Origin of the sequence: Pseudoxanthomonas sp., assembly GCF_002863005.1 — a bacterium.
GTDB lineage: Bacteria > Pseudomonadota > Gammaproteobacteria > Xanthomonadales > Xanthomonadaceae > Pseudoxanthomonas_A.
Genome location: NZ_PKDG01000047.1, coordinates 1 through 42121 on the forward strand (window position 1 = coordinate 1; position 42121 = coordinate 42121).

At 66.6% G+C, this 42121-nt stretch carries 37 protein-coding genes and 1 tRNA gene; 14 read left to right on the forward strand and 24 right to left on the reverse strand.

Features of this window, described 5'->3' with window-relative positions:
• Window positions 1–28: 28 nt before the first annotated feature.
• Both CYU89_RS15900 and CYU89_RS15905 read left to right on the forward strand, forming a co-directional pair.
• Window positions 29–1333, forward strand: coding sequence for a hemolysin family protein (locus tag CYU89_RS15900; protein ID WP_296282529.1), 1305 nt, complete (start codon window positions 29–31; stop codon window positions 1331–1333).
• Between the two features lies 1 nt (window position 1334).
• Entirely contained in the window at window positions 1335–1961 is a 627-nt protein-coding gene (locus tag CYU89_RS15905; RefSeq protein ID WP_296282530.1) for an exopolysaccharide biosynthesis protein, read from the forward strand.
• Between the two features lie 166 nt (window positions 1962–2127).
• On the opposite strand, the gene CYU89_RS15910 is transcribed toward CYU89_RS15905, so the two are convergent.
• From CYU89_RS15910 to CYU89_RS15920, 3 genes are all read right to left on the reverse strand, one after another.
• Window positions 2128–4248 (reverse strand): bifunctional diguanylate cyclase/phosphodiesterase, encoded by a 2121-nt coding sequence (locus tag CYU89_RS15910; RefSeq protein WP_296282531.1) that lies wholly within the window; start codon window positions 4246–4248, stop codon window positions 2128–2130.
• On the reverse strand, window positions 4245–5138 hold the full coding sequence (locus CYU89_RS15915; RefSeq protein ID WP_296282559.1) for a phosphate/phosphite/phosphonate ABC transporter substrate-binding protein: 894 nt from the start codon (window positions 5136–5138) through the stop codon (window positions 4245–4247). The genes CYU89_RS15910 and CYU89_RS15915 overlap by 4 nt, the downstream gene beginning before the upstream one ends.
• Before the next feature lie 86 nt (window positions 5139–5224).
• On the reverse strand, window positions 5225–6031 hold the full coding sequence (locus tag CYU89_RS15920; RefSeq protein ID WP_296282532.1) for an RNA methyltransferase: 807 nt from the start codon (window positions 6029–6031) through the stop codon (window positions 5225–5227).
• Between the two features lie 95 nt (window positions 6032–6126).
• Here CYU89_RS15920 and CYU89_RS15925 point away from each other — a divergent pair, with 95 nt between their 5' ends.
• Window positions 6127–6948, forward strand: a complete 822-nt coding sequence (locus CYU89_RS15925; RefSeq protein WP_296282533.1) for an inositol monophosphatase family protein — start codon at window positions 6127–6129, stop codon at window positions 6946–6948.
• A 219-nt stretch (window positions 6949–7167) separates the two neighbouring features.
• On the opposite strand, the gene secF is transcribed toward CYU89_RS15925, so the two are convergent.
• The 6 genes from secF to CYU89_RS15955 all read right to left on the reverse strand — a co-directional run bounded on the left by secF (window position 7168) and on the right by CYU89_RS15955 (window position 13427).
• Window positions 7168–8151, reverse strand: a complete 984-nt coding sequence (gene secF / locus CYU89_RS15930) for a protein translocase subunit SecF (protein ID WP_296282534.1) — start codon at window positions 8149–8151, stop codon at window positions 7168–7170.
• A 16-nt stretch (window positions 8152–8167) separates the two neighbouring features.
• A complete protein-coding gene (gene secD / locus CYU89_RS15935; protein WP_296282535.1) occupies window positions 8168–10051 on the reverse strand; it encodes a protein translocase subunit SecD in 1884 nt (627 codons plus the stop codon).
• Between the two features lie 98 nt (window positions 10052–10149).
• A complete protein-coding gene (yajC, locus tag CYU89_RS15940) occupies window positions 10150–10488 on the reverse strand; it encodes a preprotein translocase subunit YajC (protein ID WP_296282536.1) in 339 nt (112 codons plus the stop codon).
• Between the two features lie 280 nt (window positions 10489–10768).
• Entirely contained in the window at window positions 10769–11905 is a 1137-nt protein-coding gene (gene tgt / locus CYU89_RS15945) for a tRNA guanosine(34) transglycosylase Tgt (RefSeq protein ID WP_296282537.1), read from the reverse strand.
• Window positions 11902–12936: a tRNA preQ1(34) S-adenosylmethionine ribosyltransferase-isomerase QueA gene (queA, locus tag CYU89_RS15950; protein ID WP_296282538.1), complete on the reverse strand. Its 1035-nt coding sequence runs from the start codon at window positions 12934–12936 to the stop codon at window positions 11902–11904. The genes tgt and queA overlap by 4 nt, the downstream gene beginning before the upstream one ends.
• A gap of 59 nt (window positions 12937–12995) precedes the next feature.
• A complete protein-coding gene (locus CYU89_RS15955) occupies window positions 12996–13427 on the reverse strand; it encodes an Lrp/AsnC family transcriptional regulator (RefSeq protein WP_192269829.1) in 432 nt (143 codons plus the stop codon).
• A gap of 118 nt (window positions 13428–13545) precedes the next feature.
• Between CYU89_RS15955 and CYU89_RS15960 the strand changes: the two genes are divergently transcribed.
• Window positions 13546–15042 (forward strand): aminotransferase class III-fold pyridoxal phosphate-dependent enzyme, encoded by a 1497-nt coding sequence (locus tag CYU89_RS15960; protein WP_296282539.1) that lies wholly within the window; start codon window positions 13546–13548, stop codon window positions 15040–15042.
• Window positions 15043–15154: 112 nt separating this feature from the next.
• On the opposite strand, the gene CYU89_RS15965 is transcribed toward CYU89_RS15960, so the two are convergent.
• The 3 genes from CYU89_RS15965 to CYU89_RS15975 form a co-directional block, all read right to left on the reverse strand.
• A complete protein-coding gene (locus CYU89_RS15965; RefSeq protein ID WP_296282560.1) occupies window positions 15155–15736 on the reverse strand; it encodes an inorganic diphosphatase in 582 nt (193 codons plus the stop codon).
• A gap of 65 nt (window positions 15737–15801) precedes the next feature.
• On the reverse strand, window positions 15802–17190 hold the full coding sequence (locus tag CYU89_RS15970) for a metallophosphoesterase family protein (protein ID WP_296282540.1): 1389 nt from the start codon (window positions 17188–17190) through the stop codon (window positions 15802–15804).
• The gene (locus CYU89_RS15975) at window positions 17187–18251 is read right to left on the reverse strand and encodes a phytase (protein WP_296282561.1); all 1065 of its coding nucleotides are present in this window, start codon (window positions 18249–18251) and stop codon (window positions 17187–17189) included. Before CYU89_RS15975 ends, CYU89_RS15970 begins: the two co-directional genes overlap by 4 nt.
• 267 nt (window positions 18252–18518) lie before the next feature.
• Between CYU89_RS15975 and CYU89_RS15980 the strand changes: the two genes are divergently transcribed.
• Together CYU89_RS15980 and upp are read left to right on the forward strand one after the other, a co-directional pair.
• On the forward strand, window positions 18519–20894 hold the full coding sequence (locus tag CYU89_RS15980; RefSeq protein WP_296282541.1) for a TonB-dependent receptor: 2376 nt from the start codon (window positions 18519–18521) through the stop codon (window positions 20892–20894).
• Between the two features lie 111 nt (window positions 20895–21005).
• Window positions 21006–21638, forward strand: a complete 633-nt coding sequence (gene upp, locus CYU89_RS15985) for a uracil phosphoribosyltransferase (RefSeq protein ID WP_296282562.1) — start codon at window positions 21006–21008, stop codon at window positions 21636–21638.
• An 83-nt stretch (window positions 21639–21721) separates the two neighbouring features.
• On the opposite strand, the gene CYU89_RS15990 is transcribed toward upp, so the two are convergent.
• The 6 genes from CYU89_RS15990 to rsmD form a co-directional block, all read right to left on the reverse strand.
• Complete coding sequence (locus CYU89_RS15990) at window positions 21722–22612, reverse strand: MBL fold metallo-hydrolase (RefSeq protein WP_296282542.1); 891 nt, start codon at window positions 22610–22612, stop codon at window positions 21722–21724.
• A gap of 19 nt (window positions 22613–22631) precedes the next feature.
• A complete protein-coding gene (gene ggt, locus CYU89_RS15995) occupies window positions 22632–24332 on the reverse strand; it encodes a gamma-glutamyltransferase (protein WP_296282563.1) in 1701 nt (566 codons plus the stop codon).
• Window positions 24333–24426: 94 nt separating this feature from the next.
• Window positions 24427–24675: a YfhL family 4Fe-4S dicluster ferredoxin gene (locus CYU89_RS16000; protein ID WP_055940809.1), complete on the reverse strand. Its 249-nt coding sequence runs from the start codon at window positions 24673–24675 to the stop codon at window positions 24427–24429.
• Between the two features lie 145 nt (window positions 24676–24820).
• Complete coding sequence (locus CYU89_RS16005; protein ID WP_296282543.1) at window positions 24821–25315, reverse strand: hypothetical protein; 495 nt, start codon at window positions 25313–25315, stop codon at window positions 24821–24823.
• Window positions 25316–25359: 44 nt separating this feature from the next.
• A complete protein-coding gene (gene coaD, locus CYU89_RS16010) occupies window positions 25360–25869 on the reverse strand; it encodes a pantetheine-phosphate adenylyltransferase (RefSeq protein ID WP_296282544.1) in 510 nt (169 codons plus the stop codon).
• On the reverse strand, window positions 25866–26510 hold the full coding sequence (rsmD, locus tag CYU89_RS16015) for a 16S rRNA (guanine(966)-N(2))-methyltransferase RsmD (protein WP_296282545.1): 645 nt from the start codon (window positions 26508–26510) through the stop codon (window positions 25866–25868). Before rsmD ends, coaD begins: the two co-directional genes overlap by 4 nt.
• Before the next feature lie 169 nt (window positions 26511–26679).
• Between rsmD and htpG the strand changes: the two genes are divergently transcribed.
• Window positions 26680–28578 carry a molecular chaperone HtpG gene (gene htpG, locus CYU89_RS16020; protein ID WP_296282546.1) on the forward strand — a complete coding sequence of 633 codons (1899 nt, stop codon included), beginning with the start codon at window positions 26680–26682 and terminating at the stop codon, window positions 28576–28578.
• Window positions 28579–28794: 216 nt separating this feature from the next.
• On the opposite strand, the gene CYU89_RS16025 is transcribed toward htpG, so the two are convergent.
• Window positions 28795–29094 carry a hypothetical protein gene (locus tag CYU89_RS16025; protein WP_296282547.1) on the reverse strand — a complete coding sequence of 100 codons (300 nt, stop codon included), beginning with the start codon at window positions 29092–29094 and terminating at the stop codon, window positions 28795–28797.
• Between the two features lie 119 nt (window positions 29095–29213).
• Here CYU89_RS16025 and ftsY point away from each other — a divergent pair, with 119 nt between their 5' ends.
• The 3 genes from ftsY (at window position 29214) to CYU89_RS16040 (ending at window position 31796) form a co-directional block, all read left to right on the forward strand.
• The gene (ftsY, locus tag CYU89_RS16030) at window positions 29214–30377 is read left to right on the forward strand and encodes a signal recognition particle-docking protein FtsY (protein ID WP_296282548.1); all 1164 of its coding nucleotides are present in this window, start codon (window positions 29214–29216) and stop codon (window positions 30375–30377) included.
• Window positions 30378–30473: 96 nt separating this feature from the next.
• Window positions 30474–31523: an A/G-specific adenine glycosylase gene (mutY, locus tag CYU89_RS16035; protein ID WP_296282549.1), complete on the forward strand. Its 1050-nt coding sequence runs from the start codon at window positions 30474–30476 to the stop codon at window positions 31521–31523.
• 3 nt (window positions 31524–31526) lie between these two features.
• A complete protein-coding gene (locus CYU89_RS16040; RefSeq protein ID WP_296282550.1) occupies window positions 31527–31796 on the forward strand; it encodes an oxidative damage protection protein in 270 nt (89 codons plus the stop codon).
• Window positions 31797–31809: 13 nt separating this feature from the next.
• On the opposite strand, the gene CYU89_RS16045 is transcribed toward CYU89_RS16040, so the two are convergent.
• Complete coding sequence (locus CYU89_RS16045; RefSeq protein ID WP_296282551.1) at window positions 31810–32259, reverse strand: DUF6491 family protein; 450 nt, start codon at window positions 32257–32259, stop codon at window positions 31810–31812.
• A gap of 178 nt (window positions 32260–32437) precedes the next feature.
• Between CYU89_RS16045 and CYU89_RS16050 the strand changes: the two genes are divergently transcribed.
• The 3 genes from CYU89_RS16050 to CYU89_RS16060 all read left to right on the forward strand — a co-directional run bounded on the left by CYU89_RS16050 (window position 32438) and on the right by CYU89_RS16060 (window position 34388).
• Window positions 32438–32513, forward strand: a tRNA-Phe gene (locus CYU89_RS16050).
• Window positions 32514–32632: 119 nt separating this feature from the next.
• Window positions 32633–33343 (forward strand): rRNA pseudouridine synthase, encoded by a 711-nt coding sequence (locus CYU89_RS16055; RefSeq protein ID WP_296282552.1) that lies wholly within the window; start codon window positions 32633–32635, stop codon window positions 33341–33343.
• 736 nt (window positions 33344–34079) lie between these two features.
• Window positions 34080–34388 carry a hypothetical protein gene (locus CYU89_RS16060; protein ID WP_296282553.1) on the forward strand — a complete coding sequence of 103 codons (309 nt, stop codon included), beginning with the start codon at window positions 34080–34082 and terminating at the stop codon, window positions 34386–34388.
• Between the two features lie 7 nt (window positions 34389–34395).
• Here the strand turns inward: CYU89_RS16060 and CYU89_RS16065 are convergent, their stop codons facing one another.
• The 4 genes from CYU89_RS16065 to CYU89_RS16080 form a co-directional block, all read right to left on the reverse strand.
• The gene (locus CYU89_RS16065; RefSeq protein WP_296282554.1) at window positions 34396–35439 is read right to left on the reverse strand and encodes an alpha/beta hydrolase; all 1044 of its coding nucleotides are present in this window, start codon (window positions 35437–35439) and stop codon (window positions 34396–34398) included.
• Between the two features lie 147 nt (window positions 35440–35586).
• Complete coding sequence (locus CYU89_RS16070; RefSeq protein WP_296282555.1) at window positions 35587–37041, reverse strand: MFS transporter; 1455 nt, start codon at window positions 37039–37041, stop codon at window positions 35587–35589.
• Window positions 37042–37165: 124 nt separating this feature from the next.
• Window positions 37166–39709: a glycoside hydrolase family 3 protein gene (locus CYU89_RS16075; RefSeq protein ID WP_296282556.1), complete on the reverse strand. Its 2544-nt coding sequence runs from the start codon at window positions 39707–39709 to the stop codon at window positions 37166–37168.
• Window positions 39710–39835: 126 nt separating this feature from the next.
• Window positions 39836–41548 carry a TonB-dependent receptor gene (locus tag CYU89_RS16080; RefSeq protein ID WP_296282557.1) on the reverse strand — a complete coding sequence of 571 codons (1713 nt, stop codon included), beginning with the start codon at window positions 41546–41548 and terminating at the stop codon, window positions 39836–39838.
• Here CYU89_RS16080 and CYU89_RS16085 point away from each other — a divergent pair.
• Window positions 41540–42121 (forward strand): hypothetical protein (locus CYU89_RS16085; RefSeq protein WP_296282558.1); only part of this gene is annotated, 582 nt, incomplete at its 3' end. The genes CYU89_RS16080 and CYU89_RS16085 overlap by 9 nt on opposite strands.

Sequence of the window (42121 nt, forward strand, 5' to 3'; positions counted from 1 at the left end):
GCCCTCCCCGCTCTGAACGGAGACTCCCGTGCTTGAGCTGCTGATCGTTTTTGCCCTGGTGCTGTTGAACGGCTTCTTCGCCATGTCCGAGATGTCGGTCATGACCTCGCGCAAGAGCCGGCTGAAGCAGATGGCCCAGACCAGCCATCGCGCGCAGCGCGCACTCGACCTGTCGGAGAAGCCGGAGAACTTCCTGTCGACCGTACAGATCGGCATCACGCTGATCGGCGTCCTGACGGGCACCTTCGGTGGCGATGCCATCGGCAGCGCGATCGGGGCATGGCTTGTTTCCACCGTTCCGGCCTCCGCGCCCTATGCGTCCAAGATCGGCGTGGGCGTGGCGGTCGCGCTGATCACCTATCTGACGCTGATCTTCGGCGAACTGGTGCCCAAGCGTCTGGCGATCACCCGTCCGGAGACCATCGCTGGTTTCGTCGCCGTCCCGATGGGATGGCTGGCCAAGCTCACGGCCCCTGCGGTTGCCCTGCTTGCCTTCAGTACGCGCCTGGTGCTCCGCGTATTCGGCCTGGCGGACGACAACAAGGAAGCGGTCACCGAAGAGGAAATCCGCATGCTCGTGTCCGAAGGACACGAGGCAGGCGTGATCGACGCCGACGAACGCAACATGATGAACCGCGTGCTGCGCCTGGGCGATCGCACGGCGGACAGCCTGATGACGCCGCGCAAGAAGATCACGTGGCTGGATGCGGCGGCACCGTACGAAGACAACATGCGGACGATGCATGATTCCGCGTTCTCCCGTTTCCCCGTGTATCGCGGCAACGATCAGGACGTTGTCGGCGTGCTGGAAGTGAAATCGCTGCTGGACCGCTTCGGCGTCGCCCAGCCCGACCTGTTCATCAAGCTGCGCGAGCCGCTGTTCGTGTCCGAATCGACCCACGCGATGAAGCTGCTGGAAATCTTCCGCGAGGAACAGCAGTCGCTGGCGCTGGTGGTCGACGAGTATGGCGAAATCCAGGGCCTGGTCACCCAGAGCGACCTGATGGGTGCCGTGGTCGGCCGCCTGCAGGCCACGGAGAACACCGAAGACGCGCCGCTCGTCGTGGTTCGCGAGGATGGATCGCTGCTGGTGGACGGCTCGCTGCCCAACGACGACCTGCGCGAGCTGATGGGTGGGGTGGCGCTGCCGGACGACGACGAATACAACACGGTCGCCGGCCTGATGATCGAGCGCTTCGGCCGCATCCCGCATGTCGGCGAACGGCTGGACTGGGCCGGCTGGCGGTTCGAGGTGGTCGACCTGGACGGCGCACGCATCGACAAGCTGCTGCTGCAGAAGCTGCCTGAAATCGATGAAGACCTGGCCATCTGACATGGCCGTCGACGAAACACCGCACCACACCAGCACTGCCGCGCTGCTCGACGGCTTCGCGACCGGCGATCCCGACGAGGTGCTGCGGATCGGCGACCTGCTCAAGGATTTCGGCCCGGCGGCGTTCGGCATGCTGCTCTTCATCGGCGTACTGCCGGCCTTCATCCCGGTGCCGGGCGTCGGCGGCGCCATCGGCGGCCCGATGGTGGTCCTGGTGGGCGTGCAGTTGCTGCTCGGCATGCGCAAGGTCTGGCTGCCGGCCTTCCTGGCCCATCGGGGGCCGCACCGCAGCACGATGATCCGCTTCCGCCAGCGCATGGCGCCATGGCTGCGCCGCCTGGAGAAGCTGGTGCGACCGCGCATGGCAGGCTTCCTCGACAACCGTATCGCGCTGAGCTTCACCGGCTTGCTGCTGGTGTTGCTGGGCGTCCTGCTGGCGCTGCCGATTCCCTTCACCAACTACGTGTTCGGCTTCCTGCTGCTGCTGTTCGCGCTGGCGCTGCTCGAGCGCGACGGCGCGCTGCTGCTGGTGGGCTGGATCGCAGGCGGCATCGCGGTGGTCGTGTTCGGCTTTCTGTCGGGGAACCTGGTGGAAGCGACCAGTGCGCTGATCGCAAAGTGGTTCTAGGCGGCACGCTTCTGTAGGAGCGACGTCAGTCGCGACCGCCGAATCGAGATACCTGCGACCGTCCGTCCGACAGCAATGCGGCAGCAATGAGAACCTTCGAAAGGCACCCGTGTTATTCAGGCGTACGGTCGCGACTGACGTCGCTCCTACAGAAAGCCACCGCCTGTTACGCGATCAGCTGCGCGAACTCCGCCGCAGTCACCGGATATCCCAGCCAGTAACCCTGTGCCAGGTCGCAGCCGCGCTCGCGCAGCAGGTTGAACTGGCCTTCCTTCTCCACACCCTCGGCGACGACGGTGATGCCCAGTGAGTGCGCCATCGCGATGATCGCGGTGGTCAGCGCCAGGTCGTCCGGGTCGCGCAGCATGTCGGCGATGAAGCTGCGGTCGATCTTCACGCCGTCCACCGGCACGCGGCGCAGGTGGCTCAGCCCGGAGAAGCCGGTGCCGAAGTCGTCCAGCCACACCTTCACGCCGGTGCGGTGCAGCGTGGCCAGCAGCGCGCTGGCGTGCGCCTCGTCGCTGATGACGGCGGTCTCGGTCAGCTCCAGGTGCAGGCGCGATGCCGCCAGGCCGGTGTCGCGCAGGCACTCTGCGACCACATCCGGCAGGTCGCCGCTTCGCAACTGGCGCGGCGACACGTTGACCGAAACGAACAACGGATCCAGCGCGTCGCGCTCGGTGCTCCAGCGCGCGGCCGCGGCACAGGCGGCGCGCAGCACGCGCGGACCGATGCTCTCGATCAGTCCGCTCTGTTCGGCCACGTCGATGAACACCGACGGTGCCACCATGCCCAGCTCCGGATGTTGCCAGCGCAACAACGCTTCGGCACCGACGATGCGGCTGTCGGCCATGCGGAATACCGGCTGGTACATCAGGCTGAGTTCGCCGCGCTCCCACGCGCCCCGCAGCTCCTGCTCCATGCGCACGCGGCGTTCGACGGCCTGGTCCATCGCGCGGCTGTAGAAGCGGTAGCAGTTCTTGCCCGCCACCTTGGCCTGGTACATCGCGATGTCACCGTTCTTCATCAGCGCGGTGGCGCCGGAGGCATCCTCCGGGAACAGCGTGATGCCGATCGAGGTGCCCAGAAATACCTGACGTTCCTGCACGACGATCGGGCGACCCAGCTCCGCGACCAGTTTCTCCGCCAGGCGGGTCGCGCTGCCGCGCACGTCGCCGTCCTGGATCAGGATCACGAACTCGTCGCCACCGAAGCGCGCGAGCAGCGCATCGTCGCCGCCCATCAGTTCGACCGCGTCGCGGATGCGGTGCGCGAACTGCTGCAGGACCTCATCGCCGGCCTCGTGGCCCAGCGTGTCGTTGACGCGTTTGAAGTCGTCGATGTCGGCGAACAGCAGCGCCAGCTGGCGGCCGGCGCCGCGCAACATCATCAAGCGATGGTCCAGGCTTTCACGGAACGCCAGCCGGTTGGTCAGACCGGTCAGCGAATCGGTGTAAGCCATGCGTCGCACGTCGCGGTCGTGCCGCGCGATGCTGTCGCTCATCGTGCCGAACGCACGGACGAGCTCGCCCACTTCATCCTGGCGTTCGCTGGCCATGCGCTCGCCGTTGTAGTTGCCCACTTCGATGTCGTGCGCCGCACGAGCCAGCTCGCGGATCGGCCTGACCAGCGTGCGCTGCGCATACACCATGATGGTCACGCACACCGCCACCAGCGCGGCGAGCAACAGCGCGATCCAGCCCAGGTGGCGCGCGCCGAGTTCGTTGAGACGCTCGCGCGCGGCAGTGATCGCCTTTTCTTCGTACGCACGCACGGAGGCCACCGAATAGCCCACGCGCACGCCGCCGATGCGCTCGCTGCCGATCATGATCGGTTCGGACACGTCCACGATCTGCGCCGACCACTGCGTGTGCATGCTGCGCGCATTCACCGCTTCGTAGGCCAGCGGATCGGTCATGGTCTGCCCGTACACCGCGATGTCGGCGGTACCGTCGTGGATGATCCGGCCCTGGTTGTCGTAGACCAGCACGTAGCTGACGTCAGGCTCCTTCTGGGCGGAACGGACGATGCTGCCGATGGTGTCCAGGTCGAAGTAGTACAGCGGATTGGCCAGCGCATCGCCCAACTGGTCGACGGTGGCCTCGCCGTGGCGGCGCAGGCTGTCTTCGACCATGCCGTGCATCGCTTCGCGGCCGAGGTCCGCGACTTCCTGCTGCATCACCTTCTGGCGGTGCAGCAGCGTACCGAGCAGCGCGATCACCACCACCAGCATCAAGGCCATCGCGGCGAGGAAGCGCGCCTGCAGGCCGAATTTCAATGGCTTCATTCGACCTGCTCCCGGACGCGGGTCACGCCACGGCGCAGGTCGTCGAGCGCCTGCTGCGATGCAGGATCGACCGGCAGGAAGCGGGTGGTGCGGAAGAAGACGTTCAGCGCGTCGCGCGCAGCTGGATCGCTGGCCGCCTCCAGCAGCACCTCGCGCAGGCGCGCCTCCACCCGGGGATCGAGGTCGCCGCGCACCATCTCGAGCGCGCGCGGGAAATCCTGCGTCTCGTGGATCACGCGGAAATCGCGGCGGAATGCCGGCGGCATGCGTCGCACATCGTCCCAGTCCAGGTTGCTGACCACGCCGGCATCGACCAGGCGCTTGTGCACCCAGGCCGCGATGTTGAGCTCGGAGCGGGCGAACACATAACCGACCGAGTCGGCCGAGGGCCGGTCCATCGGCGAGAGCAGGATCTCCATCCGCTGCCCTGCATCCAGCAAGGCGACCGATGGCGCGAAGTAGGCACTGGTCGATGCGGTGTTCTGGAACGCCACCGTCCGCCCCTTCAGGTCGGTCAGGCGCTCCAGTCCGCTGTCGCGCCGGACGAAGAACACGCCGTGGTAGCGGCTGACGCCCCCCCGCTCGGTGAGCAGCAACGGCCGCGCGCCGGCGCGTTCCTGCAGCCGCATGCCGGTACCCGCCGTCTCGGTGACCCAGTCGACCCGGCCGCGGCGCAGGTAGCTGGTCATCTGCTGCGCGTCGCGCGCCATCAGGATTCGGCCTTCGGTGATGCCGACATCGCGCATGCGCGGGACCACATAGTCCAGAAGCGGCTTCAGCTGTTCGTAGTGCGCCTTCGGATCGTCGCTGATGCGGCCGAGGACCAGGACGCGCTCATCGCCCGCGGCGTGGGCCGGGACGATGGTGGCGGGGAGCAGGGCTGCGCCGATCGCGGCCAGCGCCAGGCTGAACCAGGTTGTACGCAACGATAGGCGCCCGCCAGAACGATGGCGGCAGCCTATCGGAAAACGTGAGCTCAAGACAGTGATCCGGTCCCGCGATCGCCCGCCAGCCGGGCCATGCGCTGCGCGTCGGCCAGGATGCCGCGCAGCAGGCGCACCTCCTGCTCGTTCAGGTCGGCCTTGGCGAACAGGCGGCGCAGCTTGCGCATCGCCGAATCGGGTGTGCGCCCCTTGTGGAAATCGATCGCGTCCAGCGTGTCGCGCAACTGGCCGAAGAACCCCTCCATGTGGGCATGGCTGGCGGGCACCTCGTCCGGGTGACGCGGTTCCGCAGGCGTCGGCACCGCGCCTTCCAGCAAGGCGAGCCTGAGCTCGTAGGCCAGGACCTGCACGGCGGCCGCCAGGTTCAACGAGCTGTAGGCGGGATTGGCCGGGATGTGCACGGCGGCATGGCAGAGCTGCAGCTCCTCGTTGCTCAGGCCGGTACGCTCGCGACCGAAGACCAGCGCCACTTCGCCGCCTTCGGAGGCCCGGCCCACCGCGAGCGCGGCGGCCTGCCGCGGCGCGTGCTCCTCGAGCTGCACGCGGCGGCTGCGCGCGGTGCACCCCAGAACCAGATGACAATCCGCCACGGCCTCGGCCAACGTGGCCACGACGGGGGCATCGCCGAGCAGGTCATCGGCGCCGGCGGCGCGCCGGTAAGCCTCTTCGGCCGGATAGTCCTCGGGGGCCACCAGCACAAGCCGGGCGAGGCCCATCGTCTTCAGTGCGCGCGCGGCGGCGCCGATGTTGCCGGGGTGCTGGGTGCCGACCAGCACGACGCGCAGGCGGGCGGCCGTGGCCGGGGAGACGGAATCTGGAACGGAAACGGGCGTGTTCATGGGGGCAAATGGTAAACTGCGCGGGCCGGCCACTGCGCCGTGCTGCTCTTTTCCACTCGTTTGCCCCACCCCACGCCTGTCCGAGGTTCGTTCGCATGCAGAAGCCCGTCGTCACCGTCATGACCAAGGCCGCCCGCCTGGCAGGCAACGTGCTGTTGCGCAGCATCAACAAGCTGGATGCGCTGAACGTGGTGCAGAAGGAGCGGATGGACTACGCAAGCGAAGTCGATGCCGATGCCGAGAAGGTCATCATCAAGGAGCTGCGCCGGGCCTACCCGGATTACGGCTTCGTCGGCGAGGAAAGCGGCGCCCAGATCAACGGCCGCTACACTTTCGTGATCGACCCGCTCGATGGCACCAGCAACTACCTGCGCGGCTTCCCGCACTACTGCGTGTCCATCGCGCTGGTGGACAACGGCGAACCCACCGATGCGGTGATCTTCGATCCGCTGCGCAACGACCTGTTCACCGCCAGCCGCGGCGCCGGCGCCCAGCTCAACGAGCGCCGCATCCGCGTGGCCGACCGCAAGGACCTGGCCGGCACCGTCATCACCACCGGCTTCCCCCCGCGCGAGCGCGCCCGTGCCGGTGCGCAGCTGGAATGCGTGCGCGAGTTGCTGGTGCACGCCGAGGACATCCGCCGTACCGGCTCGGCCGCGCTCGACCTGGCCTACGTGGCCTGCGGTCGCGTCGATGCCTACTTCGAGGCCGGCGTGAAGGACTGGGACATCGCGGCCGGCGTGCTGCTGGTGCGCGAAGCCGGTGGCAAGGTCTGCGACTTCCGTGGCGCCGCGCTCGGCAAGATCGACGGCCGAACCGCCCTGCCCCGCCAGATCGTGGCCGGCAACCTCAAGGTGGCCGAAGCGCTGCAGAAGACGATCGTCTCGTCGGGTTACGCGGCTTCGTTCAACGGCTGACCGCCTGCTTGTACCTGTAGGAGCGACGTGAGTCGCGACCGGAAACCGGAACATGCGGGAAGGGTCGGCCAAGCGTTGGCCTGACCTGATCGACCGTCGCCGGACCATGTGATCCTTTCGATCTGGCCGTACGGTCGCGACTGACGTCGCTCCTGCAGAAGTCGCCCAAAGAAAAAGGCCACGCATTGCGTGGCCTTTTTCGTACCTGAACGACGCCGCTTACGGGCGACGCGCCAGCAGCGCTTCGTCCTTGGCCTTGGGCATCAGGTCCTGCTTGGTGACCTTCAGGAAGCCGAGGGTCAGCAACGGGCAGGCCACGAAGATCGAGGAGACCGTGCCGATCACGATGCCGATCATCTGCGAGATCGCCATGCCTTCCAGCGAGCCACCGCCATACAGGTACAGCGCCAGCACCGTCAGGAACGCGACGAACGAGGTGATGATCGTGCGGGACAGGGTCTGGTTGACCGAGCGGTTCAGCACTTCGACCGGCTCCACGCGCAGGCTGCGGAAGTTCTCGCGCACGCGGTCGAACACGACGATGGTGTCGTTGATCGAGAAGCCCATCACCGACAGCAGGCCGGCCAGGATGGTCAGGTCGAACTCGCGGCCGGTCAGCGCGAAGAAGCCGGCGCAGATCAGCACGTCGTGCAGGGTGGTGACGATGGCCGCCACGGCGAACTTCCATTCGAAGCGCGCGGCGATGTAGATCAGGAACCCCACCACCACGAACAGCAGCGTGTACAGGCCATTCAGCGCCAGCTCCTTGCCGACCTGGGGGCCGACGAATTCGCTGCGCATCACCGTCGCCTGGTTGTCCGGGCTGGAAGCCAGGCGGACGACGTCCTGCGCGGTTCGGTTGGTGGCATCCAGGCCGGCGGGGCCCTCTTCGGCCGCCGCTTCTTCCCGTGGCTGCAGGCGGACCAGCAGGTCGCTGCCCGTGCCGAAGGTCTGGACCTGGGCGCTGCCGTAGCCGGCCGTCTCCAGGCGCGAGCGCACGGCATCCACATCGGGCGCCTTCTGGAAGCGCAGTTCCACCACGGTGCCACCGGTGAAGTCGAGCGCGAAGTTGAATCCCTTGAAGGCGATGGCGCCGATCGCCACCACGGCCATGATCACGGCGATGGAAATCGAGATCCAGCGCAGCCGCATGAAGTCGATGCGGGTATCGTTGGGGACGAGATGTAGCGGGAAGAGTTTCATGGTTCGGTTGCTCTCGTCAGATGGCCAGCGACTTCAGCTTGCGGCGGCGGCCGTAGATCAGGGTGGCCAGGCCGCGCGAGACGGTCACGGCGGTGAACACCGAGGTCAGGATGCCGATCACCATCGTGATGGCGAAGCCCTTCAGCGGGCCGGTGCCGAACGCGTACAGCGCCACGCCCGCCAGCAGCGCGGTCATGTTGGAGTCGAAGATGGTGCCCGACGCCTTGTCGTAGCCGGTGGCGATGGCGGCCAGCGGCGGCACGCCCGCCCGCAATTCTTCGCGTATGCGCTCGTTGATCAGCACGTTCGCGTCAACGGACATGCCGATGGTCAGGGCCAGGCCGGCGAAGCCGGGCAGTGTCATGGTGGCGCCGAACAGCGACATCACCGCGACCACCATCACCAGGTTGAGCAACAGCGCCACGCAGGTGATCACGCCGAACATCCGGTAGTACACCAGGAAGAACGCGAGCGCGAAGATGAAGGAGTACACCACCGCCTTGGTGCCGCGGGCCACGTTCTCGGCGCCCAGGCTGGGGCCGACCACGCGTTCCTCGATGAAGTCCATCGGCGCGGCCAGGGAACCGGCACGCAACAGCTTGGCCAGGTTGTCGGCCTCGGTCTTTTCCAGGCCGGTCGTCTGGAAGTTCTTGCCGAACACGCCGGCGATGCGGGTCGGCGCCAGGGCTTCCTCGCGCACGCGCACGCTGCGCACTTCCTTGCCGTCGACCATCGTCACCGTCGGGACGCGCTCGATGTAGACGACCGACATCAGCTTGCCGACGTTGGCGCTGGTGTAGTCGAACATCCGCTGGCCGGCGATGTTGTTGAGGGTCACGTCGACCGCGGGCAGGCCGTTGTTGTCGACGCCCACGCGGGCATTGACCATCTCGTCGCCCGAAGCGAGCACGCGCTTGTTGAGCAGCACCGGACCGGCGTTGTCGCGCAGCTGGTAGACCTTGGCTTCCGGCGGGATGCGGCCGCTGGCCACGGCGTCGGCAGCATTGCCTTCCACCACGGCGCGGAATTCCAGCGTGGCGGTCGCGCCGATCAGGCGCTTGGCTTCGGCGGTGTCCTGCACGCCGGGCAGCTGCACGACGACGCGATCGTTGCCCTGGCGCTGGATGATGGGCTCGGCGACACCGATCTCGTTGACGCGATTGCGCAGGGTGGTGAGGTTCTGCTCGATCGCCTCGGAGGCGATCTGGTCCAGCTCCGCCTGCGGCAGTCCGATGGTGATCTGGTTGCCGCTCGCCTGATAGGTCAGGCCGGCGCCTGCCGCGAGCGTGCCGGCGTTGCCACCGCGCGCACTCAGGGTCTGCGCCAGCGCCTGCTGCGCCGCGGCCACGTCCTCGCCATCCGCGAGCGTCACGAGCAGCGTGTTGTCGGGGCGCCGCTCGACCGCCGTATAGCGGATGCGCTTGTCGCGCAGGGTGACGCGCACGTCTTCCAGATAGCCATCGATGCGCTTGTCCAGCGCAGCCTTCTGGTCGACCTGCATCACGAAGTGCACGCCGCCCTGCAGGTCAAGGCCCTGCACCATCGAACGCGCACCGAGCTTGCCCAGCCAGTCGGGCACCGTGGATGCCAGGTTCAGCGCCACCAGATAGTCTTCGCCCAGTGCCTGGCGCAGTGCGTCGTTGGCCTTGGTCTGCGCGTCCAGGCCGGGCAGGCGGACCAGCAGGGTGCCGTCGTCGACCTCGACCTGCTTGGGCTGCACGCCCGCCTGCTTCAGTGCGGTATCGACGCGGGCACGCAGCGCGTCATCGACGGCGAAGCCGCGATTGGCGGTGATCTGCACGGAGGGATCCTGGGGGTAAAGGTTGGGAAGCGCGTACAGCGCGCTCGCCAACACGACGATCAGGATCAGGACGTATTTCCAGCGAGGGAATTCAAGCATCGTGGCAACCCGCGCATGCCCTTCCCGGGCATGCGCTCAGCGGTGGTTCGGAACAGCGGGAATCGCGCGGGCCAGACCCGCCGGCGAGAGGAAACGGATCAGGCGGACTTCAGGGTGCCCTTCGGCAGCACATTGCCGACGGCGGCCTTCTGCACGCGGACGCGCACGTTGTCGGCCACTTCCAGGGTCACGAAGTTGTCGCCGATGTCGGTGACGGTGCCTGCGATGCCACCCGAAGTGATGACTTCGTCGCCCTTGGACAGCTTGTCCAGCATGGAGCGGTGCTCCTTGGCGCGCTTCATCTGCGGGCGGATCATCAGGAAGTACATGATGGCGATCAGCGCGATCGGCATCAGCAGGCCGAAGCCGCCCATGCCCTGCTGGGCCGGGGCGGCCTGGGCGATCACGGGGGCAACGAAGAACTCAAGCAGATTCATGGACTTGTCCATTGGGTATGAAAAGCAGCCGGGGATTATGCCACGCGCCGGGAAGGCCCGCCCGGCCTCCCCAGTCGGCCCGGACCGGAAAAGACCGCGTCGGCGCCGGATGGTTCCCGGCCGGCGGTCCGGAAATGCACCGCAGAGGACTTCGCCTCCGCCACGAAGCCTGCAGGAGCGCCCCACGGGCGCGATGCCCTTCCGGACGGCCGAAGGAGATCATCGCGGGCATGGCCCGCTCCTACAGAAGCCTCTGGCGGCGTGCGGCCCGGTATCCCGGCTAAGGCGCCGGGTCGATCCCGCGGGCCGCGTAGAAAGCGGCCCGGAAGTCGGCGAATCGTCCTTCGGCGATGGCCGCGCGCATCTGCGCCATCACCTGCTGGTAGTACCAGAGGTTGTGCAGGGTGCCGAGCATGGGAGCGAGCATTTCATTGCAACGGTCCAGGTGGCGCAGGTAGCTGCGGGTGAAGCCGTTGCGGCAGGCATAGCAGCCGCAGCCGGGCTCGATCGGCTGCAGGTCGTGCTCGTACTTGGAATTGCGGATGCGTACCGTGCCGAACGAGGTGAAATAGTGGCCGTTGCGCGCGTTGCGGGTCGGCATGACGCAGTCGAACATGTCCACGCCGCGCGCCACCGCTTCCACCAGGTCCTCCGGCCGGCCCACGCCCATCAGGTAGCGCGGCTGGTCCGTCGGCAATTGCGGGCACGTGTGGTCCAGCGTGGCGTTGCGCTCCTGTTCGGTCTCGCCCACCGCGAGTCCGCCGATCGCGTAACCATCGAATCCGATCGCCTTCAGTCCGTCCGCCGATCGCGAGCGCAGGTGATGGTGCACGCCGCCCTGCACGATGCCGAACAGCGCAGCGTCGTTGCCTTCATGTGCGCGCTTCGAACGCTCGGCCCAGCGCAGCGACAGTTCCATCGACCGTTCGATCACCCGCGGGTCGACCGGCTTGCCATCGACGTTCACCGGCGGGCACTCGTCGAAGATCATCACGATGTCCGAGCCCAGCACGCGCTGGATGTTCATGCTCTCTTCGGGGCCCAGGAACACCTTGCTGCCGTCCACCGGCGAGGCGAACGTCACGCCCTGCTCGGTGATCTTGCGCCGGTGCGCCAGCGAGAACACCTGGAACCCGCCCGAATCGGTGAGGATCGGCCTGTTCCAGCGAGCGAAGCCGTGCAGGCCGCCGTGCGCACCGATCACGTCCAGGCCGGGCCGCAGGTACAGGTGGAACGTGTTGCCGAGGATGATCTCGGCGCCCAGGTCCTCGACATGCTCCGGCAGGATGCCCTTCACCGAGCCGTACGTGCCCACAGGCATGAACGCGGGCGTTTCGATGGTGCCGCGCGGGAACGTCAGGCGTCCGCGGCGCGCGGCACCGTCGGTGGCCAGCAGGTCGAAGGACATGCGGCTCATGCGGCCGTCTCCGGGAACAGCAGCATCGCGTCTCCATAGGAAAAGAACCGGTACTGCTCGCGCACCGCATGGGCATAGGCGGCCATGATCCGGTCCTTGCCGGCGAACGCGCTGACCAGCATCAGCAGCGTGCTTTCCGGCAGGTGGAAATTGGTGACCATCGCATCGACGCTGCGGATGCGGTAGCCGGGGAAGATGAATATCTGGGTCTCGCCGGCGAAGGGGTGCAGTTCGCCGTCCCGCATGGCGGATTCCAGCGCACGCACGACCGTGGTGCCCACCGCGATCACGCGCCCACCGCGGGCACGCGTCGCACGCACCTGCTCGACCAACGCCGCACCCACGTTCAGCCATTCGCTGTGCATGTGGTGCTCGTGGATGTTGTCCACGCGCATCGGCTGGAAGGTGCCGGCACCGACATGCAGGGTCACGTGGCCGAACTCCACGCCTTGCTCACGCAACGTGGCCAGCAATGCGTCGTCGAAGTGCAGGCCGGCGGTCGGCGCAGCGACCGCGCCCAGTTCGCGCGCGAACACGGTCTGGTAGCGCTCGTCGTCGTCCTGGCCGGGCTCACGCTGGATATAGGGCGGCAACGGCAGGCGACCGGCCTTCTGCAGCCAGCTTTCGAGTGCGCCGGGCACATGGAAGCGCAACTGGTAGAACTCGCCGTCGCGGCCAACCACCTCCGCCTCGCCGCCGGCATCCAGCTGGATGCGGCTACCGGGCTTGGGCGACTTGCTGGCACCGACCTGGGCGCGCGCCGCGTTGTCCGGCAGCAGGCGCTCGATCAGGATCTCGACCCGTCCGCCGCTTTCCTTCTGCCCGAACAGTCGCGCCGGGATCACGCGCGTGTCGTTGAACACCAGCAGGTCACCGGGCCGCACCCACTCGGGCAGGTCGCGCACGTGGCGGTCCACGAACGGCACTTCGCCCGGCGGCACGACCAGCAGCCGGCTGGCGGAACGCTCCGGCAGCGGCGCCTGGGCTATCAGTGCCTCGGGCAACTCGAAATGGAAATCGGACTTCTTCACGTGCGGGGCCTTGCGGGGGCGTGCATTGTACGTGACCGGCCCGCGCGGCCCGCGCCCACTCAGCGCTCGAACTTGGTCGACAGCACGATGGACGAGGTGGTGCGCTCCACGCCATCCAGCGCGCCGATGCGGTCGGTCAGCACGTCCATGTCGCCCACGCTCGGCACCGCACCGATGGCGATCAGGTCGTGGCTGCCGCTGACCGAATGCAGCACGCGCAGTTCCGGCATCGCGCGCAGGGCGGCGACCACCGAGGTCATCTGCTTCGGATGCACGGCAATCATGATGTGCGCGCGCAGGTGGCTGCGGTCGTACTCGTCATGGACGCGGACGGTGTAACCGCTGATCACGCCCTCCCGTTCCAGCCGCTCGATGCGGCTCTGCACCGTGGTGCGCGACAGATTCAGCCGGCGGGCAATCTGCGCCGTGGAAGCACGCGCGTTCTCACGCAGCATTGAGAGCAGTTGCTGGTCGGCATCGGTGAGCTTCATTGATCAGGCGCGCTTCGTCGAATCGACGAAATATCCTCTAAATGCGCGCAGTTCACAACTGTCAAATGACGAATTATTCCCGATAATACGGGTTTGCCGCCTGCAGCCGGAGATTCCCATGGCCCTCACCGATGCCCTCGCCCCCCTGCGCGCCCACACGGGCCAGCGCCTGACCCTCGGCCTGGACGATGCCGCCATCGAACGCCTGGCCAAGGGCCATCCGGACCTGGCCGCCGTGATCGAGGCCGCCGCCGCCGAACACGCGCGCCTGAAGGACGAGTTCGCCGAGCTGTTCGACCTGGACGAAACCGAGCAGCTGCGCGCCGTGCAGGCCGGCTATGTCAACTTCTATGCCGATGACGCGATCAACCCCTACATCGCGCTGGCCGCGCGTGGTCCGTGGGTGGTCACCCTCAACGGTGCGGTGCTGTACGACGCGGGCGGCTACGGCATGCTCGGCTTCGGCCATACCCCGGCCGCGGTGATGGACGCGATGGCCCGTCCGCAGGTGATGGCCAACATCATGACCCCCAGCCTGTCGCAGCTGCGCTTCGATCGCGCCCTGCGCAACGAGATCGGCCATACCCGTGGCGGCTGCCCGTTCGCGAAGTTCCTGTGCCTCAACTCGGGTTCCGAATCCGTCGGCCTGGCCGCGCGCATCGCCGACATCAACAGCAAGCTGATGACCGACCCGGACGGCCGCCACGCCGGCCGCACCATCAAGCGCATCGTGGTGAAGGGCAGCTTCCATGGCCGCACCGAACGCCCGGCGCTGTACTCGGATTCCTCGCGCAAGTCCTACCAGCAGCACCTGGCCAGCTACCGCGGCGAAGATTCCGTCATCGCCATCCCGCCGTACGACGTGGATGCGCTGAAGCAGGCGTTCGCCGACGCCGAGGCCAAGGGCTGGTTCGTCGAAGCCGTGTTCCTGGAGCCGGTGATGGGCGAAGGCGACCCGGGCCGTTCCGTGCCGCCGGCGTTCTACGCGGCCGCCCGCGAACTGACCCGCAGCCACGGCAGCCTGTTCCTGGTGGATTCGATCCAGGCCGGCCTGCGCGCGCATGGCGTGCTGTCCATCGTCGACTACCCGGGCTTCGAGGGCCTGGATGCGCCGGACATGGAAACCTACTCCAAGGCGCTCAACGCCGCGCAGTACCCGCTGTCGGTGCTCGCCGTGAACGAGCGCGCCGCCGGCCTGTACCGCAAGGGCGTGTACGGCAACACGATGACGACCAACCCGCGCGCGCTCGACGTGGCCTGCGCCACGCTGTCCCAGCTGACCCCGCAGGTGCGCGAGAACATCCGCAAGCGTGGCGTCGAAGCGGTGCAGAAGCTGCAGCAGCTGCAGGCGGAGCTCGGCGGCCTGATCACCAACGTGCAGGGCACCGGCCTGCTGTTCTCGTGCGAGCTGTCGCCGGCGTTCAAGTGCTACGGCACCGGTTCGACCGAGGAATGGTTGCGCCAGCAGGGCCTGAATGTCATCCACGGCGGCGCGAACTCGCTGCGCTTCACCCCGCACTTCGCCATCGATGGCGAAGAGCTGGACCTGCTGGTCGGCATGGTAGGCAAGGCGCTGCGCGAAGGCCCGCGCATCAGCCAGGCCGCGGCGGCCTGATCGGCACGGCGGACGCGACGAAAAAGGCGAGCCTCGGCTCGCCTTTTTCTTTCGTAGGGTGGGTCTTGGCCCACCGTTGATCGCGCATGTGGATGGTGGGCCAAGGCCCACCCTACGGTTGTGCGGTGAAGCGATCCAGCGAGGCCTGGATCAGCGCCTTCGCTTCCTTCGCATCGCCATAGCCGTTGAGCTGGACCGGGTTGCGGCCCTTCGGCAGGTCCTTGTAGACACGGAAGAAGGCCTCGATGCGCTGTCGCTCGATTTCGGACAGGTCGGCGAGGTCGCGGATGCCGGCATAGGTCGGGTCGATCTTGTCCGTGGGCACGCCGATGATCTTCTCGTCGTGCTTGCCATCATCGAGCATGCGCAGCACGCCGATCGGCCGGAACTTCACCAGCACGCCCGGATGCAGGGGCTCGCGCGTCAGCACCAGCGCATCCAGCGGGTCGCCGTCGCCGGCCAGCGTGCGCGGCATCGAACCGTAGTTGGCCGGATACGCCACCGGCATCGACTGGAAACGGTCCACGAAGACCAGGCCTTCGTCGTTGATCTCGTATTTGGTGAAACTGCCCGCGGGAATCTCCACGGCCAGCAGCACCTCGCCCGGCGCGGCCTTCGGCTGCTGGGCGAGGAACGGATGACGGATGTGCGCTTCGCGGGCGAAGGCAGCACCCGCCGATACGGCGAGCACCATCGCGAGCAGCAGCGACGTCGTGCGCTTCGACATGCGGAAAGTCCTTGGATGGTCGGAGGGAGGGGTCATTCCCAGCACCGGTCGGCGCGACCCTTCAGGGTCTCGGCGCGGGTGCAGGTTCGTTCCTCGATGCGACCTTCCGCATGTTCGTTAAGCTGTTTGCCCGCGGCGCCGCCATCGACAAGGTCGAATGCGTCGTAGAGACGACCGGTCGCCGTGCGCGCCTCATAGCGTAGGCGCGGGCCATCGAAGCGGAGCACCTGGAACAACTGCGTGTCTTCGGCGACAGGACGCATGGTCTTGCGCGCTTCATCCGAAAGCCGGTACTGCTTGGCGCCGGTGACCGAGACGACGAACACCGGTGTCGGTGCTTCGTTCTTCAATCGACCATAGACGTGGTCGTGTCCCTGCAGCACCAGGTCCACCTTGCGCTTGCGGATCACCGGCAGCAGGTGCTGGCGCAACAGTACGTTGTCGCGCCCCTCGCGCGGCGAGAAGAACGGCTGATGGGTCAGCACGATGCTCCAGCGCTTGGGGTTGCTCGCCAAGACCCCATCCAGCCATGCCGCCTGCGCCCTCGCGGTGCCGAGGTCGAGTGCGGAGGTGCCATCAATCACAACCACGCGCACATCCTGGTAATCGAACCAGTACGTGGTCCGCTTCGCCTGCGCCACGCCGTTGTCCGGCAGCGCGAACGTCACCGGCCAGTGCGCACCCAGCACACGATGTTCCTGCGGGGTGTCCTCGAATTCCTCGAAATACTCGTGATTGCCCGGCGCCGGCGCGACGACCAGCGAGGTCGGCAGCACTTCGTTGGCCTCAAACCACTCGCCCCACTCGTTGTCGTCCTCGCCGTCGCCGCCACTGACCAGGTCGCCGGCGTACAGCGCGAGACGTGCATCCGGCGCCGCGCGCATCGCTTCGCGGACGACGCGGGTGGTGAGGCTGACGTTCTTGTTCTGGGTATCGCCGAAGTACAGCAGCGTCAGCGGCGTGCTTGCAGCTGCCGCCGTGCGCGTGTGGTGCCAGGCGCTCCAGGTGCGGTCGCCCTGCACGCGCCACGCGTACAGCGTGTCCGGCTGGAGGCCCGTGACATCCGCGCGATGGTGATGGGCTTCGCCATTCTCGGTTTTCAGCGGCGTGCTGGTCGCCGCGATGCTGCGCGGCTCACCCATGTCGGGCGAATCGCCCGCGACGACGATCTCCAGCGAGGGCGTGTCCACGCGCGCATCGGTGCGCCACGCCACCGAGAAACCCGTAGCGGCGTCCTGCGCGGGCGAGGCCACGATGCGATCCGGGAAGCCGCTCGGTGCATACCGCACGACGCCTTGCGGCACACGTATATTCGGCTCGGGCTGGCGCGCCGTCGCATCCTGCGCGAGCGATGCCGCGCAGGTCCCCAGCAACAGCGCGGCCAGCACCCACTTCATCCCCGCATCCCCTGCGTTCTTCATTCGACGCGGCACTCCGGCAGCGACAGCGCCTTGGCGATGTCACGCCAGTCGAACGCCGCCACCGCCTGGTCGTCGTCGACGGCATAGAACGCACCCTGCGGGAAGCGCGCATCGGCGCTCTGGTCCAGCCACACGCCGTCGGTGTTCGCGGTCTTGTTGCCGGCGAACGCGCCCTTGTACGCCAGCGTGATGCGCTCGAACACGTGGAACACGCTGCGGTCCTTGAACTGGTCGGTGGCGATCCAATAGCCAGTGCCACCCGCGCACTGCGCCAGCGCCATGCCTTCGGCCTGTGCCTTGAACAGATCCGCGCCGATGTCGCGGCCGCGGTAGGTGCCGTCGAGGCCGTACTCGCGCAGGCGCGTGCCAACGGCGACATCCTCTTCCGCGAGCAACAGGCGGTCGTTCTCCGCATCGCCGAACACGGACTCCGCGATGCGAATCGCGCCGGCCTCGCCGGTGTCGCCGAACGTGCCGGCGAGCGTGGCCTTCCAGCCGCTCTCGGCGCGCTGCAGGTGGTAACGCTTGAAGCGCTGGCCCAGTTCGGCCAGCGGCGGTGGTGCGTCCTCGTTCTGCGGCGACATGTAGTTGTCGCTGACGATCACCTCGTACGCATCCTTCTGCGGTCGCACCCACAGGCCATACGGTTGCTTCAGGTCTTCCGCACCGAACACGAGCAGCGGCGTGAAGCCGGGCAGCTGGAAGACCTGCACACGACGGTTGTCGCGCTCGACCACCAATACCAGGTCGTCGATCACGGCGATGCCGTTCGGCCGCTGCATCTGCCCCAAAGCGCTACCCGGACCGGAAACGGTGCGCAGCTGCTTGCCCGTGCTGCCGTCGTAGACGACCAGGCGGTGCGTGTCCTTGGCGGTGGCGATCAGCCAGCGCGTCCCATCGGGCGCCCGCCAACTGGCGGGCGAATCGACGTTCTCCGCCGGCGTCGCGGGGGTGATGAAGGCTTCCGGCACCACGACGTGGGCGGTCTTCGCCTCGCTCAGCAGCGGATCCTTCTCGACATTCTCGTCGGGCTCTTTCTCGCGCGCAGGCGCCTGTGGCACCGGGTCGGCCGCAACCGGCGCATTGGGCTTGCCGCCGCAGGCGGCCAGCAGGAGAGGGAGGGCAAGCAGGACGAGACGTGGTTTCACCGGTTTCCCCATGACATGTAGGCGTCAACAAACTGCCATGTTCTACGCAGGCGTGATGACATTTTCGTGTCAGTGCACTGCATGCGGATACCTGTCACCACACAGGAACCTGCGTGTCATGTTTCCGCCATGTGACGTGTTTACAAAGTGCCGTTTACTTTCGTCACGGGGACGACACACATGAAACGCAATGCCTTGGCCGCCTCACTCGCACAGGCGCTGTTCTGCGCTGCCCTGCTTCCGGCCAGTCTCGCTGCCTCCGCCCAGAACCAGGCGCCGGACGCGGGCACCGCAGGCGATCCCAAGCAACTGGACACGGTGGTGGTGCAGGCCGAGATCGCCTACCGCGACCGCACCGACGACATCGCCCCCACGCTGGTCTATGACCTGGAGTACTTCCAGCGCTTCGAACCTAACACCGTGGGCGACATGCTCAAGCGCGTGCCGGGCGTGGGCTTCGTCGGCTCGGACATCATGGAATACGACGGCGTGCAGCTGCGCGGCCTGGGCGGCGGCTACACCCAGGTATTGATCAACGGCAAGAAAGTGCCCGGCGCCGGTGACGACCGCTCGTTCTACGTCGACCGCATCCCCGCGGAGATGGTGGACCACATCGAGATCAAGCGCAGCGCCAGCGCCAACCGTAGCGGCGATGCGATGGCGGGCGCGATCAACATCGTGCTGCGTGATGCCTACGAGTTCACCGGTAGTTACATCCGGGTCGGCGTGAACCGCTGGGACGACGGCGAGATCAACCCGACCTTCGGCGCCGTGACCTCGTTCGAAGCGCTCGGTGGCCGCCTGTTGGCCGGCATCAACGTGCAGGATCGCTACCGCGCGAAGTCCAAGCGCTCGGACCGCTTCACCGACAATACGCGTGAAGAGAAGATCAGCTGGGAAGACCAGACCGAGGTCAAGGACGGTCGAGACTATTCGGCGAACCTTTCCTACACCGCGGACGTGGGCGACAACGGCCGCTTCAGCATCGACGGCTTCTACGTCAAGACCGATCGCGATGTGACCGAGGTATCGTTCGAAGAAGAACTGGATGACGACGAGACTATCAACATCCGCGTGCCGGGCCTGGACCCGTACGACCAGAAGAACTACGGCGTCGGCGCCGAATACAAGTTCGACATGGCCGGCGGTACGACGGCCGTGAGCGTCGACCATGCGCGCTTCGAGAATTCGCAGGCCACCACCGAGGGCGAGCAGGTCTACGTCAGTGGTGCGGAGAACTGGGACGACACCTGGAGTATTCCCGCCGACGCAGAATGGGACGAGACCGTCTACAGCGCCGAATCCGTCACCGCCAAGGATTCCGAAACCGGCTTCAGGCTCACCCATGCGCGCCCGGTGGGTGGCGCCGAACTGGAGTTCGGCCTGGATTACCGCACCAAGAAGCGTGAAGGCCTGGTCGTCAGCTACGAATGGGAAGCCGACGAAGATGGCCAGACGCCCACCTCCCTGGCGGACTACGACCTCGACGGCAGCGTCGCCTCGGTGATCGAGGAGAAGCGCCTGGACCCGTACATCATGCTCAGCGGCAAGGGCGAGGCCTTCTCGTGGGAAGCGGGCTTGCGCTACGAGACCACGGAGTCGAAGGTGGAATACCTCGAAGACGAGGAAAGCGAAGGCCGCGTCAGCAAGGACTACAACGAACTGCTGCCGTCGGTGAACCTGCGCTGGAACCTGGGCGATGCGGACCGCATCAGCCTGTCGCTGGCCAAGACCATCAAGCGTCCGAACTTCAACGAACTGCTGCCGGCCCTGCTGGACGGCGAGTTCGGCGACAACGACTACATCGGCAACCCGGAACTGGACCCGGAGACCGCCAACGGCCTGGACCTCGGCTTCGAGCACCGCCTCGGCCGCAAGGGCGTGGTCGGTCTGAATTTCTTCTATCGCGACGTCAAGGACCTCATCGAGATCGTCAACACCGGCGAGCCCAGCGAAGAGATGCAGGACACCTGGGCCGACATGATCGACGATGGCGACGCCGTCGACCTGGCCGATGCGATGGCCCAGGAACCGGCTTCGAGTTGGCTGTACACGTCCTCCAACGTCGGCGACGGCAAGGTCTATGGCTTCGAATTCGATGTGTCCACGCCGCTGTCCGCCATCGGTTTGGAGAACACCGGCGTCTTCGCCAACTACTCGTGGGTGAAGTCCAAGGTGGACGACTTCCTCGGCGAGCGCCGCTTCAACGACCAGGCCAAGTCCGTCTACAACATCGGCTTCATCCAGGACCTGCCGACGCTGGGCGCCAGCTTCGGCGCGACCTACCGCAAGCAGGGCGACGCGTACACGCGCCTGCTGGGTGAAGAAGTGCTGATCCGCTACGGCGGCGAGCTCGACGTGTTCGTGGAGAAGCGCTTCGGCAAGAGCGTGTCGGTGCGCCTGAGCGCCAACAACCTGCTGGATGCGAGCAAGGACGAGTTCTTCGACAAGTTCAACACCCAACAGGACCAGATCGACCGCGACTACGACGAGTACGAGCTGGAAACCGAAGAAGCCGGCCCGAGCTATCAGCTGGTTATGCGCTGGGCGTTCTGATCCCCGATGTCCACACTCCAGGCAGAAAGCCGGCTCACGCCGGCTTTTTGCTTTGTAGGGTTGCGGAGTTTGATGCAGACTTCCCGCATCACCTGCCGCCCTGCCCTCGCCATGAAGACCGTCGAAGTCCGCCACCCGCTCGTCCAGCACAAGATCGGCCTGTTGCGGAACGCCGGCCTCAACACCAAGGATTTCCGCGAACTGGTGACCGAGCTGGGCACCCTGCTGGCCTACGAGGCCACCGCAGACCTGGAACTGACGACCGAAACGATGGCGGGCTGGGCCGGGCCGGTGGCGGTGAAGAAGATCGCCGGCGCCAAGATCACCCTGGTGCCGATCCTGCGCGCCGGCCTGGGCATGCTGCCGGGCGTACTCGCGCTGATCCCTACCGCGCGCGTCAGCGTGGTCGGCCTGCAGCGTGACGAGGAAACGCTGCAGCCGGTGCCCTACTTCGAGAAGCTGACCGGACGGCTGGAGGAGCGCGATGCGCTGATTCTCGACCCGATGCTGGCCACCGGCGGCACGCTGATCGCCACGATCGACATGCTCAAGCGCGCCGGGGCGAAGCGGATCAAGGGCATCTTCCTGGTCGCCGCGCCCGAAGGCCTGAAGGCGCTGGAAGCGGCGCACTCCGATGTCGAGGTCTACACCGCGGCCATCGACGAACGCCTCAACGACAAGGGCTACATCCTGCCGGGCCTGGGCGACGCGGGCGACCGCATCTTCGGCACGCGGATCGGCTGAAACCCCGCTGTTGTGGGAGCGACGTCAGTCGCGACGGCAAGCCGCCGCGTCGCGACTGACGTCGCTCCCACCGCCTTAACCGGTTATGCGGCCAGCGGGCGCGCGTGAAGTTCGGCGACTTCGTGGGCGACGCCGAACTTGCCCTTCTCGTCGCGGGTCACCTGCGCCAGTGCGCAACCCGGGTCGTGGGTGAAGAACAGATGGACATTGCGCGCCAGCTTGTCTTCCAGGAACGCGCGCTTCTCGTCGATCAGCAGTTCGGCGTTGCGGTCGTAACCCATGGTGATGGGTACATGCACCCACGGCCGGCCCGGGATCAGGTCGGCGCAGAACACGACGCCACCCTGCGGCTGGCCGTCCACGCCCGCTGCACCGACCACCTCCGCCAGCATCAGCCCCGGCGTATGGCCATCGCTGAAGCTGAAACGGACCGCGCGGCCCAGCGCAACGGAGTGCTCCCCGGATACAAGTTCCAAGCGCCCACTGGCTTCCAGCAATGGCTGCAACTCCGGGATGAAGCTCGCGCGATCGCGCGGATGCGGCTTCAGCGCGCGCTGCCAGTGATCGGCGCCGACGATGAAGGTCGCGTTGGGGAACAGCAGTTCCGGCGCATGCCCTTCCTGCCACGGCGCCAACAGGCCGCCCGCGTGGTCGAAATGCAGGTGGCTGAGCACCACGACGTCGATGTCTTCGTGCGAGAAGCCGGCGTCGCGCAGTGAATCGAGCAGCACGTGGCGCTCTTCCTGCACGCCGAAGCGCGTGCGCATCTTCGGTTCGAAGAAAGCGCCGATGCCGGTCTCGAACAACACGGTCTTGCCGTTGAGCGACTGCACCAGCAGCGCGCGGCAGGCCAGCTCGATGCGGTTCTCCGCATCGGGCGGCGACCACTTTTCCCACATGGCGCGCGGCGCGTTGCCGAACATCGCGCCACCATCGAGTTTCTGGGAGTTGCCCAGCAGCGACCAGAGTTTCATGGCCCCGATTCTACGCCTCTCAGCGTGACGGGGCCGACTCGACGACCTTGGCCGCGCCGACAGGATTGCGCGGGTCGCTGCCACCCATCAGGGTGTTGGTGGTCTTGTCCCACTCCACCGTCTGCAGGTTGCCCCACACGTGGCTGGAACCGCGGCCGCCCTGGGCGCTGTTGCCGGGCACCTTGAAGCGGTGGCCCATGGCTTCCAGTGTCTGCTGCGTGGCCGGGCTCAGCGCGTCGGTCTCCATCTCGATCAGGTCCGGCATCCACTGGTGGTGGAAACGTGGCAGCGCAGCGACGGCCTGCGGTTCGAGCCCCGCGTCGTAGCCGAGGATGCCCAGCAGCACCATCGTGATGATGCGGCTTCCACCCGGCGTGCCGAGCACCGCGACCTTGTCCGGCGACTCGAGGAACGTCGGCGTCATCGAGCTGAGCATGCGCTTGCCCGGCTTCGGCGCGTTCGCGTCGTAGCCCATCACGCCGAAGGCATTCGGCGTGCCCGGCTTCAGCGCGAAATCGTCCATCTCGTTGTTGAGCAGCACGCCCGTGCCCGGCGGCACCAGCCCGGAGCCGTACAGCAGGTTGACGGTCTGGGTGCCGGCGACGCGGTTGCCTTCGGCATCGATGATGGAGAAGTGCGTGGTCTCTTCGTCCTCGAGCGGCGTCTGCAGGCCGGACAGCTGGTCGCTGGGCGTCGCCTTCTGCGGATTGATCGTGGCGCGCAGTCCGGCCGCGTAGTACGGGCTGGTCAGCGTCTTCATCGGGATCTCGACGAAATCGGGATCACCCAGGTAGAAGGTGCGGTCGCGGAAGGCGCGGCGCATCGATTCCACCACCAGGTGCGTGCGCTGCGCTTCGTCCAGCTTGGACAGGTCGTAGGCATCGAGGATCTGCAGCATCTGCGTCAGCGCCACGCCACCGGATGACGGCGGCGGCGCGGTGGTCACCTGCCAGTCGTTGTACTTGAAGGTCAGCGGCGCGCGCTCGCGCACGGTGTACCCGGCCAGTTCCTTCGCGGTCCATTGCCCGCCCTCGGCCTTCACGCCGGCCAGCAGCAGCTTGGCGGTCTCGCCGCGATAGAACCCGTCGAAGCCCTGCGCAGCCAGACGCTCCAGCGTGCGCGCCAGGTCGGGCTGCCTGAAGACGTCGCCCTCCTTGATCGGCTTCCCGTCCACCAGATAGACGGCACGCGTGCCCTTGTAGCGCTCCATGACCTCGCGGCGCGCCTGGTAACCGCGTGCCATGCGTGCGTAGACGGGGAAACCTTCGCGCGCGGTGCGGATCGCCGGCGCCAGCGACGCCTTCAGTGGCAATCGTCCGTATTTCTCCGCCAGGTGCACGAAAGCGGCTGGCAAGCCGGGGATGCCGGCCGCCCACGGGCCGTTCTCGGCGCGATCACGGTTGAAGTCGCCATTCGGCAACAGGTACTTGTCGGGTGTGGACGCGGCCGGCGCGGTTTCGCGCGCATCGATGAAGACGTCCTTGCCGGTCTTGCCATCGTGAAGCAGGAAGAAACCACCGCCACCGAGGCCTGAACTGATCGGCTCCACCACGGAAAGCGTCGACGAGACAGCGATGGCGGCATCGAACGCGTTGCCGCCCTGCGCAATGACGTCCAGCCCCGCCTGCGTGGCGAGCGCATGGGCGCTGGCGATGGCGGTGCCAGGGGGGTGGGACGGAGCGGAGCTGCGGACTGCGTCGGCGGCCAGCGCGGCGGGCACGAACGCGACGAAGAACAACAGCACGAACAGACGGCGAGGAATCACGACTTCTCCTGGAACGGCTACCGGGGCGAAGCGCGTGCGTACATGGCGATCAGCCGGCCTGCAGCCTCAGCATCTTCGCCAGCAGGGCTTCGTGGGTCTCAGGATACGCCGGATCGGGGTCGATGCACTCGACGGGGCACACGACGACACATTGCGGTTCGTCATGATGGCCGACGCATTCGGTGCAGCGCGCCGGATCGATCACATAGATCGTCTCGCCCATCGAGATGGCCTGGTTGGGGCAGGCCGGCTCGCAGACATCACAGTTGACGCACAGTTCGTTGATCTTGAGGGACATAAGGTTGCCGTCATCCCGGCGCAAGCCGGGACCCAGCGACTTCATCGCGGCATTCGCCGGGGTACCGAACCACTGGATCCCGCCTTCGCGGGGATGACCTTTCCGCCGAAGCGTGGCCGCCCAAGGGCGGCCACGCGCCGGAAGATCACTTGGCTTCGACGAACACGTATTCGGCGCTGCTCGGGGCCACGGCGGCCTTCACGCGCTCGCTGTCCTCGGCCTTGCCGATGAACAGCACGCGCACGCCCTTGAACGCATCGGTCTCCACACCGGTGAACGCGGCGACCGCCAGGTCGGCGATCTTGGCGCTGTTCGGCGAGCCGAACGCGATCAGGTTGCCGCTGCTCACGCCGCGCGCGACGGCGCCCTTGGCCTGCTCCAGCTGGCGGCCATACTTGGCCTCGAACTCCGGATCGGTGTCGGCCGGCAGGTAGTACACGTAGGGCGTGTTGGTGATCGTGCCCATGTTGGCGTCGACCACCTTGCTCAGGTATTCCTTCCACGGACCGTCCTCGGTCGTGGCCGGCGCGACCAGGGCGACTTCGGCCGGCTCGGCCGGGGCTTCTTCCTGCTTCTTGCACGCTGCGAACGGCAGCACGAGGCAGGCGGTGAGCATGATGCGGCTTGCGAACTTCTTCATGGGTAATCCCCCTCTTGGTAAAGCGGTTATCGGAATCGTGGCGCTCAGGCGCCCTGCTTGTGGTGCTGCCACTGCGCCTTGAGCGCGGCGGTGACGGCCGGCGGCACGAACCCGGACACGTCGCCTCCCAGCCGGGCGATCTCGCGCACCAGCGACGAGGAGATGAAGCCGTACTGCTCGGCCGGGGTCAGGAACAGCGTCTCGACCTCGGGGATGAGGTGGCGGTTCATGCTGGCCAGCTGGAATTCGTACTCGAAGTCGGATACCGCGCGCAGCCCGCGCAACAGTACGCCGCCGCCCACGTCCTTGACGAAATGGGCCAACAGGCCGTCGAAGCCGCGCACCTCGACGTGCGGATGCCGGGCCACTGCGTCGCGGGCCAGCTCGACGCGCTGGGCGAGCGGCAGCGCCGGGCCTTTGCCCGGGCTTTCCGCCACCCCGATGATCACGCGCTCGAACAGCGGCGCAGCGCGGTCGATCAGGTCGATATGGCCATTGGTGATGGGGTCGAACGTGCCGGGATACACGGCCGTCCGGGTGCGCGCCACAGTCATTCAGTCGTCGCCGGCGGATCGTCGGGACGCAGTGTAGCAGCGGGCTGCGGGGCCGGGGTCCGGTACAGGGCGTAGCGCACGTCCCGGGTGCGGCCTTCCCGGTGCAATATCCAGCCTGCGGGGACCGTCGGCACCCGGTCCGCTGGGGACTCCACGTAGATCCACGCATCCGCCGCCAGCCGGGGCACGAGCGCGGCCAGCGCGCGCTCCCACAGGCCCTCGGCGAAGGGCGGATCCAGGAAGACCAGGTCGAAGGTGTCGGCGCACCCGCCCAGCCACGCCAGCGCTTCCGCCGCATGGACCTCGGCATCCGCCGAGAGCTTCGCCACCGCCTCGCGCAGCGCCATGGCCAGGCCGGGATCGCGCTCCACCAGCACCGCCTGTGCGGCCCCGCGCGACAGCGCCTCGAGCCCCAGCACGCCGGTCCCGGCGAACAGGTCGAGTGCGCGAGCGCCCGGAAGCGCCGGCATCAGCCAGTTGAACAGCGTCTCGCGTACGCGGTCGCCGCTGGGCCGCAAGCCCGGGCGGTCCGGCACCGCCAGCTTCGTGCCGCGCCAGCGCCCGCCGATGATGCGCACGTGGCCGAGGCCACGCGGCGCGGGGACGGGAGCGGAGGGTGGCCGGCGGGCGCTTCGGGGCATCGGGGAAGGGGGCGACGGAAGGCCCCGCATGATACGGCCCGGCCATGACGGGCGGGGCTTGGATCCCCCTCCGCGGCCCCGCCAGGTTGAGAAAGCCACGACCGGCCCATACACCGGACGCATCGGCCGCTGCGCGCGGCCCAGACGAATGCCATGGAGCACGACCGCGATGACCGTTGAAACCCGCAAAGAAACCCTGGGCTTCCAGACCGAGGTGAAGCAGCTGCTGCAGCTGATGATCCACTCGCTCTATTCGAACAAGGAAATCTTCCTGCGCGAACTGGTGTCCAACGCTGCCGACGCCGCCGACAAGTTGCGCTTCGAGGCGCTGAAGGACCCGAAGCTGCTGGAGGAAGACCCCACCCTGCGCATCCGCGTCGGCTTCGACGCCACCGCGCGCACGGTGACCGTCGACGACAACGGCATCGGCATGAGCCGCGAAGAGGCCATCGCCCACCTCGGCACCATCGCCAAGTCGGGCACCGGCGAATTCCTGCACGCGCTGTCCGGCGACCAGAAGAAGGACGCCAACCTCATCGGCCAGTTCGGCGTGGGCTTCTACAGCGCCTTCATCGTGGCCGACCGCGTGGACGTGTTCAGCCGCCGCGCCGGCCTGCCGGCGAACGAAGGCGTGCACTGGTCCAGTGCCGGCGAAGGCGATTTCGAGGTCGCCACCGTCGACAAGCCCGAGCGAGGCACGCGCATCGTGCTGCACCTGAAGGACGGCGAGGAGGGCTTCGCCGACGGCTGGAAGCTGCGCGGCATCATCAAGAAGTATTCCGACCACGTCGGGCTGCCGATCGAGATGCCGAAGGAACAGCACGGCGACGACGCACCGGCCCCGCCGACGTGGGAAGCCGTCAACAAGGCGAGCGCACTGTGGACGCGCGCCAAGTCCGAGATCAAGGACGAAGAATACGCCGAGTTCTACAAGCACATCGCGCACGACTTCACTGATCCGGCGGCATGGGCGCACAACAAGGTCGAAGGGAAGCTCGAATACACCTCGCTGCTGTACGTGCCGGGCCGCGCGCCCTTCGACCTGTACCATCGCGACGGCGCCAAGGGCCTGAAGCTCTACGTGCAGCGCGTCTTCATCATGGACCAGGCCGAACAGTTCCTGCCGCTGTACCTGCGCTTCCTGCGCGGCGTGGTGGACTCGTCCGACCTGTCGCTGAACGTGTCGCGCGAGATCCTGCAGTCGGGCCCGGTGGTGGATTCGATGCGTTCGGCGCTGACCAAGCGCGCGCTCGACATGCTGGAGAAACTCGCCACGGACAAGCCCGAGGACTACAAGGCGTTCTGGACGAATTTCGGCCAGGTGCTGAAGGAAGGCCCGGCCGAGGACTATGCCAACCGCGAGAAGATCGCCGGCCTGCTGCGTTTTGCCTCCACGCACGATGCCTCCGGTGCGCCCAGCGTCTCGCTGGCCGATTATGTCGGCCGCCTGCAGGAAGGCCAGGACAAGCTGTATTACCTGACCGGCGAATCGCATGCGCAGATCAAGGACAGTCCGCACCTGGAGATCTTCCGCAAGAAGGGCATCGAGGTGCTGCTGCTCACCGACCGCATTGACGAGTGGCTGATGGGATACCTGACCGAGTTCGACGGAAAGTCCTTTGTCGACATCGCGCGTGGCGATCTGGACCTGGGCGCGCTGGAGAGCGAGGACGACAAGAAGGCGCAGGAAGAAAGCGCCAAGGCGAAGGAAGCGCTCACCGGCCGCATCAAGGCCGTGCTCGGCCATGACGTGGCCGAGGTTCGCGTCTCGCACCGACTGACCGACTCGCCGGCCATCCTCGCCATCGGCCAGGGCGACCTGGGACTGCAGATGCGTCAGTTACTGGAAGCCAGCGGCCAGCAGGTACCGGAAAGCAAGCCTGTGTTCGAGTTCAACCCGGACCATCCACTGATCGCCAAACTGGATGCCGAAAGCGACGCGAACCGCTTCGACAGCCTCACCCGCGTGCTGTTCGACCAGGCCGCACTGGCAGCGGGCGAGAGCCTCAAGGACCCGGCCGGGTACGTGAAGCGGCTCAATGCGTTGCTGCTGGAGCTGTCGGCGTAAGCGAAGCCCTCTCGCTGCTCCCCTCTCCCCGTGCAACGGGGAGAGGGTGCCGAAGGCGGGTGAGGGGCGAGCGGAGGCAGCGGGCTCTGGCGCCTTTAACCGGTACCAGACGCAGCCTACGGTGGGCGCAGCGTGCGACCGAGAAAAAGCGCCCCTCATCCGCCCTCCGGGCACCTTCTCCCCGCGCGCGGGGAGAAGGAATTCGGACACCGGAATTCAGACCTTGATATCCAGCAGGCTGCCCAGCGTCTGGTCTGCCACCTTGAGCACGAACAGGTTGGCGCCTGCCATCGCCTTGTAGGTCAGCATCGCGGCCACGTCCTCGATCGGCGCGGCCGGATCGGTGGATGCCCCGACCACGTGCGCGGACACACCGCCTGTCGCTTGCGCCGACAGCACCACGGCCTGCCGGGTGACATCGGGCGTGGCCAGATTGGCGAGATTGTGCGCGGCGGCCTGAAGACCGGTCGAGGCGGCCCGCAGGCCCGAGTTGGCGATACCGGTGATGGCGTTCATGCGGGGATTCCGGGTTGTCCGCCCTCGATATCGGCCGTGCCTGGCCCCACTTGAGTTCCCGTGCCCGGGCGTCCTACAGCCGGGTGGTAGCATGTCGCCCTCCTCGAGATCCCCCCGCGATGATCGGTTTTTTCCGCCGCAAGAAGCCCCAGGACGGCCCCGACGCCGCCCAGACCCGCCCCAGCACCGAAGAGCTCGCCGCCGCCTTCCCGCGTGCGCCCGGCGAGCCGATGCCGACCGGCAGTGGTCCAGCATCCGTCCCTGCCGCGGACGACACCGCGCCAGGTTCCGTCCCCCCTGCCCCGCCCGCCCCCCATCCGGATGAAGAAGCGCGCACGGACGCGGCCCCCGCCGCCGCCGCGGGCAAGTCCGGCTGGCGCGACCGCCTGCGCCGCACGAGCGCCGCGCTGGGCCTAGCCGGCCTGTTCACGCGCAATCCGCGCCTGGACGACGACCTGCTGGACGAGATCGAGACCGCGCTGCTGACCGCCGATGTCGGCGTGCCTGCGACCACCGCGATCATCGAGGACCTGCGCAAGCGCATGAAGGAACGCGAGTTCGCCGACGCGCAGGCGCTGCTGAAGGCGCTCCGCGCGGACCTGATCGCGCTGATCACGCCGGTCGCGAAGCCTCTGGTGATCGACGCCGGTCGCAAGCCATTCGTCGTGCTTACCGTCGGCGTCAACGGCGTCGGCAAGACCACCACCATCGGCAAGCTCGCGCGCCGTTTCAAACAGGACGGCCACAGCCTGATGCTGGCCGCGGGCGACACGTTCCGCGCTGCCGCGGTCGCGCAACTGCAGACGTGGGGCGAACGCAACGGCGTGCCCGTCATCGCGCAAGGCCAGGATGCGGACGCCGCCTCGGTAGCGTTCGACGCACTGCAGTCGGCCAAGTCGCGCGGTTTCGACGTGTTGATTGCCGACACTGCCGGCCGCCTGCACACCCAGACCGGCCTGATGAACGAGTTGGGCAAGATCCGCCGCGTGCTCGGCAAGATCGACGCGGATGCGCCTCACGAGGTGCTGATGGTCATCGACGGCACCACCGGGCAGAACGCGCTTTCGCAGCTGCGCCAGTTCCACGCGGCCGTCGGCGTGACCGGCCTGGTGGTCACCAAACTGGACGGCACGGCGAAGGGCGGCGTGGTGTTCGCGCTCGCACGCGAATTCGGCATTCCGATCCGTTATGCCGGCATCGGCGAGCGAGTGGAAGACCTGCGCGTATTCGATGCGGAATCCTTCGTCGACGCGCTGCTGCCGGAAGCGCTGGGTGGCGGCTGACATCGGCGCCATGGCAGGCGTGGGAGCGACGTCAGTCGCGATGACGCCATCGCGGTGGCCGATCGCGACTGACGTCGCTCCCACAGGACGCTGCACATGAGCGCTGACTCCTTCGCGCAGCGCCTGCTTGGCTGGTTCGACCTGCATGGCCGCCACGACCTGCCGTGGCAGCATCCGCGCACACCGTACCGCGTGTGGCTGTCCGAGATCATGCTGCAGCAGACACAGGTGGCCACGGTCATTCCGTACTTCCTGCGTTTCGTCGATCGCTTCCCGACCTTGCCCGACCTTGCGGCTGCCACCACCGACCACGTGATGGCGCACTGGGCGGGACTGGGCTACTACGCCCGTGCCCGCAACCTGCATGCCGCCGCGAAAACCTGCGTCGCCAACCATGACGGCGACCTGCCACGCGATTTCGACGCGCTGCATGCGCTGCCCGGCATCGGCCGCAGCACCGCCGGCGCGATCCTGTCGCAAGCGTGGAACGACCGTTTCCCCATCCTCGACGGCAACGTCAAACGGGTACTCACGCGCTTCCACGGCATTGCCGGGTGGCCCGGCCTGCCAGCGGTGGAAAAGCAGCTGTGGGCGTTGGCTGAAGACCATTTGCTCAACGTCCCCGACGGCCGGCTCGCGGACTACACGCAGGCGCAGATGGATTTCGGCGCCACGCTGTGCACGCGCGCCAAGCCTGCATGCGGGATATGTCCGGTACAGGACGACTGCGTGGCGCGTCGCGAGGGGCTCACCGGCGCGCTCCCCACCTCCAAGCCGTCGAAAGTGCTGCCGGAACGCGAAGCGGTGGCGCTGTGGCTGGAAAACGCGGATGGCGAGATCCTTCTGCAGCGGCGTCCGGAGACCGGCATCTGGGCCTCGCTGTGGACGTTGCCGCAAGCCGACACCGATGCCGGCCTGCGCGACTGGTTCGCGCGCGAGATGAAGGGCGCGTACGACAACGTCGAAGAACTGCCTGTGGTCGTGCACACCTTCAGCCACTACCGCCTGCACCTGCAGCCACTGCGCCTGCGCAAGGTCGCCCTGCGCGCCGTGGTGCGCGACAATGACGACCTGCGCTGGGTGGCGCGCGGCGAGCTCGCCGCGCTGGGCCTGCCCGCGCCGATCCGCAAACTGCTTGGGAATTGACTGATGTCGCGCACCGTCTTCTGCCAGTACGAACAACGCGACACCGAGGGGCTCGACTTCGTCCCCTATCCCGGCGAGCTGGGCAAGCGCATCTACGCGGACATCGGCAAGCCGGCCTGGTCGGCCTGGCTGGCGCACCAGACGATGCTGATCAACGAGAACCGGCTGTCGCCGCGCGACCCGAAGCACCGCGCATTCCTGGAAGCGGAGCTGGAAAAATTCCTGTTCGGCGGTGGCGCGGACAAGCCGGCGGGCTACGTCCCGACGCCCTGAGCCCGCATGCCCGTCACGGCTTGGCCTGGCGCTCCACCGCCGACGCCTCGCGCAACTCTTTCTCGCTGGCACGCAAGGCCTTGACGTCCAGCGGGCGGATGGTCTCGATGCGGCAGGGAATCTTGATGGGGGACGTGCCGGGACCGACCGGCAGGACGTCATCGAAACGCGCATTCACCCGGTTGGCGAACTGGGTGATGCTGATGGCGGCGGCCGACTCCAGATCTTGGCAACGGCCGGCGAACTCGAGCAGGTAGCCCTCCTTTGGCTTGGTCCAGACCGCGAGCGCCGAATCGCCCACCGGGGTCCAGCCATTGAGATGGCCGAGGTAGCGGAAATCCTTGACCGGCTCACCGGCATGGTCGCGATAGAGGGCCAGCCTCTCGGCCGGGCTCAGCTTGCCGGTGGCGCAGCCTGCCAGCAGGAGGGAGGCCAGCAGGGCCGTGGGAATCAGGCGTTTCATGGGCGGACTCCTGTCGTTCGGGAGAAGGGCTGTCGATAACGCCGATGATGCGCCGGCGGCGGAGAGGCGGCGCAGGCCCTGCGAACCGCGTTCAGCCCGGATGCGGCTTGCCATCCTTCACCCCGATCCGTATCATCTGCGGCCTTCGCACCGGCAGCGCCGGCCCGCGACCGTTCATGGCCTGGTAGCTCAGTTGGTAGAGCAGCGGATTGAAAATCCGCGTGTCGGTGGTTCGAATCCGCCCCGGGCCACCATATCGATTCCGGAAGGCCCGCAGCGATGCGGGCCTTCTTCGTTTGTATCGGCTGCCTCGCCCCCGCGCGGATCGCGTCCGCCACGAAGCGACCTTCTACCTCCGAGATATCCGGCGCCCATGTCCGAACCCATCCGCCTTGCCAAACGCGTTGCAGAACTGACCGGATGCTCGCGCACGGAGGCCGAGCAGTACATCGAAGGCGGCTGGGTCACCGTGGACGGAGAAACCATCGAAACGCCACAGCACCCGGTGACCACGGAACGCGTGGAGATCGATCCGGCGGCAGAACGGGGCGCGGTCGAGCCGGCCACCCTGTTGCTGCACAAGCCGCAGGGCGTGGCGTGGCAGGACGCGCCGGCACTCGCGACGCCCGAGGCACACATGGACGGTGACGACAGCGGCGTGCGCCCGCTGAAACGCCACTTCCATCGCCTGACGCCGCTCGTGCCGCTGGACGACGAAGCGAGTGGCCTGGTCGTGCTCAGCCAGGATGGCCGGGTGTGGCGCCGCTTGTCCGAAGACTACGCGCAGATCGAGCAGGAGTTCGTGGTGGAGGTCCGAGGCGCGACCGACCCCTACACGCTCAGCCGCATCGGTCACGTGGCGGCCTATCGGGGCCAGGGCCTCGCGCCCTGCAAGGTCAGCTGGCAGAACGAAGTGCGCCTGCGCTTCGCGATCAAGAACGTGCAGCCCGGCGAACTGCGCCACCGATGCCGCGAAGGCGGCCTGGACGTCGTCTCGATCCGCCGCTTGCGCATCGGCCGCGTGGCGCTGTCGAAGATGGCGGCAGGCCTGTGGCGCTACCTGCCGGCGGGTACGCGCTTCTAGCCGGCCGCCGCGTAGCGCGCGCGACGGATTCGCACGCAACGAACCAAAGCCCGCATGCGTTCGTGTTAGGCAATCGCAGCGTGCCGCGCCCCGGGTCGACAAGGATTGCGGGGAGCTGCGACAGCGCGCCGTGGCATCGCCCACCGAGAAGAAGCGGCAGAGCCTGGCAGAAGCTGCAGCGGCAGGTGACGCTCGCGATGCGGCCGGAGCGGCGTGGGCCGAAGGTCGCTGCCCGTCGCGCTAGCGCAACGCGATCGCGGGAGACGTGCGGATCGGCAGCGATGCCGCTGTGATTGGCGCAGAGCGAGAATCTTGTCGAATCCGTTCCGCAGACGAGGGCTGCGTCGCGCATCGCGATTGGCCGCGCTCGAGTCCCTTTCCATTGCCATGCAACCACGTCGCCAGCAGGATCAGGCAGGCACCGCAGATCCTGAGGATCGTGCAGGAATTCGCGTCGGGGGGCATGGCGTCGGACTCGATGAACAGGCGGGACTGGGCGACCGGGTGCGCTCGTGGCGCGCGGCAGGCCGTCCGCTACCCCTATCGGCAAGCACGCCCTGTGCCGGACAGAAGACCTGAGCGGGCAGCATGCTCACGCGATCCCGACACGTGGCAGCCGACGCTGAACGCTGAAACGCTACTGCATGCCGGGGCACGGGATGTTGACACCGCCTCCACGTGCCTTGGCCCAACGTCTCCGGCATCTCAGCTCCGGAACACCCGCGTGAACATCGTCATGAAGACATCCCCGCATGTCCTTCCCGAACGCTTCGCCTGGCACCGCACCGACGCCGGCCACGAACTCCGAGTGGATGACACTGCGATTGCCGAGGTGCGACCCGTCAACGCGGGCCTGGTGCTGCGCGTGCTGGTCGACATGGGCGACATTTCGCCGTTCGAGATGGCGGTTCGCTGCGAGGAGCGTGCGATCGGCTGGGCTACCCAGTGGGCCCGCCAGCGTGCGGGACTGCTGTGCCGGTATGTGGACCGTCAGCCTGTGCAGCCGCCGCGCGGCGTCGACCCCGGGATGGCGCTGGCAGGGTGATGCGGCATCACGGCGCGTCGCGCGGGGACTGCGTCACGCGGTCAAGGAAGGCGACGCTGCGCTCCATGGCCATGCGCCCGGCTTCGCTGTCGAGATTGAACTGGTATTCGTGGCCCAGTGCGGGAACATGGTCCTTCGGAAAGAACAGGGCGTCCACGGCGACTCCCTGCTCTTCCAGCGCGGCGGCCAGCGCACGTGAGTGCGGTTCCAGAGGATCGGCGTTGCCTGCGCTGATGAAGGTTGGTGGAAAGGCCGGGGTGACGTGGTGCACGACAGAGAACGTGTGCAACCGGGGATCGTCTCGGAAATCCTTCCGGCCAAGGTACGACCACAGGACGGTACGCATGAAGCCTGCGAACGGGCTGCCCCACTCGACCAGGCCGGCATCGTAGGGACCGCAATACAGCAGTGTGCCCGCGAGTTGTCCCGCTCGCAGGGCCGGGGTGATGCCGACACGACTGGCGTGCTCGGGTGAGGTGGTGATGGTCGCCACTTCGGCCGCGATCTGCGCGCCTGCCGAGTCCCCGGCCAGCACGATGCGGCTGGCATCGACATTCAGATCGCCTGCATTCTCCTGCACATAGGCCAGCGCCGCATTCAGCTGCCGCGCAGGCGTGGGCCACGTCGCGCCGGGCGCGATCGAGTAGTCCACGTTGACGACCACGACGCCCCGTGTGGCGAGGATGCGCAGGTAGTTGGCGACGTCCTCCCGGCGACCGGACACGAAACCCCCGCCGTGCACCCACACCACCGTGGTCAGCCGCCGGGTGCTTCCCTGCACGTCCGCGGGGAAGTAGACGTCGAGCAGCGCATCGGGATCCGTCGCATCGTAGGACAGGGCGCGCTTCTCGGTGACGCCCGGGGGCAGATGCTTGCGCAAGGCATCGGACGCATCGGCCGCGCCGCGATCGAATGCCCAGCGGATGAGCAGGACGGAGGGCCACGGGCTCAGCTGGAACGCGGTCCATGTCCCCACCCCTACGAACACCACCGCCAGCGCGATCCGTATCGCCCACCGACGCGTGCCGCCACCCCGCCTCTCGGTCGCCATCGCCGTTCCCGCTTTCCCAGCCCGGCGCCGATGGTGCGCCTTTACGGCCGCGGCGCAAAGGGGAGGCAAAAAAAAGAAAAGCCACCTGGCTGGAGAGTAGCCAGGTGGCTGGGGACACGCGCCGGCCTCTCTCCGGCGCGCATGCACTCAATGACCGTTGCCGGCCGCCAGCTTGTCCAGATCGATGCCCTGGTTGCGCAGTGTGCGGGTCGCGGCAATGGCGTAGTACGCCAGGTAGGCGAAGCACAACACGCCGACGATGAAGCTGTAGTGGATGCCGACCTTGTCGGCCAGCGCGCCCTGCGCGATGCTGACGAAGCCGCCCCCCATGATCATCATGATCAACAGGCTGCTGCCCTGGTTGGTCTTGTCGCCCAGGCCGGTGATGGCCAGCGCGAAGATGCACGGCCACATGGTGCTGCAGAACAGGCCCACGCTGATGAAGGCCACCACGCTGGTCCAGCCGGTGGTGAACATGCCGATCAGCAGTGCAGCGATGCCGCAGAACGCGAAGTACAGCAGCATGCGCGCCGGATTGCCCTTGCTCGCCAGCGTGGCCAGGATCATCAGCACGATGACGGCGGCGTAGCCGAAGAACTGGGACACCTCGTGGCGCATGATGGCGTTGACGGCCAGGAATACGCCGAACGCCAGGTAAGGCAGCAGCAGCGTCAGCCAGCGCTTGGCTCCGGAACTGACGTTGAACGCGCCCGCCGCACCGCCCCAGCGCCCGATCATCAAACTGGCCCAGTACAACGACACGAACGGCGCGATCTGCGAGGTATCCAGACCCAGCCCCTCCGGCGATTCAAGATATGCCGGCAGGTTGCTGATGGTGGAAACCTCGACGCCGACGTAGACGAAAATGGCGATCATGCCCAGCACCAGCTGCGGATACGCCAGCGCCGACTTCTTGTGGATCAGCTTGCTGCTGTCCTGCGCCTCGGTCTCGGAGAGCTTCTCCAGGTCGATGTGGTTGGGCACCGAGGAGAACTTCAGGAAGACGGCCACCAGGATGAAGGCGACACCCAGCACCAGGTACGGCGTCTTGACGCTTTCGATGCTGGCTTCAGTGTTGCCGCTCAGCACGCTGCCGAAAATGGCCAGGCTGACCAGCAGCGGGCCGATGGTGGTGCCGAAATTGTTGATGCCGCCCGCCATCGTCAGGCGCTGCGCACCGGTCTTCGGATCGCCCATGACGATCGCCAGAGGATTGGCCGCGATCTGTTGCAGCGAGAATCCAAGGCCGACGATGAACAGACCCGACAGCATCAGGCCGAACGAGCCGGTGTTGGCGGCCGGATAGAACAGCAGCGTGCCGAGCGCCGAAATGACCAGTCCCAGGCAGATGCCGTTCTTGTAGCCGATCTTGTTGAGCAGGTCGAGGCCGATCAGCTTCGAGACCGCCACGTAGATCAGGGACCCCACGGTGTAGGCCACGTAGAACGCAAAGGCGACGTACTGGCTCTGCGCCTGCGTCAGGTTGAACGCTTTCTTGAACACCGGGATCAGGATGTCGTTGCTGGCGGCAACGAAACCCCAGAAGAAGAACACGGTGATCAGCACGCCGAACTGCGACCATCGGGTGGTTTGTGTGGTCATGGATTGGTATGCCTGCTTGAAGAGGATCCGGACGGAGCGGCCAGCCTACGGAGCGGCCGCGCGATTGCAACTTGCACTGCGTCAGCCGCGCCCCGGGGCCCTGCGGCCATGGAGCGTGGCTGGATTACCGGGCGCACTTCACCACATCGGCGCCGTCGGCGGCACCGGCCACCACCTGGATGTTGGTGAAAGCGGCTGCGAACGGCGCATCGGCGCTGATGCTGAAAGGCGTGTCCACACCGGTCAGGTCAGCTCCGAGCTTGCCGAAGCAGGCCAGCGGCACCTTGACCGTCTGCTTCTTGCCGATGGCATCACCGGAGAACGTGGCGGTCAGATCGAGGCTGGCGCCGCAGTTCGCACCGCAGCCGACGGTGAACTGTACCGGCTTGGTCGGTGCCTGCTTCACCACGACATCGAACTGCACCACGCCACGCGCGGTCGCCATCGCCGCCAGGTTGTTCTTCGACGGATTGCGAGCGAAGAAGCGCGCGGGCGCCAGCCAGGTCACTTCCTTCGCGTCCTGCTGGGTGTTGACCTGCACGGTCGCCACCTGCAAGGCCGGCTTGGCCTGTGGCCAGCGCTGGACGGTGTTCATGTCCGAGCCCACCGCCTTCTCTTCATTACCCGCCGCCATCTGGAGGCTGAAGGGCGCGATGTCGGACTGCTTGAAGATGCCCAGCGCAGTTGCATCGCCACAGCTGGCCGTCGCATCTTCCGGCAGCTTGCCGACCGTCTTCGTGTCGCCGTAGCGCAGGCCGCTGTCCAACGCGAACTGCGGCGTGCTGTCCGCCTTCGGACAGGCGACGGCGGGCCACGGGAACGTCAGCTTGCCGCGGAAGTCGTGTGCCGCCTTGCCGTCCGCTCCCGCTACCAGAACGTCGGTGACGCCCTTGCCTTCCGTACCCGGCAGCCAGGCCGCGACGAAACTGTTCGACAGGTTGATCAGGTCGTTGGCGTACAACGCGCGCCCGGACAGGAACACCGTGACCACCGGCTTGCCCGTCGCCGCAGCGGCCTTCAGCACCGCCAGGTCTTCGGGGTGGCGCCGGCTGTGGGCCATCGAATCGGACGGCACGATGTCGCCGTTGGTCTCGGCATACGGCGTTTCGCCGATCGCCGCGACGATGACGTCGTAGCTGGTCGGGTCAACGCCCTCGGCGCTGTCGCGCAGGACGACGTTGGCATCGCCCAGTTGCTCGCGCAGGCCGGCCGCGATGCTGTCGGCGTTCGGGAAATCCGCATTCGTGTTGTCGGTGCCCTGCCAGGTCAGCGACCAGCCGCCGGTCTGGTTGGAGATGCTGTCGGCGCTCTTGCCGACCAGCAGCACGCGCTGCCCCTTCTTCAGCGGCAGCGTGGCACCGTCGTTTTTCAGCAACACCAGCGACTCCCGCGCAGCGCGACGTGCGAGATCGCGATGCACCAGCGATTCCGGCTTGCCGGCGAACTGGCTGGCGGATGGCTTGTGTTCCCACAGGCGTGCGCGCAGCTTGACGCGAAGGATGCGGGTGACGGCGTCGTCGATGCGCGCCTGCGGAATCTCGCCTGACTTGACTTGCGCGATCGTGTTGGCGATGAAGGTCTTCCACTTGTCGGGGACCATCACCATGTCGATGCCGGCATTGATGGCCTGCGGGCAGCTGTCGTCGCTGCAGCCGGTCACCTGGCCGATGCCGTTCCAGTCCGACACGACGAACCCGTCGAAGCCCATCTTGTCCTTCAACGCCACCGTCAGCAGGTCGCGTGCGCCATGCATCTTGCCGTAGTCCTTGCCGGCAGCGACGTCGTTCCAGCTGTTGAACGACGCCATGACGGTCTGCACGCCGGCCTCGATGGCCCCGTAGTAGCCCTGGCCGTGGACGTTGATCATCGTGGACTGCGTGACCGTGGCGTTGCCCTGGTCCTTGCCGCCGTCGGTGGCGCCATCGCCGATGAAATGTTTGGCAGTGGCGACGACATTGCCGTCCTTGTCCAACATGCCCTGCATGCCCTTGACGTACGCGGCGGCGTACTCGCGGATCAATGCCGGCTGCGAGGAATAGCTTTCATACGTCCGGCCCCAGCGCGCATTCTGCGCGACCGCGACCGTCGGGGCAAACGTCCAGGTCACGCCAGTGGCACGCGTGGACTGCCCCGTGGCTTCGGCGATGCGCTCGATCAGTTCGACGTCGTGCGCGGCACCCAGGCCGATGTTGTGCGGGAAGATGGTCGCGCCGTACACGTTGCTGTGGCCATGCACGGCATCGGTCCCCCAGATCACCGGCACGGGGATCTTCGCATCGGTCGACATGGATGCGTCGTAATAAGCGTCCGCCAGCTTGACCCAATCCTCCACCTTGGCCCGCTTGTTCATCGCCGGCCAGGAGCCGCCGCCATTGAGCACCGAGCCGATGTAGTACGTGCGCACTTCGGCGGGCGTGATCGCCTTGATTTCAGGCTGCACCATCTGGCCGATCTTCTGCTCCAGCGTCATGCTGGCCAGGATCTCGGCCACGCGCGCTTCCACGGCGGCATCCTTGGCGAAGCTGCTTTTCAGCGCCGGCCAGTCCTTCAGTTCCGCCGCATCGCGCGGTGTCGCCGCGGCGGCTGCCGGTTCGGGTTGCTTCTTGTCCGTACACGACATGCAGGCCAGAAGACTGGCTCCGAGCAGGGTCATTCGGATCGGATTCACGCACTTCTCCTTGGTGGCGGCGCGCAGGAACTCCCGACAGGATCCGCGCCTGGGTGACAGCCCGGCGGGACGCAGGCATTGCGCTGCGTCCCGCCAGGTACGGCGATGGTCAATACGGCCCGGGGATCACAGCTTGTAGCGGAAGCCCAGCAGGTACTGGCGGCCGTACTCGGTGTATTCCTCCGGGAAGAAGAGGTCCGGATGCGTGCCGGAGCTGACTTCGGTGCGGAAGGGCTCGTTGTTGACGTTGTTCACCTGGAACAGGATCGACAGGCCCGACAGACGGCTCGACTCCGGGAAGTCGTAGCCCAGCTGGAGGTCGATGGTGCGTTCGTTCAACGTGTAGCGGTAGGTGCGCTGGTTGAAGATCGAGCCGTACTCACCACGGTAGGGATCGCGGAAACGCTGGCTGACACGCGCCGAGAAGCCGTGCTTCTCGTAGTACACCGTGGCGTTGGCGACGATCTTGGACAAGCCCGGGAACGTATCGGTGCCCGATCCGATGCCCGGGCCGTCGGGATCGATCGACGACTCCGTGTACGAGGCATTCAGCAGCAGGCCGAACCCGTCGAGGGCGTCGTGCAGCAGCTCGCCGCCCAGCGCGGTCGAGAATTCGTAGCCGCGCATGTAGCCACCGGTGCCATTGGCGGGTGTGGAGAACACGCCCAAGGGGGAAGCCGGTGGCTGGGTGCCTTCGTAGTCGTAGCCGGAGAAGTCCCAGGGAATCTCGCGCGTGTAGATGTACGAGTCCATGTCCTTGTAGAACGCCGCCAGGGCGACATAGCTCGCTTCGCCGAAATACTTTTCGATCGAAAGGTCGTAGGCGTTCGCACGATAGGGCTCCAGCGCCGGATTGCCGCCGCTGCCGCGCCATTCGGACGGCCCGCCCTGCGACGTCTGCACGTAGACGCTGGCGCGCGCGCCCATGTCGTTGATGCGTGGGCGCATCATCTCGCGGGCCGCGCCGAAGCGCAGGTTCCAGCCGTTGCCGAAGTCGGCGACCAGGTTGAGGCTGGGCAAAATGTCGCCATACGAGGCGCCCGCCGTGCCCGCCACCAGTGCCTGTCCGTTCTCGTTCTGCTGGATGACGACGCCTTGGGACGTCTGGTCCGTGCGGATGTACTGCACGCCGGCATTGCCCCGCAGGCGCACCGTATCGGTGAGGTCCATGTCGAGGTTAGCCTTGAAGTAGAACGTCTTCACGTCCTCCTCGGTGATCGCGTCCTTCTGCAGGTCGTCGTTGGACTCGCTGATGTACACGTCGTAGTAGCGCGACAGCAGCGCGCGCGGGTCGTAGGTGATGACGTGGCCCATGCCGGCGAAGCCGAGATCGGTGGGCGAGGACAGCAGCGAAGGGTCGATCAGTGTCGGCGTGCGGCCCGGCAGGTCGGCGAAGTACACCTCCGCGCTCTTCTCCTTGGTGCGCTTGCTGACATGGAAGCCGGCATCCCAGCTGCGCAGGAAGTCGGAGGACTCGATCACGTGGTTGACGGCCACGCGGAATGCCTTCATTTCGTCCTTCTGGTGGCTGTCCTCGAGGCGACCGTCATGACCCCAGTTCTGCGGATCGCGAAGGTAGACCGCGGAGGGATCCGACATGTCGGGCAGTGCGTAGTAGCCGTAGCCGGGCGACAGGCGCACGCGGAAGTCGGCCGAGACGCCCCCCAGCCGGCCCGCGTAGGTTTCGAGCTTCGATTCCTCGACCTTGGCGCGCGAGTAGCTGAGGTCGCTGGTCAGCGTCCACGTGTCGTTGATCTTGAACTCGTTGTTCCAGCCCGCCGAGAACAGGCGCGAGTGCAGGCCAATGTGGCGTATCTCATTTCTGGTAAGTTGAAGCAAAGTTCGAGTGTTTCCCCGGCGTTAGAAGCAGACCTCGAAGCACAGCTCAATAAGCAGGTCGCCAACAAGAAGAGTGAAAAAGGTTTGTTCTCTGCGCAGCTTAAGGGCGAAAAATACAGAGTGCTTTGGCGGCGGTTGAGCGGATACGAGAGTGCTGAGACCTACGTTGCGGTGCTTAAAAGCGAGGAGAACGTTGTCCGAAAGGCGTTGTCTGCTCTGTTGCTGATTCCGATGCTCATTTTGGGTGGCATCATATTATGCGTGGTGCTGTGCTTTGTTTTGGTTCAGCGAATGGTCGCTCCGTTTATGGACATCGATCAGGGTGTTTTGGAGATCATTAACGGTAATTTAGACTACTGGTTTGAACCCGAGTCGGGAACCGTTGCGACCAATATGGCCCAAAATCTAAACATCATGGTGTGTCAATTGTCCGGACGTCCGTTGCCAGACGAGGATGATGATGCTGTTCGTCCCCAGAACTGGGTTCAAGACCAATTATTCGTTGAGTCGATCGATGACCAAGAAGTTGATGCATCGACCGTTGCGGCGTCCGTGATGAATACGAGTCAGATG

What these genes read in the sequence shown, in the direction of transcription:
- CYU89_RS15990 (WP_296282542.1), bottom strand. Translation starts at nt 22,612, where the DNA reads ATGAAACTCTGGTCGCTGCTGGGCAACTCCCAGAAACTCGATGGTGGC.
- CYU89_RS16070 (WP_296282555.1), bottom strand. Translation starts at nt 37,041, where the DNA reads ATGACCACACAAACCACCCGATGGTCGCAGTTCGGCGTGCTGATCACC.
- ftsY (WP_296282548.1), top strand. Translation starts at nt 29,214, where the DNA reads ATGATCGGTTTTTTCCGCCGCAAGAAGCCCCAGGACGGCCCCGACGCC.
- CYU89_RS16055 (WP_296282552.1), top strand. Translation starts at nt 32,633, where the DNA reads ATGTCCGAACCCATCCGCCTTGCCAAACGCGTTGCAGAACTGACCGGA.
- CYU89_RS16005 (WP_296282543.1), bottom strand. Translation starts at nt 25,315, where the DNA reads ATGAAGAAGTTCGCAAGCCGCATCATGCTCACCGCCTGCCTCGTGCTG.
- CYU89_RS15980 (WP_296282541.1), top strand. Translation starts at nt 18,519, where the DNA reads ATGAAACGCAATGCCTTGGCCGCCTCACTCGCACAGGCGCTGTTCTGC.
- CYU89_RS15920 (WP_296282532.1), bottom strand. Translation starts at nt 6,031, where the DNA reads ATGAACACGCCCGTTTCCGTTCCAGATTCCGTCTCCCCGGCCACGGCC.
- CYU89_RS15905 (WP_296282530.1), top strand. Translation starts at nt 1,335, where the DNA reads ATGGCCGTCGACGAAACACCGCACCACACCAGCACTGCCGCGCTGCTC.
- CYU89_RS15910 (WP_296282531.1), bottom strand. Translation starts at nt 4,248, where the DNA reads ATGAAGCCATTGAAATTCGGCCTGCAGGCGCGCTTCCTCGCCGCGATG.
- upp (WP_296282562.1), top strand. Translation starts at nt 21,006, where the DNA reads ATGAAGACCGTCGAAGTCCGCCACCCGCTCGTCCAGCACAAGATCGGC.
- CYU89_RS16025 (WP_296282547.1), bottom strand. Translation starts at nt 29,094, where the DNA reads ATGAACGCCATCACCGGTATCGCCAACTCGGGCCTGCGGGCCGCCTCG.
- mutY (WP_296282549.1), top strand. Translation starts at nt 30,474, where the DNA reads ATGAGCGCTGACTCCTTCGCGCAGCGCCTGCTTGGCTGGTTCGACCTG.
- CYU89_RS16065 (WP_296282554.1), bottom strand. Translation starts at nt 35,439, where the DNA reads ATGGCGACCGAGAGGCGGGGTGGCGGCACGCGTCGGTGGGCGATACGG.
- coaD (WP_296282544.1), bottom strand. Translation starts at nt 25,869, where the DNA reads ATGACTGTGGCGCGCACCCGGACGGCCGTGTATCCCGGCACGTTCGAC.
- secD (WP_296282535.1), bottom strand. Translation starts at nt 10,051, where the DNA reads ATGCTTGAATTCCCTCGCTGGAAATACGTCCTGATCCTGATCGTCGTG.
- CYU89_RS15965 (WP_296282560.1), bottom strand. Translation starts at nt 15,736, where the DNA reads ATGGTGCTCGCCGTATCGGCGGGTGCTGCCTTCGCCCGCGAAGCGCAC.
- tgt (WP_296282537.1), bottom strand. Translation starts at nt 11,905, where the DNA reads ATGAGCCGCATGTCCTTCGACCTGCTGGCCACCGACGGTGCCGCGCGC.
- yajC (WP_296282536.1), bottom strand. Translation starts at nt 10,488, where the DNA reads ATGAATCTGCTTGAGTTCTTCGTTGCCCCCGTGATCGCCCAGGCCGCC.
- CYU89_RS15955 (WP_192269829.1), bottom strand. Translation starts at nt 13,427, where the DNA reads ATGAAGCTCACCGATGCCGACCAGCAACTGCTCTCAATGCTGCGTGAG.
- secF (WP_296282534.1), bottom strand. Translation starts at nt 8,151, where the DNA reads ATGAAACTCTTCCCGCTACATCTCGTCCCCAACGATACCCGCATCGAC.
- CYU89_RS15970 (WP_296282540.1), bottom strand. Translation starts at nt 17,190, where the DNA reads ATGAAGAACGCAGGGGATGCGGGGATGAAGTGGGTGCTGGCCGCGCTG.
- CYU89_RS16045 (WP_296282551.1), bottom strand. Translation starts at nt 32,259, where the DNA reads ATGAAACGCCTGATTCCCACGGCCCTGCTGGCCTCCCTCCTGCTGGCA.
- CYU89_RS16000 (WP_055940809.1), bottom strand. Translation starts at nt 24,675, where the DNA reads ATGTCCCTCAAGATCAACGAACTGTGCGTCAACTGTGATGTCTGCGAG.
- htpG (WP_296282546.1), top strand. Translation starts at nt 26,680, where the DNA reads ATGACCGTTGAAACCCGCAAAGAAACCCTGGGCTTCCAGACCGAGGTG.
- CYU89_RS16060 (WP_296282553.1), top strand. Translation starts at nt 34,080, where the DNA reads ATGAAGACATCCCCGCATGTCCTTCCCGAACGCTTCGCCTGGCACCGC.
- CYU89_RS15925 (WP_296282533.1), top strand. Translation starts at nt 6,127, where the DNA reads ATGCAGAAGCCCGTCGTCACCGTCATGACCAAGGCCGCCCGCCTGGCA.
- CYU89_RS16040 (WP_296282550.1), top strand. Translation starts at nt 31,527, where the DNA reads ATGTCGCGCACCGTCTTCTGCCAGTACGAACAACGCGACACCGAGGGG.
- CYU89_RS15960 (WP_296282539.1), top strand. Translation starts at nt 13,546, where the DNA reads ATGGCCCTCACCGATGCCCTCGCCCCCCTGCGCGCCCACACGGGCCAG.
- rsmD (WP_296282545.1), bottom strand. Translation starts at nt 26,510, where the DNA reads ATGCCCCGAAGCGCCCGCCGGCCACCCTCCGCTCCCGTCCCCGCGCCG.